General features: G+C 35.5%; 55 protein-coding genes and 3 pseudogenes (2 of these 58 running past the window's edge). 10 read left to right on the forward strand and 48 right to left on the reverse strand.

All coding sequences use genetic code 11. The features are described 5' to 3' along the window. The 4 genes from HCH28_RS15190 to HCH28_RS15205 all read right to left on the reverse strand — a co-directional run. On the reverse strand, positions 1–429 hold the 5' portion of the coding sequence (locus HCH28_RS15190) for an NADPH-dependent FMN reductase (RefSeq protein ID WP_004231581.1). Its footprint begins 165 nt before the window's first position; the window shows 429 of its 594 coding nt (coding positions 1–429); the start codon lies at positions 427–429; the stop codon falls past the left edge of the window. Positions 430–566: 137 nt separating this feature from the next. Then, positions 567–911 carry a YunG family protein gene (locus HCH28_RS15195; RefSeq protein ID WP_221681733.1) on the reverse strand — a complete coding sequence of 115 codons (345 nt, stop codon included), beginning with the start codon at positions 909–911 and terminating at the stop codon, positions 567–569. A 142-nt stretch (positions 912–1,053) separates the two neighbouring features. Continuing rightward, positions 1,054–1,458, reverse strand: coding sequence for a GNAT family N-acetyltransferase (locus HCH28_RS15200; protein WP_255601483.1), 405 nt, complete (start codon positions 1,456–1,458; stop codon positions 1,054–1,056). 9 nt (positions 1,459–1,467) lie between these two features. Further along, positions 1,468–1,887, reverse strand: coding sequence for an Lrp/AsnC family transcriptional regulator (locus HCH28_RS15205; RefSeq protein ID WP_221681735.1), 420 nt, complete (start codon positions 1,885–1,887; stop codon positions 1,468–1,470). A gap of 110 nt (positions 1,888–1,997) precedes the next feature. Here HCH28_RS15205 and HCH28_RS15210 point away from each other — a divergent pair, with 110 nt between their 5' ends. After that, positions 1,998–2,402 carry a carboxymuconolactone decarboxylase family protein gene (locus HCH28_RS15210; RefSeq protein WP_221681736.1) on the forward strand — a complete coding sequence of 135 codons (405 nt, stop codon included), beginning with the start codon at positions 1,998–2,000 and terminating at the stop codon, positions 2,400–2,402. Positions 2,403–2,442: 40 nt separating this feature from the next. Here the strand turns inward: HCH28_RS15210 and HCH28_RS15215 are convergent, their stop codons facing one another. Continuing rightward, entirely contained in the window at positions 2,443–2,862 is a 420-nt protein-coding gene (locus tag HCH28_RS15215) for an Rrf2 family transcriptional regulator (RefSeq protein ID WP_221681738.1), read from the reverse strand. A 103-nt stretch (positions 2,863–2,965) separates the two neighbouring features. Further along, positions 2,966–3,484 (reverse strand): cupin domain-containing protein, encoded by a 519-nt coding sequence (locus tag HCH28_RS15220; RefSeq protein ID WP_221681740.1) that lies wholly within the window; start codon positions 3,482–3,484, stop codon positions 2,966–2,968. Positions 3,485–3,601: 117 nt separating this feature from the next. On the opposite strand from HCH28_RS15220, the gene HCH28_RS25090 reads away from it, so the two are divergent. Together HCH28_RS25090 and HCH28_RS15225 are read left to right on the forward strand one after the other, a co-directional pair. Further along, positions 3,602–3,706 carry a sugar kinase gene (locus tag HCH28_RS25090; RefSeq protein WP_312129458.1) on the forward strand — a complete coding sequence of 35 codons (105 nt, stop codon included), beginning with the start codon at positions 3,602–3,604 and terminating at the stop codon, positions 3,704–3,706. Then, on the forward strand, positions 3,679–4,002 hold the full coding sequence (locus tag HCH28_RS15225) for an SMI1/KNR4 family protein (RefSeq protein WP_255601489.1): 324 nt from the start codon (positions 3,679–3,681) through the stop codon (positions 4,000–4,002). The genes HCH28_RS25090 and HCH28_RS15225 overlap by 28 nt, the downstream gene beginning before the upstream one ends. 86 nt (positions 4,003–4,088) lie before the next feature. On the opposite strand, the gene HCH28_RS15230 is transcribed toward HCH28_RS15225, so the two are convergent. From HCH28_RS15230 to HCH28_RS25450, 4 genes are all read right to left on the reverse strand, one after another. Next, a complete protein-coding gene (locus HCH28_RS15230; RefSeq protein WP_103118968.1) occupies positions 4,089–5,210 on the reverse strand; it encodes a serine hydrolase in 1,122 nt (373 codons plus the stop codon). 108 nt (positions 5,211–5,318) lie between these two features. Beyond that, entirely contained in the window at positions 5,319–5,762 is a 444-nt protein-coding gene (locus HCH28_RS15235) for an SRPBCC family protein (protein ID WP_221681742.1), read from the reverse strand. A gap of 124 nt (positions 5,763–5,886) precedes the next feature. Beyond that, complete coding sequence (locus HCH28_RS15240; RefSeq protein ID WP_221681744.1) at positions 5,887–7,335, reverse strand: Msr family ABC-F type ribosomal protection protein; 1,449 nt, start codon at positions 7,333–7,335, stop codon at positions 5,887–5,889. Between the two features lie 274 nt (positions 7,336–7,609). Next, positions 7,610–7,654, reverse strand: coding sequence for an erythromycin resistance leader peptide (locus HCH28_RS25450; RefSeq protein ID WP_115364072.1), 45 nt, complete (start codon positions 7,652–7,654; stop codon positions 7,610–7,612). A 203-nt stretch (positions 7,655–7,857) separates the two neighbouring features. Between HCH28_RS25450 and HCH28_RS15250 the strand changes: the two genes are divergently transcribed. Next, positions 7,858–8,697, forward strand: a complete 840-nt coding sequence (locus HCH28_RS15250) for a YitT family protein (RefSeq protein ID WP_004231561.1) — start codon at positions 7,858–7,860, stop codon at positions 8,695–8,697. A gap of 324 nt (positions 8,698–9,021) precedes the next feature. On the opposite strand, the gene HCH28_RS15255 is transcribed toward HCH28_RS15250, so the two are convergent. The 4 genes from HCH28_RS15255 to HCH28_RS15270 all read right to left on the reverse strand — a co-directional run bounded on the left by HCH28_RS15255 (position 9,022) and on the right by HCH28_RS15270 (position 13,982). After that, on the reverse strand, positions 9,022–9,930 hold the full coding sequence (locus HCH28_RS15255; protein WP_221681745.1) for a D-alanine--D-alanine ligase: 909 nt from the start codon (positions 9,928–9,930) through the stop codon (positions 9,022–9,024). Positions 9,931–9,934: 4 nt separating this feature from the next. Further along, positions 9,935–11,383 carry a MocR-like pyridoxine biosynthesis transcription factor PdxR gene (gene pdxR, locus HCH28_RS15260; protein ID WP_221681746.1) on the reverse strand — a complete coding sequence of 483 codons (1,449 nt, stop codon included), beginning with the start codon at positions 11,381–11,383 and terminating at the stop codon, positions 9,935–9,937. Positions 11,384–11,559: 176 nt separating this feature from the next. Then, positions 11,560–13,014 (reverse strand): sodium/proline symporter, encoded by a 1,455-nt coding sequence (locus HCH28_RS15265; protein ID WP_221681747.1) that lies wholly within the window; start codon positions 13,012–13,014, stop codon positions 11,560–11,562. Positions 13,015–13,100: 86 nt separating this feature from the next. Next, complete coding sequence (locus HCH28_RS15270; RefSeq protein ID WP_221681753.1) at positions 13,101–13,982, reverse strand: LysR family transcriptional regulator; 882 nt, start codon at positions 13,980–13,982, stop codon at positions 13,101–13,103. A gap of 136 nt (positions 13,983–14,118) precedes the next feature. Here HCH28_RS15270 and HCH28_RS15275 point away from each other — a divergent pair, with 136 nt between their 5' ends. Both HCH28_RS15275 and HCH28_RS15280 read left to right on the forward strand, forming a co-directional pair. Then, positions 14,119–14,814: an L-2-amino-thiazoline-4-carboxylic acid hydrolase gene (locus tag HCH28_RS15275; protein WP_221681755.1), complete on the forward strand. Its 696-nt coding sequence runs from the start codon at positions 14,119–14,121 to the stop codon at positions 14,812–14,814. Between the two features lie 4 nt (positions 14,815–14,818). Then, the gene (locus HCH28_RS15280) at positions 14,819–16,030 is read left to right on the forward strand and encodes a Zn-dependent hydrolase (RefSeq protein WP_221681757.1); all 1,212 of its coding nucleotides are present in this window, start codon (positions 14,819–14,821) and stop codon (positions 16,028–16,030) included. A 139-nt stretch (positions 16,031–16,169) separates the two neighbouring features. Here the strand turns inward: HCH28_RS15280 and HCH28_RS25455 are convergent, their stop codons facing one another. Beyond that, a complete protein-coding gene (locus HCH28_RS25455) occupies positions 16,170–16,322 on the reverse strand; it encodes a GrpB family protein (RefSeq protein WP_221681833.1) in 153 nt (50 codons plus the stop codon). A gap of 7 nt (positions 16,323–16,329) precedes the next feature. Then, positions 16,330–16,440, reverse strand: a complete 111-nt coding sequence (locus HCH28_RS15290) for a GrpB family protein (RefSeq protein WP_221681759.1) — start codon at positions 16,438–16,440, stop codon at positions 16,330–16,332. A 218-nt stretch (positions 16,441–16,658) separates the two neighbouring features. Here HCH28_RS15290 and HCH28_RS15295 point away from each other — a divergent pair, with 218 nt between their 5' ends. Continuing rightward, complete coding sequence (locus HCH28_RS15295) at positions 16,659–17,441, forward strand: ABC transporter ATP-binding protein (protein ID WP_221681760.1); 783 nt, start codon at positions 16,659–16,661, stop codon at positions 17,439–17,441. Next, positions 17,438–19,057, forward strand: coding sequence for a hypothetical protein (locus HCH28_RS15300; RefSeq protein WP_221681761.1), 1,620 nt, complete (start codon positions 17,438–17,440; stop codon positions 19,055–19,057). Before HCH28_RS15295 ends, HCH28_RS15300 begins: the two co-directional genes overlap by 4 nt. Before the next feature lie 54 nt (positions 19,058–19,111). Here the strand turns inward: HCH28_RS15300 and HCH28_RS15305 are convergent, their stop codons facing one another. From HCH28_RS15305 to HCH28_RS15415, 23 genes and pseudogenes are all read right to left on the reverse strand, one after another. Further along, a complete protein-coding gene (locus tag HCH28_RS15305) occupies positions 19,112–20,401 on the reverse strand; it encodes a histidine--tRNA ligase (RefSeq protein WP_221681835.1) in 1,290 nt (429 codons plus the stop codon). Positions 20,402–20,652: 251 nt separating this feature from the next. Continuing rightward, the gene (locus HCH28_RS15310; RefSeq protein WP_221681762.1) at positions 20,653–21,084 is read right to left on the reverse strand and encodes a MarR family winged helix-turn-helix transcriptional regulator; all 432 of its coding nucleotides are present in this window, start codon (positions 21,082–21,084) and stop codon (positions 20,653–20,655) included. Beyond that, positions 21,074–21,355: a transporter suffix domain-containing protein gene (locus tag HCH28_RS15315; protein WP_103118974.1), complete on the reverse strand. Its 282-nt coding sequence runs from the start codon at positions 21,353–21,355 to the stop codon at positions 21,074–21,076. The genes HCH28_RS15310 and HCH28_RS15315 overlap by 11 nt, the downstream gene beginning before the upstream one ends. A 144-nt stretch (positions 21,356–21,499) precedes the next feature. Next, on the reverse strand, positions 21,500–23,134 hold the full coding sequence (locus HCH28_RS15320) for a DUF4179 domain-containing protein (protein WP_221681763.1): 1,635 nt from the start codon (positions 23,132–23,134) through the stop codon (positions 21,500–21,502). After that, on the reverse strand, positions 23,121–23,654 hold the full coding sequence (locus HCH28_RS15325; protein WP_004225288.1) for an RNA polymerase sigma factor: 534 nt from the start codon (positions 23,652–23,654) through the stop codon (positions 23,121–23,123). Before HCH28_RS15325 ends, HCH28_RS15320 begins: the two co-directional genes overlap by 14 nt. 258 nt (positions 23,655–23,912) lie before the next feature. Next, positions 23,913–24,149 (reverse strand): small acid-soluble spore protein Tlp, encoded by a 237-nt coding sequence (gene tlp / locus HCH28_RS15330; protein WP_004225290.1) that lies wholly within the window; start codon positions 24,147–24,149, stop codon positions 23,913–23,915. Positions 24,150–24,312: 163 nt separating this feature from the next. Beyond that, positions 24,313–25,524: an MFS transporter gene (locus HCH28_RS15335; protein WP_221681765.1), complete on the reverse strand. Its 1,212-nt coding sequence runs from the start codon at positions 25,522–25,524 to the stop codon at positions 24,313–24,315. A gap of 142 nt (positions 25,525–25,666) precedes the next feature. Then, positions 25,667–26,665, reverse strand: a complete 999-nt coding sequence (locus tag HCH28_RS15340) for a LacI family DNA-binding transcriptional regulator (RefSeq protein WP_054549715.1) — start codon at positions 26,663–26,665, stop codon at positions 25,667–25,669. 74 nt (positions 26,666–26,739) lie between these two features. Further along, positions 26,740–27,738 (reverse strand): ureidoglycolate dehydrogenase, encoded by a 999-nt coding sequence (allD, locus tag HCH28_RS15345; RefSeq protein ID WP_066037927.1) that lies wholly within the window; start codon positions 27,736–27,738, stop codon positions 26,740–26,742. A 15-nt stretch (positions 27,739–27,753) separates the two neighbouring features. Then, positions 27,754–28,761: a zinc-binding alcohol dehydrogenase family protein gene (locus HCH28_RS15350; RefSeq protein ID WP_221681767.1), complete on the reverse strand. Its 1,008-nt coding sequence runs from the start codon at positions 28,759–28,761 to the stop codon at positions 27,754–27,756. Next, entirely contained in the window at positions 28,749–30,014 is a 1,266-nt protein-coding gene (locus tag HCH28_RS15355; RefSeq protein WP_221681769.1) for a mannitol dehydrogenase family protein, read from the reverse strand. The genes HCH28_RS15350 and HCH28_RS15355 overlap by 13 nt, the downstream gene beginning before the upstream one ends. Before the next feature lie 12 nt (positions 30,015–30,026). Next, entirely contained in the window at positions 30,027–31,526 is a 1,500-nt protein-coding gene (locus tag HCH28_RS15360) for a UxaA family hydrolase (RefSeq protein ID WP_221681771.1), read from the reverse strand. Between the two features lie 21 nt (positions 31,527–31,547). Next, the gene (locus HCH28_RS15365) at positions 31,548–32,813 is read right to left on the reverse strand and encodes an MFS transporter (protein ID WP_112116856.1); all 1,266 of its coding nucleotides are present in this window, start codon (positions 32,811–32,813) and stop codon (positions 31,548–31,550) included. Positions 32,814–32,849: 36 nt separating this feature from the next. Further along, positions 32,850–33,683, reverse strand: coding sequence for an SDR family oxidoreductase (locus HCH28_RS15370; protein WP_221681773.1), 834 nt, complete (start codon positions 33,681–33,683; stop codon positions 32,850–32,852). After that, the gene (locus HCH28_RS15375) at positions 33,676–34,698 is read right to left on the reverse strand and encodes a zinc-binding alcohol dehydrogenase family protein (RefSeq protein WP_048393955.1); all 1,023 of its coding nucleotides are present in this window, start codon (positions 34,696–34,698) and stop codon (positions 33,676–33,678) included. The genes HCH28_RS15370 and HCH28_RS15375 overlap by 8 nt, the downstream gene beginning before the upstream one ends. 9 nt (positions 34,699–34,707) lie before the next feature. Continuing rightward, positions 34,708–35,772, reverse strand: a complete 1,065-nt coding sequence (uxuA, locus tag HCH28_RS15380) for a mannonate dehydratase (protein WP_221681776.1) — start codon at positions 35,770–35,772, stop codon at positions 34,708–34,710. Between the two features lie 13 nt (positions 35,773–35,785). Beyond that, positions 35,786–36,406 (reverse strand): bifunctional 2-keto-4-hydroxyglutarate aldolase/2-keto-3-deoxy-6-phosphogluconate aldolase, encoded by a 621-nt coding sequence (locus HCH28_RS15385; RefSeq protein WP_048393953.1) that lies wholly within the window; start codon positions 36,404–36,406, stop codon positions 35,786–35,788. A 12-nt stretch (positions 36,407–36,418) separates the two neighbouring features. Next, positions 36,419–37,372, reverse strand: coding sequence for a sugar kinase (locus HCH28_RS15390; RefSeq protein WP_112116859.1), 954 nt, complete (start codon positions 37,370–37,372; stop codon positions 36,419–36,421). Between the two features lie 183 nt (positions 37,373–37,555). After that, a complete protein-coding gene (locus tag HCH28_RS15395) occupies positions 37,556–38,914 on the reverse strand; it encodes a TraB/GumN family protein (protein ID WP_255601542.1) in 1,359 nt (452 codons plus the stop codon). 212 nt (positions 38,915–39,126) lie between these two features. Continuing rightward, positions 39,127–39,819 (reverse strand): stalk domain-containing protein, encoded by a 693-nt coding sequence (locus HCH28_RS15400; RefSeq protein ID WP_221681786.1) that lies wholly within the window; start codon positions 39,817–39,819, stop codon positions 39,127–39,129. A 152-nt stretch (positions 39,820–39,971) separates the two neighbouring features. Then, a pseudogene (locus HCH28_RS15405) lies at positions 39,972–41,642 on the reverse strand (helix-turn-helix domain-containing protein). 135 nt (positions 41,643–41,777) lie between these two features. Beyond that, a pseudogene (locus HCH28_RS15410) lies at positions 41,778–42,769 on the reverse strand (ABC transporter substrate-binding protein). A 308-nt stretch (positions 42,770–43,077) separates the two neighbouring features. Then, positions 43,078–43,566: a VOC family protein gene (locus HCH28_RS15415; protein ID WP_221681788.1), complete on the reverse strand. Its 489-nt coding sequence runs from the start codon at positions 43,564–43,566 to the stop codon at positions 43,078–43,080. 495 nt (positions 43,567–44,061) lie between these two features. Between HCH28_RS15415 and HCH28_RS15420 the strand changes: the two genes are divergently transcribed. After that, positions 44,062–44,403: a hypothetical protein gene (locus HCH28_RS15420; RefSeq protein WP_221681790.1), complete on the forward strand. Its 342-nt coding sequence runs from the start codon at positions 44,062–44,064 to the stop codon at positions 44,401–44,403. A gap of 227 nt (positions 44,404–44,630) precedes the next feature. Beyond that, positions 44,631–44,885 (forward strand): GlsB/YeaQ/YmgE family stress response membrane protein, encoded by a 255-nt coding sequence (locus HCH28_RS15425; RefSeq protein ID WP_004225307.1) that lies wholly within the window; start codon positions 44,631–44,633, stop codon positions 44,883–44,885. A 248-nt stretch (positions 44,886–45,133) separates the two neighbouring features. Here HCH28_RS15425 and HCH28_RS15430 read toward each other — a convergent pair whose 3' ends face one another. The 9 genes and pseudogenes from HCH28_RS15430 to HCH28_RS15470 all read right to left on the reverse strand — a co-directional run. Then, the gene (locus tag HCH28_RS15430; protein WP_221681792.1) at positions 45,134–45,898 is read right to left on the reverse strand and encodes an SDR family oxidoreductase; all 765 of its coding nucleotides are present in this window, start codon (positions 45,896–45,898) and stop codon (positions 45,134–45,136) included. A gap of 347 nt (positions 45,899–46,245) precedes the next feature. Beyond that, positions 46,246–46,734, reverse strand: a complete 489-nt coding sequence (locus HCH28_RS15435; RefSeq protein WP_221681794.1) for a DinB family protein — start codon at positions 46,732–46,734, stop codon at positions 46,246–46,248. Between the two features lie 1,248 nt (positions 46,735–47,982). Beyond that, positions 47,983–49,047, reverse strand: a complete 1,065-nt coding sequence (locus HCH28_RS15440; protein WP_221681796.1) for an HNH endonuclease — start codon at positions 49,045–49,047, stop codon at positions 47,983–47,985. After that, a complete protein-coding gene (locus tag HCH28_RS15445) occupies positions 49,047–50,768 on the reverse strand; it encodes a restriction system-associated AAA family ATPase (protein WP_221681798.1) in 1,722 nt (573 codons plus the stop codon). Before HCH28_RS15445 ends, HCH28_RS15440 begins: the two co-directional genes overlap by 1 nt. After that, on the reverse strand, positions 50,765–52,228 hold the full coding sequence (locus HCH28_RS15450; protein ID WP_221681802.1) for a restriction endonuclease subunit S: 1,464 nt from the start codon (positions 52,226–52,228) through the stop codon (positions 50,765–50,767). The genes HCH28_RS15445 and HCH28_RS15450 overlap by 4 nt, the downstream gene beginning before the upstream one ends. Continuing rightward, a complete protein-coding gene (locus HCH28_RS15455) occupies positions 52,215–53,789 on the reverse strand; it encodes a type I restriction-modification system subunit M (RefSeq protein WP_221681803.1) in 1,575 nt (524 codons plus the stop codon). The genes HCH28_RS15450 and HCH28_RS15455 overlap by 14 nt, the downstream gene beginning before the upstream one ends. Positions 53,790–54,190: 401 nt before the next feature. Continuing rightward, positions 54,191–54,409: pseudogene (locus tag HCH28_RS15460) on the reverse strand (TnsA endonuclease N-terminal domain-containing protein); the annotation flags it as partial. 193 nt (positions 54,410–54,602) lie between these two features. Further along, the gene (locus HCH28_RS15465; RefSeq protein WP_009370511.1) at positions 54,603–56,489 is read right to left on the reverse strand and encodes a TnsD family Tn7-like transposition protein; all 1,887 of its coding nucleotides are present in this window, start codon (positions 56,487–56,489) and stop codon (positions 54,603–54,605) included. Positions 56,490–56,931: 442 nt separating this feature from the next. Continuing rightward, a protein-coding gene (locus tag HCH28_RS15470; RefSeq protein WP_009370513.1) for an FAD-dependent oxidoreductase crosses the window boundary here: on the reverse strand, positions 56,932–57,671 show its 3' portion. The gene runs 616 nt beyond the window's last position; 740 of the gene's 1,356 nt are visible here — the last part of the coding sequence; its start codon lies off the right edge, out of view; the stop codon is at positions 56,932–56,934.

The raw sequence follows: 57,671 nt of genomic DNA on the forward strand, positions 1-57,671 counted from the left end.
CATAATCCCACGTAAATGTTCTGCTGCACGAGCACCGCCTACAGAACCATAAGACACGATCCCAGCTGCTTTGTTATTCCATTCAACACGTAAGTAGTCTAGTGCATTTTTTAATGCACCTGTAATAGAGTGATTGTATTCTTGTACGATGAATACAAAGCCATCTTGTTTAGCAATAATTTCTGACCAACCTTGTGCTCCTGAAGCATCCTGTCCTGGCTCACCTAATAATGGTAATTTATAGTCAGCAATATCAATTACTGTATAATTGGCATCTCCGCGTTGATCTGCAATTTCCTTTACCCACTGTGCTACTTGAGGGCTTACACGTCCCTCACGAGTTGATCCAATAATAATACCGATATTTAATTCTGCCATTGTTTGTTCCTCCTCTTTTTTTGTACGAAATAATTTATTAAAAAACCCCATAATTGTACCTCCTGACGAAGCTAAAGGTTCGAATTCATTTATCTTGAATTTATTTATCTTGAATTCGAAATAATAATAACACGATATTTTTATACACGTCAACAACTTTGTTTTGAAAATTAAAAAGGCAGAGATAATTAATTCTCTGCCTTCCCTAAAAGCTGATAAACTTGTGTTTTTAGATAACGATATTGACTATCATTAGTATCTTGAAAAGCCTCTACCCTATTTGAATCAATATCTTGGTAGTCGATTAGGTATGGAAATTGTTCCTCGGAGAAATCCTTTCTTTCTCCATAAATAATATTATAAAAGTGCCAGCCTTCCTCAAGAAATGTCTTCCTAATTTCTCCGCCAAGAATATCCTGCACAACTAATGAAGTGACGCCACATTGTCCTTTTGCAGGGTTGTCCACACTCCATTTAGAACTTGATTGAATGGACCATGATTTTCTTAAGGCATTTAATACGTCTTTTTCCATGCTATAACTCCTCTCAAATACTTTAAAATGGGACTTCATCTATTTTTATTGGTCTCGACTTCCCTACTACCCAATCATCTTTAATGGCACCATAGACAATACTATCTGTCACGGTACCATCGCCATTTTCCCAAGCATTTCTTCAATACCCTTCCTTCACAAAGCCAGCTTTACTAAAGCATTTTCGCATTCCTATATTATCAACTCTTGTGTAGCCTTCAATACGAATTTTCTTTCTTTCGGCAAACAGATATTCTTGTAGCCAATGAAGTGCTTTGACACCATATCCTTTGCCTCGATAATTTGCATCTAAACGGAGATCAAAAAGGGGGATCGTATCGTCTATATCATGAATAAAGATAACGCCAACTTTTTCTCCATCTTCAAGTATCCAATGTGTTTCACGATTGTTCTGATAGTATCCCTCTGCATATGCGGTGCGAACAGCCTCTTCTTTTATGTATGGATTGGTGTGATACAACCATTTATTTTGCGTCAATAAATGAACTAAATCATTAATTTCTTCTTCAAATAATTTGATTTCCATACATATCTTCTATACGTCCTCACATATATCTGAAAAAATAAAATTAGTTTTTGTATGCGCATATGGTTGTAATGCATCAATAAACTGCTCTACATCAGGAAAAGATTGAAAATGCCCCTTTAATAAAAAACATGATTCACCTGAAATGCGATAACAGAAGTCTATATTTGTATAAACCTTCAGATATTCTTTAAAATCTGCATAGCGGTTATTTTTGATTGTCGCTTCAACAATAGCGTCAATTGGATAACCCAATGCTTTTTTATTAATAGCCAACGTATATCTCTTAATGACCTTCTGTTCCTCTAATTGTCTTATTCTTTCACGAACTGCTGGTGCAGATAAGTGAACCCTTCTTCCTAGCTCGCTCATAGAAATTCGACTATCTTCTTTTAATTCTTTAAGTATCATTTCGTTAATGAAATCCATTTTGTAAATACCCCTTCTTTTTGAAGGAAAACAATCATATTTCCCTTCGAATTGATATATTAACTTCGTTATGAACATTTTACACTAATTAATAGAAGGAGGAATGATTAATGACACTTATTCAATTATATGACAAGGGCTTAACACCCTTTCAACAATTATTAGGCTACAACAAGGGAATTCAGCTGCACTGGCAGCAGTTGGGGGAGGTACTCGAAAAAGACGGGCATCTATCCGCTTCATTAAAAGAAGAGGTTCGAAAAACTTTAGCTCAAAAAAATGGCTGTCAGTATTGTCAGGCTAAAGGGAAGCCCAATCCTCAGCACTATGATGAGAAAACAGCAGTATGTACAGGTTTTGCAGAAGCATTCTTGTCTGCTAAGGGGCACACCGCCCCCAATGTCACGGCTGTATTAAAAGAATATTTAACAGAAGCGGAGATTAGTGAGCTACTAGCATTTATCTGCTTCACAACAGCACAGCAATATTTTGGCGCACTCATGCAATTAAAATAATAAGGAGCTAGGGGCGAAACCCTAGTTCCTATTCCAGCTGCTATCCTTTTAATTCCATTTTATTAGCTATATCTATTATAAATTTCTTACTAAGCTCTTCTTTCATATTATTCTCAGCATCTACCATCACTTGCTCAATGAGACAGCCTTGATGATGGAAGGAATCTTCGTGATCAGAAGAGCAACTAAATAATGAGGTTTGTCCTTCAATCGCATAAATAACCTCTAAAAACGAAATTTCTTGGGAGCGCTTAGAAATGCGGTAACCACCGTTAACACCTGGATTCGACTCAATTAAACCTGCTTTCACTAGCTTTGTTAATATTTTCGATAGATAGGTTGGAGATAATTTTTGTATTTCTGCTAAAGACTCTACACTCATTGATTTCCCTTTAGGATTGCGTGTTAAAAACACCATTGTATGTAAAGCATAGTTTGTTGCTTTTGAATACTTCATCATTCATCACCCTTCATTCAGGACCTTTATTATCTGCAATTAAAACACATTCTATCATAATTCAAGAAAAAAGCATGTTTTGTATGAAAACACGCTTTTATGATCCCTAGTCATGCTGTCCATAACCCGCAAGAGCTTCAGCCTTTGTTACATGTACAGTCCCAAATGGATGATTTGGTGGCGCATAAATCGTGTAAAGCTTCAGGGGTTTATCCCCTGTATTCGTAATATTATGCCATGTTCCTGCTGGTACCATAATAGCCGTATCTTCTGCGACATGTCTCTGATAGTTTAAATAATCTCTAGTTGGCCCCATTTGAGTTAATCCATGCCCCTCCTCAATACAAATGAATTGGTCCACATGTGGGTGTACTTCTAAACCAATATCTTCTCCGACATTAAGACTCATCACCGTTACTTGTAAGTTTGACCCTGTCCACAATGCTGTACGATAATTATTATTGCGCTTTGTAGCCTCTTCAATGTCGATAACAAATGGTGTTGGTCCAAAATCATTCTGGACATTACTTCTTGGCTCTCGTTCTGCCTGATTTGGGTAGGCCCAATAAACAGGTTGATAACCGTAATGATACGATTGATAATTACCGTAATAAGGGTGGTACATTTATCTCAATCCTCTCATACATGATAACGCTATAGTATGCAGTTGAATGAAAGAAGGTACTCACATGTAGTGTGACTTAATTGAGTAATCTTTATATATAGACTGGAGGTAGATACAGTGTATGCTAGATTAACAGAAAAACTTGCAGGCACTCCTGCAATTAAATGGTTTTCTGGACACGTTGTTAAACATGAATGGATTGTAGAAGTGAAGCAGAGTTAGGATTTGAATTACCACCATCCTATTGCTGGTGGTTAAAAAATTATGGCAATGGGCAGCTGACTGGTGGATCTATTCTCTCAATCGGTCCACCAGCATACAGAGACATCAATGATCATGATATTCTCTATATACATCGTCTTAACTTGGCTGACGAGGAGTGGTGTAAACAATTTCCGAATAGATTGGATTTATTTATTCCAGACTCTGACGAATTGTACTTCTTTGATCGTTCGTCTAAAGATGAACACGGCGAATTTCCAGTTATGTGCTATGACTTAATGAATGACATGATCTAAGAATATGCCTCTTCTTTCTCAGAATTTCTTGAAAAACTGATTGATGAGCGTAGTCAATAGTATGAGTTGCCTTATCTATGGGCAACTCACAACTCGGAAAATTCCTCTTTCAAACGCTTACGAAATTTATCATCTGTAAGAAATTTCAATTGAAAACTATTCATACTATTGGAGAGCTTAATCTGCTCCATTGTATTTAAGTTGTTAGCAAAAAAGGCTATCTCTGTTTGATTTCCATCTTTATCTTCCGCATAGGCTGCTAGTGTTAATACAAATGCCGTCGATCCTCCCTTTTGACCTGCATGTTTTAACCATGCTTGATTTCTAGGATTCTGCATCAATTGCTCCAACACGGGATCTAAATATTTATGTACTTCTGCGCTAAAGAAATTTTTACCATTCAATTTTTCTAAAATAGAGATGTAATCACTTGTTGTGGCCCTTATTAAACGATCAGACCATATCTTTTGAAAATCCATATTGAGCATTTTTTGAGCTTTTGTTTTCTCCTCAATTGTTAAAGGATGTTCTATCCAATTCGAATGAATAGCCAATGCACGCTCTCGATATTCAACCATATCCATTTTTCGCAAAGCAGTTAATGTTGCTTTTTTCGTTAAATTTTTTTCCTCCATCAAGTGAATGGGAATATAAAGTGCACTTACAATTGGATACAAAGGTTCATGATCCTCTACATTTAACTGTGTAAGCACATCATTAATTATTTGAAAGTCTAATACATGCATTAAATATTCCGTATTTGCATTGGAGCTATAGGCAATCATGCCATTTGCTACTTCACTTAAAGGTACACTATCTGCACCCTGAAGGTTTAACTGCGCCAACCATGCTTTATGTGCGCCACCATCTGTTTTAGGAATGTAAAATGCCTCTAACTCCTTTAGATTTACTTGCTCTTTAGGATTAATACGGCCATCAGCTGCTTGTTGCGCATAGGCGATGGCTACGATTATTTTAACCGTACTTGCTAACGGTAGCTGTTCCTTGGTGTTTAGCTCCACCCAATGTTGTTGATTATATTGAATGGCTACGGAAATATTTTTATCCTCTTTATGTTCCTTGATAAATTGCACGATATATTCAGGATCGTTCTTCTTGATTTCTTTTTGAAACTTCCAAAAAATAATGCTACATACAAAACCTATACAAACCAAAACACCGCCAATCATCCAATACAACTTTTTCATATTCATCCCTCCCTCACTCAGCTGCTTCTAACAATCATTGCTGTAATACTGTAGACGACTGGTTATTTAATCGTAATGCTATTTCGATCGTTGACATACTTCTCCTCCTTAATGAACTAGAGAAGCTCGTAAATTGCTAACCCCATTTTCTAAATATCCTTTGAGGCACGTTAATGTATAGACCCAACCCTCTTTTTGGCCCATCATTTTTGTCACAATTTCTGGGTCATGTGCATTTAACCCTGATTCTACAACAGTAATAATTGTTTCACTTTGTGATTCTTCAAAAGTGATGGTAACCATCGTCACTTCACCATGCTCTTCTCCCCAAACAAACACAATTTTTCTATTCACCTCCATTTCAAGCACGGTGATCACACCCTCTGCACGATATTCCTCATATTTAAGCGTAATTCTTTTACCTTCTCCCCATCTTTCAGAACTGCTAGAAAACCAATAATGCCCGATTTCAGTAGGGGAAATAATGGCTTCAAATACTTTATGGGCTGGTTGATTGATTTTTAGTTTCGTCGTCACATCCGTATTTATCATCGTTCATCATCCTTTTTCATATTATCTATCTACACCTTCGCCGAAATTTTCCATTAACCTTCCTTCCTAATAAAAATTCACTAAAAAAGGTGCGATTCTCCTAAGAGAATCACACCTTTTCCACTTAAAATATCTTTTTATTATGAACAGTAAACTGAATATCTGCTACATTGTCGATAAAATTTTTATCATGTGTGACAAAGATTATTGTTCCCTCATAAGCAGCTATAAATTGTTCAAGGGCTTCAAGGGCTTGAATATCTAAGAAATTAGTTGGTTCATCCAACAGCAGAATATTATAATTTCCTAAAAACAGCTGACAAAGCTGAAGACGTATGGCCTCACCACCACTAAGTGTGGTAATTTTCTTTTGTAGATCAGTGCCAGCAAACTGCATGGAATGAAGTACGCTTCGTAATAAACTTTCATCATATTCAGAGCGATTCTTTAAAAATTGTAGCACTGTTTCCTCATCAGCAAACTGGTAGCCCATCTGATGAAAATAACCTATTTTAGCCTTTGGAGAAATAGTTATTCCCTCACCATTATTGGCTATATGTTTTAGTAATGTACTTTTACCACTACCATTGTTACCCGTAAGCGCAATTTTTTTACTTAACGGGATTTGGAAACTGACCTCGTGTAATAGCACCTTATCTTGAGCATATAAAGTGAATCGATCTGCCATAATGGGATACTTATTATGCAATGCCAACGCTTTTGATTGCCGAAAAACAATTTTTCTTTCTTCCTGCACCGCTTCTACTTTTTGAAGCTTCCCTATCCGATGTTCGATAGCTTTTGCTGCACGCTGTACGGCTTTTTGACTTGTGCCTTTGGACTTTGTCATAAACATACGATTAGGTTTAGCGTTAGCCTCTCTTTTAGACAGATTGCCTGCCTGAGCAATTTTTTCAGCTTTTTTCATTTTTTCATCTACAGCTTTTTCAAGTCGGTTCTTTTCTTTCAAATATTGGTCATGAGCCTGATTTTGTTGATCTTGCTCTAATTGCTTTTGCATGACATAATCGCTGTAATTGCCTGAGTAGATCGTTACCTTACCACCATCTACCTCCCATATCGTTGTAACCAGCTCATCTAGTACAGCACGATCATGGCTGATGAGCACGAGTGCCCCATAATAATAACGTAATTCATCTAATAAAAAGGAGATTCCGAGTTGATCCAAATGTGTTGTCGGCTCATCAATAAGCAAAGCTTCCTCATAAGAAGTAAATAATTGTGCTAGCTTTAATCTTGTTTGCTCTCCACCACTTAATCCTTCAGAATACTTAGGTACTGCTAATTTCCCTAATAACTGTGGATCTGCCTCTATTAACGTTGGTGCCTCCATCTGTTCAAAATATCCGAAATGAACATGTCTTTTCAATTTCCCACTTACCGGTTGTTGCTTGCCAGCAAGTAACTTCATCAACGTACTTTTACCTGCACCATTTTTACCAACGATACCTATCCGGTCAAATTGATGCACAGCTAATTTTTCAATATTTAAAAGTTCTTTATCTAAATAAGTAACGACTACATTCTCTAACTCAAAGCAAACCTTTTCCATATTACTACCTCCCGAAATTGATCATTCCGTATCGATAGCGATGGTATCGATACGAGCTTTAATCAAAGCTCGTATCAAAAGAATAATAGACTATACATTTCACTTTCCTCCCTACACTCAATAAAAAAACACAGACAATTTGCCTGTGATGTAAAGTAAAAGAGATTTATTGTAAGACAAGCGTCTCTTTTTCTCATGATGATGAAGATGATTAAAAAAGGACAGACTATCCCATTTACTCTGGTGTCACAAAACAGAGTTTGGCCCTATTCAGTTATTGGTTCAATATTGGGAAACGTAGTCTCATAGCATGTGTCATTTTTTAATAACCCTCCTAGCGGTGTTACGACTATTATAAATTCTGGCTATAATATGTCAAGTTTCCAAAGTTCTCTCTAAAGACACACTAATTACTGTCGATATATCACAAATGAACATTCCAAAAAGTATATCATTTGGTGAAAACCTGATATAGTATGGAATTTAAGAAAAAATAAAATTTGATTTGGTGGTGTTATGTGAATGAAGAAATACGTTATCGATATTTTAATGATTATGCTTGGATCACTGCTTTTTGCCCTAGCAGTTAACTTATTTGTTATTCCAAATGATTTAGGTGAAGGTGGCGTAACAGGCTTAACGATTATTGCTTATTATCTGTTCGGATGGTCGCCAAGTATTGTCAGCTTTGCTATGAATGCAGCTTTACTTATCGTTGGTTATAAATTTTTAAATAGACAAACAACAATTTATACAATCATTGCGGTCTCATTCCACTCTTTATTTTTACATTTAACAGAAACATGGTCTATTTCTTCAGATGAGATTATCGTCAATACAATTTTTGGTGGCGTATTTGCAGGAGTCGGTATTGGCTTGATTATCAGAGTTGGTGGTACAACAGCAGGTTCTACAATTTTAGCGAGAATCACTAACAAATATCTTGGATGGAGTATTAGCTATGGACTTTTATTCTTCGATTTAATTGTTGCTTTTTCATCTTATTTTATCATTGGTGCGGAGGCATTAATGCTAACAATTGTTATGCTGTATGTTGGTACAAAGGTAATGGAGTTTGTTATTGAAGGGGTTAACCCTAAAAAGGCAGTTACCATTATCTCTAAAAAACCTGAAGACATTGCTGGACAGGTAACTGCTTATATGAATCGTGGGGTAACTGTTCTATCAGGTCATGGTTATTATACAAAGGAACAAAAGGAAATCCTGTATATTGTTATTAGTAAACAAGAAGTTGTAAAGCTTAAAAAAATTGTCAAAGAAGTAGACAAGGACGCCTTTATTGCCATTCATGATGTAAGGGACGTTTTCGGAGAAGGCTTTATTGAATTAGCAAAATCATAAAACAGTCAAAACACCTTTTGTAGGTAACAACAAAAGGTGTTTTATGTTGTTGAAAAAATATTCATGTCACTAGCAGAAAAAAGATCTTTTGGCAAAGCGAGGGGGGATTTCCGTTCCGCCAGCGTTCTTTCCAAGGGACGTCCGATGAGTCGCTTAATCCCGTAGGAGTGACGCTGGCTCCATTCCAATCAACCATATGTGCAAAAGTGTCTTTTCCTTATCTTTCATCCTAACAGTAACGATCTAATGACTCATTAGAAGTAGCTTGCAACGGATATCCATTTTCACCTTTCACAAATTCTATCGGCGGTTTTGTTTTTCTATTTACCTATTTCTATCCATCTGTAAAGAGCTTTCGATAATGCTGTCTAATAGTGCTGAATAGCTGATCCCCGCAGCAAGGGCACTTTTTGGTAGGAGGCTATTTTGCGTCATGCCAGGCAATGTATTAACCTCTAACACATAAGGAACGCCATCCTTAATTAACATATCTACTCTTGCATAGACACTGCATCTTAAAGCCTTGTAACTAATCATCGCAGCCTTTGCCACTCGGTCATGAATTGCAAGTGGTAGTTCCACAGGTTCCTCTACTGTAGAAGCATCATCATATTTTGCCTGATAGTCAAAAAATACTGCTGTATGTTTGATTGACAGGACTGGCAATAGCTGTTCATTGAGTATTGGACATGTAATTTCGTCACCAATCAAATACTGCTCAATAATGATTTCGTTATCCCACTTAAATACCTCTGTAATCGCAGCCAATAAGTCACTCCGATCATGGACAATTTGAACACCCACACTAGAACCACCAGCATTTGGCTTAACTACAAGTGGATAACCCATAAGCTCTATATCCTGTAAGGGCAACTCCTCTCCCTTTATGAGATGCACCCAATCTGGAGTTGCGACACCTTCATAGCGAAGGATTTTTTTAGCCATATTTTTATCCATGCACAAACTACTTGCTAGAAGACCGCTTCCTGTATAAGGAATACCTAACGTTTCTAGTACCCCCTGAATCGTACCATCTTCCCCAAACTTACCGTGAAGTGCTAACAAAGCCACATCAATATCACCCACCTTGTCAATTACCTCTTTGTTGTCATCTAATGTGATGGCCACAACTTCGTATTTTTGCTTATCTAATTGAGCGACCATTTCCTTACCTGTCATGATGGAAACCTGCTTTTCAGAGGAAGTACCACCCATAATTACGCCAACCTTCATTTTTTCAACTCCTCATAACGTTTGTCAATGTATCACCAATGATTTGAATACCTCGAATAATATCGTCATCTGCTAACCTAGAAAAACCTAAACGAAATGTATTACTACCTCTCCCATTTGTATAAAATACATCGCCTGGATAAAATACCACGCCCTTGTCATAGCACTTCTCAAGCAACAAACGTGCATCTACATCCTCTTTTAGTTCTATAAAAAGGTGAAGTCCCCCATCCCCTGTTATCCTGCTAAAGGGAAGATATTGCATACAGGCTTGACGGGCAAGCTCATATTTTTTCTTGTAAACAAATCTTGCTTTCTTTAAATATTTTTCAAAGTAACCATCCTGTAAATATTGATATAACACTGCCTGATCCAGGGTTGATGTATGAATTGTTCGAGCTCTTTTCATACTTTCCAAGCTATCAATTAACTCCTTATCTGCTAAAATCCAGCCAACACGTAAGCCAGGGAAAAGAATTTTAGAAAAGCTACCAATATAGACAATGTTATTACCTGTACCACTAAAAGCGATTAGTGGTGCCAAATGCGAACTTGAATACCTTAACTCCTCATTAAAACCATCTTCTACAATGGGTATTTGATATTTGGAGAAAAGCTGAAAAATAGCACTCCTTTTTTCGGAGGAAGTGACAATTCCTGTTGGATTATGATAGGACGGGATAAGATAGGCAAAATCAAAATCCTGATCTGCTAACGTTTCTTCCACCTGTTCCATGTCAATCCCGTCATCTTGCATATCGATGCCATGTATGTCTAACCCATGCAAACGGAAAAGCTTCAATGCTGCATGATGTGTAGGATTTTCACATAGTACACGCCCTGATTTTTTAGCTAAAGAGGACAATAAAATATCTAGACCTTCTGTAAAACCATTTGTAATTAATATATCCTTATTCGAAATGTCCACACCTTTCATCTCCATATAGCTAATAAGATGGTCAATTAAGGGCTTATACCCCTTGGCATAGCCATAGTTCAAGACAATATCTCCTTCAATGGACATCCTTGTGAGAAATGCCCTTTTGAAATTTTCCACATCAAAAAGCTTTTCTTCTGGAGCTATACTAGTAAATGAAATCATACCTTTTTTCCAGTGTATATCTTGTCGTATTAAATCAATTTCATCAGCTAATAAAGTTGTTTCACTCAGCCTTTGTTTCCAATCTATTTCAACAGAAGAAGTTTTCATTGTAGTAACCTTTCCGATAAAATGCCCTTTTCCTTTCAATGCATAGATGATGCCATCTAGCTCTAATTCGGCATATGCGTTCAGCACCGTGTTTCTACTGATTGCTAATAACTTACTAAGTTCACGGGTAGATGGAAGTTTTTGATGTTCCAACAGATGCCCCTTGACAATCATGTCTTGAACATAATCCTTCAATTGTACATAAACTGGTCGTTCATCCATAAGCTTAAAATCACTAAACACTTCCTAACCCCCTTGCTTCATTTTTGCATAAACCCTGTTAACCAAAAAGGTCCACACATTATGTAATTTCCTGTTAGAGTGGTTGCTCTTCTTTCTATCATATTTCAATATGGTCATAAGCATAAAAAGAAAACTCCCCTTTTGAGAAATATATCAGCAAAAGAGGAGTTTTATTATTATTTTAAAATATCATTCAGATCGTTTTCCTTTTTATCAGGACATACTAAAGACAGCACAACTCCAACAATTAAGCAAATAAAGAATGTCGCTGCCTTGGCTGACACAACGGCCTCCATAGGTGACAGGGACCATACAATCGCACTAATAAAACCGACAATAATTGTAGCAATGACCCCAATGCCTGAAACACGTTTCCAGAAAAAGATTAAAAGGATCACAACCGAAAATGTATTGCCAATCCCTGCCCATGCAAAGGATACTAAGCTATAAATCACAGAACCTGATTTGAGTGAAATGATAATACCCACAATCCCACTAATAACAGCCACTAGACGTGAAAGGTGAACCAATTTTTTGCTAGAAATATTCCAACGTAAAGTTTTATGAATTATGTCCTCACTTATCGATGTTGTGATGACTAACAATTGAGACGAAGCCGTTGACATAATAGCTGCTAAAATACCAGCCACAATAATTCCTGCAACCCAAGGTGGTAAAATTTCAAATACCATATGCGGCAATATCATTTCAGGATCTTCAATAGAACCTTGCTTATACAAAGTGGACGCGAAAATGGCAGATAAAAAGGCACCCACATAGACAATTAATGTCCAAATAATCGCCATATTACGGCCAGTAATTCGCTCTTTTTCAGTCGTAATAGCCATAAAGCGAGAGCTCAATTGAGGTTGCCCCCCAAGCCAGCCAAAGAACCATGATAGATTTGTAAATAACATCGCCCCTAAGGCAAGTCCATTTAAGCCTCCAACCCAACTATCCGCACCATTGCCCATTTGTGCAAGCTCTGTTGAAATGCTTAAACCTTGATGTTGAATTTCCATATAAGCTGCAATTGGTACAATGACGAACGAGATCAGCATTAAAAAACTTTGGATTGTATCTGTCCAAACTACGGACATAAATCCTCCCATACATGAATAGGCAATTATTATTGCTCCAATAATAATTGTTCCCCATGTGATGTTGAGTCCTGAAAATGAATAAATCGTTTTACCCATCCCGGAAAATTGAGCTGCTAAATAGCAAACAAAGAATAACACCAATACTGCAGAAGCTAACCAACGAATTATATCTGCGTGCTTTGGAAATTTAACAGCAATATAATCTGTTAGGCTATTCACCTTATATTTTTGTTGCTCTGTCATAAAGCGCTTTGATAAAAATAGCCATGACACAACAACGCCTAAAAGCATGCCAGATAAAATCCAAATGCCAGACAACCCAGCCACATAAATAAAGCCAATTGCCCCTAAAAACATATAGGCGGATTCACCCGTTGCACGCTCTGAAAAGGCTAACGCCCAGCCCGGTAGTTTATTTCCCCCTAGAAAGTAATCATTATGTGATAAATCTTTTTTACTGAAGTAAATCCCTACTCCTAGCATAGCGAGTAAATAGACAAATATTTCAACATAAACAATTGTATGCATATACCCAAAGTCCTCCATCTGATTAATCTAAACAATCCCAATTGGTTTTATCAGATAATAGTTCGGGTTTTTTTAATTGTCAATAACTAATTTTGTAAAAAGGAGGCAAAGTATTTCGATATTTCTACAAACTTCAAAGCTCCTGGAGAAAGATGAATACTGTGTTTATGTGCAATTCCAACCTGTCTAATATAAGCTTGATAAAATTTTTTTCTAATCAGGTTACTTGGTGCATGTAGTAAAAGGGAGTTGGGCACAACAGAAATGCCTAAATTTTCATTGACCATTGTCAAAATGACTTGGTCTACTGATAGTTCATAGACTACATTGGGATGGATTTTATGTTTAGCTAAAATCTTTGATACATCTCGATCAATCGTACGTTTAGGCATAATCCAGCGTTCATCCTGCAATTGCTCTAGAGAGAGCATCTCTTCCTTCGCCAATGGATGCTCCTGTGCCATAATGCAAACAAGCTCATCATTAAAAATCGCATCGAATACAAGATATTTAGAATTTGGTTGCACTAAAAAACCGATATCGACAACGCCATTATGAAGCCATTCTTCGATTTGATCATAATCTCCCTCCATCAAACGTATTTGTAGGTCTGGATGATGTTGTTCGAAATACGCTAAAACCTTTGGTAATAACACCAAGGAAACACTTGGTAGAATACCAACCGATAACGTCCCCCCAATGAGATTTTTTAAATTTGCTACAGAGGTTTCAAGCTGCTGTTGTTGCTGCAATATTTTTGAGATATGTTCGTAAACAATTCTCCCCTCACTCGTTAAAACAATATGATTGCGGTTTCGAATAATTAGAGAAAGCCCTAGTTCTGCCTCTAAATTACTAATCGTATGACTGATTGAAGACTGTGTGAGATTGAGCTTTAAGCCTGTTTCTGTAAAATTCCCTGTATCGATAAGTGTATGGAAAGCAATATATTGTGCTAATGTAGCCATGCTATTCTGCTCCTTTTATGATTTTTTTTCATATTGGATTGTGTAAATATTCATTTGATTTAAATTACTAGCCACCTCTATAATAAAAATAAAATCCAAGTAAATCAATATGATTTGTAATGAGGGGGCTCATAAAATGGCAGAGGAAAAATTAATGATGAAGGCTTTATCTATGGACATAATTACCGCAAAAATGTTTACAGAATTACATCTCTCCATTACAGAGCAGTATGGAGAGCATGGTCGGAGATTAGTACAAAAAGGTTTAGAGGCGTTTGGTTTAAAGGATGCTGAAGCCATGGCGAAAAAAGCAACAGCAGAAGGTGAAAATCATACTTTCTTTGAATACTTACCTCAAATCGTTGTAGGTGAAGAGAAATTTGCTGATTTAACACCGTTTGCTCGATTTTCTAAAATGTTTGCACAGATTGCCAAGCCAGTGGTAGACGAATATGGAGAAGCTGGTGAACAAGTGATTATGCGGGCAGTAGAACGTTTTGGCCATAAGCGGGGCCAAGGTATTGCTCAACGTGCTCGCACAAACGGCCTAGAAAATTCCGTGGAGCATTATTTAACTAACTATGATATGGGTCGTAGTGATTTGTTTGAAATCGAAACCGTTTATAAAGAAAATGAGGTTGAACAAACGTTTACTCATTGCCCATTAGGTCAACAATGGGCAGATGATAATATGGGTAAATATGGCATTATGTATTGTAAAGTCATCGACCCTTCTATTGCTAAAGGGTACAATAAAAGCCTAGAGGTGGTACATGATCAATTTGTTTTACGTGAAGGACAGTGCCACTTCCAATTCCAAATGAAAGAGTGATGTCATGATTAACGGAGTTAGGCTCGTACAGCATCTTCAAGACTTAAGTCAAATTGGTCGTAATGAAAAGACAGGTGGCATTAACCGCTTCTCGTTCACACTAGAAGAAAAGCTGGCCATTGAGTTAGTCACAACTTATATGGAACAAGCAGGTATGAATGTCACAATCGACGCAGTTGGAAACCTTATTGGTACATATGGTGAAGGAAATGAAACCATTATGCTAGGTTCTCACATCGATACAGTACCAGAGGGTGGCAAATATGATGGAGCATTAGGGGTGCTAGCAGCTATTGAAGTGGTACATACTATGCATGAGCAACAGTTGATACCCTCTAAAAAAATTCAAGTTGTCGCTTTTAAGGATGAGGAAGGAACGAGATTTGGCTTTGGGCTCCTTGGCAGTAGTGCAATGGCTGGTCTTTTAACAGAGGAGCAATTACAGCATACAGATGAAGCTGGCATTGCTATTGAAAAAGCCATGAGGGATTTCCATTTATCACCTTATCCTTTAACACAAGTGCATCGTAATGACATAAAAGCTTATTTAGAAATGCATATCGAGCAAGGAAAAGTATTAGAAAATGAAGACCTACCAGTCGGTGTAGTCACAGGTATTGCTGCCCCTTTATGGTTAGAGGTAACCGTAACAGGGGTTAGTGAACATGCTGGTGCCACACCTATGCCCATTCGTCAGGATGCTCTAACTGCAGCAAGCGAAATGATTTTAGCTATTGAGCAACTATCAAACAATACAACAGATTCCGTTGCAACGGTTGGTAAGCTAACGGTCTCTCCAAATGGGACAAACGTTATACCAGGTAAAGTCACGTTCTCGATTGATCTTCGTGATATTGACGAAAATAAAGTAAGTGCATTAGAACAAGAAATTATGCAACAACTTCAACAAATTGCTGAACGAAGACATGTTACATTGACTTCAAAAGTATTGCAGCGAATTAAACCAGCAAAAACGGATGCCATGCTACAACAGCAACTCACTACAAGTATTGAAAAGCAAGGTATACGACCTTATTCTCTCATAAGCGGTGCTGGGCATGATGCAATGAATATAGCTGAAATTGCACCGATTGGAATGCTATTCGTCCGTTCAAAGGATGGTATTAGTCACAACCCCTTAGAATACAGTTCAGATGAGGATATTATTGTAGCAACTAATATTTTTTATGATACAGTTGTTGAACTTGCTAGATAGACTATTATATAGAAGAAAGCCATTCAATATTTTTTTTAGAATGGCTTTTTTACTATTTTTCATAGCCTTCATTTTTAGCTTGAGTAATCACCTATTGAATGAAAGGCTCTTTTTACAGCGTATATGTTGGGCGATTATATTAAAAATGATAGGCATGCTGTTCCTTCAAAGTCTCATATTCATGTGCCGTTTGAGCATTTAATCGAAGATAATCTCGGAACAGGCATTTGTCAATCCATTCACTACTGTTATATTCACTTATATGTAAATGACATGTTCCTTTGCCCCACAGCCCTTTTCTAAAAAACTATTGCAGGGCCAATAGCTTCTTGTATACTTCTTTTTTCATCTAAAAATTGTTCTTCCCAATTTGGATCATAGTCAGACAATACCACTTCAATTTTTTTCATGTAACATTCACCTCACTTTTTGAAATAAGCCGACTATAAATAAAGCGTATTTACCTTAAATTAATAAATCTATTTCGTTTTTCAAATTTTTTTATATAAGAAGATCTCTCTATTTTTGATAGAACTGGTTTCATTTAAACTAAAGGAATATCCTCTCTTTTAATATGATATAGTGTAATTATGGTTAATTTTTCTAAATAACTGAAAGGGGCTATAGAATGGAAGAGATTTTAACAATTACGAATTTAACGAAGAGTTATGGAAACAAGGAAATCTTGAAAGGAATTGACCTTCATGCAGCTAGAGGTGAAATCATTGGTTATATCGGCCCCAATGGCGCGGGTAAAAGTACAACTGTAAAACTTATTCTAGGGCTAGAAGGTGATTATGGCGGCGAAATTAAGCTCTTTGGGAAAAGCATAAGGCAAGATCAAATTGATTATAAACGGCGAATTGGTTACGTTCCTGAAATCGCTGATGTTTATGATAACTTAACAGGCTATGAGTATTTAACCTTCATCGGCCAGCTATATGGATTAGAGCTAGAGGAGGCGGCTGACAAATCCAAATCACTAATGGAACTGTTTGGAGTTGGTGAAGCGTACCATTCTAGAATTTCTTCTTATTCTAAAGGCATGCGTCAAAAACTACTAATTATTGCAAGCCTAATACATAATCCAGACCTGCTATTTTTAGATGAACCGATCAATGGCCTAGACGCAAACAGTGTCATGATTTTTAAAGAAATCTTAACGCAACTAGCTGCTAACGGAAAGACTATATTTTACTCATCCCACATTATGGATGTCGTTGAAAAAATCAGTAGCCGTATCATTCTGCTGTATGATGGAAAAATCGCAGCGGATGGAACATTTGCCCAATTACAAGCAGATAATACCGAAGGAACTTTAGAAAGGATTTTTAACCAGTTAACAGGATTTCATGAACATCAGGAAATCGGAGAAAAATTTGTGTCCGTCGTTCGTGGTGGACAATTATGACAGATTTCAAAACGCTACGATTGCTTGATAAATTCCGATGGCTTTTTATAAAAATGGGCATTGATTATGACATGATGAGAAAAATCCTCCATATAAAATTAACGATGGATGAACGGAAAGTACCTACCCTATTTAATCAAAACAAAAAGAAAGACAATCAAAAGTACGGCTACATTAAGTCTCTATGGATTTATATGTTATTCGGGCTTATACTTATCCCGCTTATGGGATTTGGTCAAAATTTTCTATTTCAGATGAGTATTGCCTTTGCAATGATCATCTTTTTGATTATGACTTCATTGATTTCTGACTTTTCTTCTGTGCTTTTAGATATACGAGATAAAAGCATACTTTCAACTAAGCCTATTTCAGCTAAAACAATTAATGCAGCAAAATTTATGCATATTTTTATTTATTTATCTTATTTAACATTGGCCCTAACAGCCATCCCTCTAATAGTCAGCCTTTTTACTCAAGGAATTGTATTTTTTATTTTAACAGGTCTAGAGATTCTATTAATGAATTTATTTATAGTTGCCATCACAGCCATTTTATATATTGCCATTTTACGCTTCTTCGATGGTGAAAAGCTGAAGGATATGATTAATTATGTACAAATCGCTTTATCTCTAATGCTGATGATTGGCTACCAAGTTCTTATTCGATCCTTTGAATTCGTCAATTTAGATATGGTAGTATCGTTTCATTGGTGGAACCTCTTCTTAATACCGATGTGGTTCGCTGCCCCTTATGAACTCATACTGCATGGTGACACATCCTTATTGACAGTCATTTATACCATCTTAGCAGTGATTGTACCTATTATTTCGATTTGGATCTATATTAAACTCATACCAACCTTTGAACGCAATCTCCAAAAACTGCTAAGTACAAGTAAGTCTAAAAAGGAAAAGAACAATCGACTAAAGTCGTTTTTATTAACCATTGTGTGTAGAACACACGAGGAACGAGCTTTCTATCGCTTCGCAGCTCTGATGATGAAGCAAGAGCGAGAGTTTAAGCTAAAGGTCTACCCATCTTTAGGCTTTTCATTTATTATTCCCTTTATTTTTATGTTTACTTTTAGCCGAGGGGAAGAAGTCGATTATGCTAGTAGTATGAGCTATTTAAATATCTATTTTAGTATGATGATTATACCATCCGCTGTCCTTATGCTTGGTCACTCTGCTAAATATAAGGCCGCATGGATTTATAAAATGCTACCGCTTAAAGATTATACAGATTTACAAAAAGGTAGCTTAAAGGCATTTTTAATTAAATTGTATACTCCGTTATTTTTAGTACTAAGTATAGTCTTTAGCTATATTTATGGTATTCGAATTATCCCTGATTTACTAGTTGTTTTGGTCACAAGCTGGTTATATACCATCCTTTGTTTCGTCATGATGACAAACAAATTACCCTTTACCAAGCCCTATGATGAAGTTAACGATGCACAAGGCTGGAAGATTCTTTTATTATTGCTTCCTTTAGGTTTACTTGTAGGGCTGAACTATTTGATAGCTCAGATAACATACGGTGCTACTATATATTTCATTGTGCTTTTCTTCATCAACATTTTGATATGGAAACTGGTTTTTAAATCGGAAAAATAACCAAAAAAACGGCTCAAATCCTCTAATAGAGTGGGATCAGCCGTTTTTTCCATGCTATGGTGTTGAAAAGATAAACGCAACGATTTCTTCCTCACCGCTTTTCATATCTTTTATTTTATACATATTTTGATTGACCTCGTTATCTCCAAATACAATAACCTTTGGCGTGTTTTCACGATTGGCTTTTTCCATCGCCTTTTTCACTTTTTTCCCACTTAGCTCAACTTCTATTTTATATTTTTCTCGCCGTAATGCAGTTGCTAGCTTTAGTGCCTCTTTTTCTGTTCCCAGAGGAATAATATAAATATCCACGCTAGGAGCGTTTTGCTCTATTTTTCCCGAAAGCTCCAATGCTGTATAGATGACATCTAAACCAAATGAAATACCAACAGTAGCATAGGTTTGATTTGCCTCTAAAAGGCCACCAATTGCATTGTCATAGCGCCCTCCACTACCAATACTTGAGCGGATTGTTCCATCTGCTAAAAAAATTTCATAAATTGATCCTGTGTAAATTTCAAGTCCTCTCGCTAAAAATGGATTGAAAATACATTGCTCACTTATTCCAAGTGCCTCTAAATAAGAAGTTAGTTCCATTAATTCCTGTAAACCTTGTTGTAAAAAAACATTCTCGGTCGCGAATCCTTCAAAATACGCCATACTTATTTGAGGACGTTTATCTAAAAAGTGCTTTATTTTATGAATACTCTTATCTGATAACCCCAATGCCTTCAATTCATCGAGCATTGTTTTCTCTTCTATTTTTTCAATCTTATCTAACGTTAAAATAACTCGATTCATTTGATCCTGTTCAACCTCAAATAATTGCAGCAGACCGACTAAAAGCTTGCGATTATTAAATTGGAGATTAATTTTCAATTTAAGTTGGTCAAAGGCATCTATCGCCATCATCATTAGCTCCGCCTCAGCAGCCTGTGACTCTACTCCAACAATATCAACATCACATTGTGTAAATTCACGAAAACGACCTGCCTTAATCGGGCCATCTCGAAACACTTTGCCAATCTCATATCGTTTAAACGGCATAGTAATCGCTGGATTCATCGCTACAACTTTTGCAAATGGAATCGTTAAATCATAGCGTAACGCTAAATCTCGCTCACCTCGATCTGTTAATGTATACATCTCCTGTAAAATCTCAGCACCACCAGCATATTTAGAAGCCATCAGCTCTGTATAGTTAAGAATAGGTGTTTCTAACGGCCTGCAGCCATAGGCTATAAATGTATCTTCTAACGTACGTCGTATCACACGACGAGTAGCCTCCTGATCTGGTAAGTAATCTTGTGTTCCTCGAACATTTTGGTAGTCCATTTTTTTTATCATCATTTCCTCCTCATTTTTAGAGCAATAAAAAAACCGTATAACGATAAAGCTTCAAATCAGCTTTATTTATACGATTACATGAGAAATAGTCTTCCTATTCAATATTAATAATTTAATAAAGATAGCAAGACTAGTGATTATGATGATGTTTTATTGTGAATGCTTGGACAAGAGTAATGACCATGTTTATTCCCCCTTTTATATTAAGGGTTACTATAAGACACACCCGATAAAATGTCAAACTTTTTCTAAAATTCATACAGTATTTTTTTCATTTTTTCTAGAGTAGCTAACATTTCAGCTAACTCTTCAGTTGTTAAGTTAGTCTGGTACTTTTCTGTAATCTGTTGACTAAAGGCATCAACTTTCTGTTTATATAATAGACCCTTCTCACCCAATTCAACAGAAAAGGCACGCTTATCCTCCTCATGTTGCCTTTTTACTATATAGCCATCCTGTTCAAGCTTGGTTAATTGCTGACTCACTGCACTTTTTGTAATAGCCATTTTATCTGCTAGTTCTGAAGGTGAGCAGGACGGATGACGCATCACTAATGTTAAAAGAACATATTGCTGATTATTTAAGGAGAAATTAGTATAAGCTCTTTCCATTTTCTCAAGCATGATCCAAATATCTTCAATAGTTTGATTTATTTGCTCCGCTACCTGGTTATTCTTCATTTTTTTGAGTGTCACCTTTTTCTCGCCATTTTTTAGGATTTAGATAGCTTTTAAATTTGTTGGCTACTTCTTTTCCAACAAGTAAAGCACCAAGCCAAAATAAGATTTCAGCCAAAATAATACTTCCTGGTATAATTCCTGCCTTTACTTTTGTAGGTATCGGTGTGAAAGGTGTAATAATTGGGATTAACCATAAAGAAAGTGAAAAGATAATAATACCTAATCCAAGCTTATAAGCAAAAGATTTTTGTGTTTTTTCGTTAGAGGTCATGTATCTTCTCCTGTAATAATTAATTTATTTAAGTTAACTAAACTATATGATACATTTCTTTTTATGTAAAGCTCTTTAATCTTTATAGCAAAAATCCCATCTATTTGAATAGTAAAAGTCAAATAGATGGGATTACTAATTTAGTTATTTTCCAAATGTAAGGGGTATACGTAGCTCATCATTTGCCTTGTTAGTTAAATATTTATAAATTAGAATTTCTAGCTCCTTCTTGTCAAAATTCTCATAAACATCCATTCTTTTATTATTTTCAAGAATGCCCATAAATTCAGGCGTCCCATAGATTTTTTCTTTACCCTCTAAATAATAGGTTTGATTGACTCCAGCAAATCCTGGATCCGGGCTTAATGATTCGACATAAAGGTTATTGTCCTTTATATAATAAGTCCATGAAATTGGGTACCCTGCTATATTAGATGTTACACTTTGAGGCTTTGCTGATATGTTTGTTAATTGAATTGAATTGTCGTCTCCGTATAAACCTTCAACACGGTTCTTAGCAACGAAAGTTAAAGACTGATTTTCCAAAGAAGCTGCATTTAGTCCATTTATTTCAAAGCGTAGCTCTGTTTCATTAGGATTTCCATCCTCACCCGAAATATACCCAGTCAATAAAGTTCCACCTACATCCAGTTGATAATCCATATAAGGGAAAGTTTCGTATTTTTCTTGAGTAAGAATCAATCGAACTTGGGTCGGTGTAACCGTCATTTCATGAATTTTAGTTCCACCAGGCACATTGTCAATTGGAATATCTAGTACTTTCTTAAATGACGTATTTTCCAGTTGTTTTTTAGAGAGATTTAGTTGCATATTCCAAGTGCTTTCTTTTGTTTCTAGTATGCGATTATAAGAAATTTCGAATTTAGTTCCCTCTTCTTGTAAGGCTTCAGACTCGAATAGTTGCTGACTAAAATATTCTCCTTTTGCTCCCTGTTTTCCCATGAAAGATCTTTTCCCTGTTTCAATTGAATGATTCGTATTATTAATCGCCTCAATGAATATCCCTGTATTTCGGACTTTTAAATCTGTAAGTGTAACTGCCGTTTTAAGCAATATTTTACCCTCATCTTGTGCAAAAGATTGAATAGACACCGTGTCAACTCCATCCTTTTGAATAGGGAACACTTGCGTAGTTAAGTCATTTGGATTATAGTCGATAGAATATTTCTTATCGCTGATGAATTGAATATTCTCCATCATAAGCTCCACATCTGTCATCTGTCCTTCAGCAACCCAATCCGTTTCAAAATAACCCTGAAAGGTACCAAGCTCCTCATTCCAAGAATGTGTATAATTCCCTTCAATAAAGTTACCCTTTGAATCTTTCAGCCTGGTATGTTCAAAGCCTATATCCTCTCCATCCCAAGAGGCATCAGGTTTCAGACTATACAAAAGAAAGGTTCTGTTATCATCGATAAACGCCGTATGTACAGTTAGCGTAAACCCATCCTTCGTAACAGATTGTTCAATCGTCTGCCCTAAGCCTTGATCTAATGCAGACTGAATACCAGCTCTATAAGAAAGAATAGTTGACCAATCATAATTCAGTGCTGCGTAGACAGGTGTAGCCATTAGAGCGACGGCTAATCCTGCAACCAAAACAAATCTCTTTCTTTTTCGAGGTAGAACTTCGATCGGTTCATCTACCATTTTTAGTTCATCCTGCTGGATACTGTTCCACATTTGTTCAAAGTCAGGATACTTTATGTTATGGTCTGTGTTCATCTCTTTTTTCAATTTCTTTTCAATGCGTTCCAAATTGATTCTCTCCCTTCAACCATAAATTTTGATTTTGTTCTAGTTTTTTGCGCATGATTTTCAATGCCTTATGGAGTCTCGATTTCACTGTTCCCACTGGAATCTTTAAGGTTTCCGCAATTTCCACTAATGATAGCTCACCAATGTAGCGTAGGGTGACAACAGCCATTAACTTTTCTGGTAGCTGTCTGAGTAGGGCCTCCCATTCCTCCTCAGCTGCCTTCTCCAATACAATGGTATCTACAGATTTAACTGATGCCGTAGTTTGCTCCTGCAGCAACTGTACCTGACTCACTTTTTTTAACTGAGCTTGCTTTCTTTTAAGCAAATTTAAACATTGATTCATCGCAATTCGTAAAATCCAAGCACGTGTATGCTCTACACTTCTCCAATCCTGACGAAAGACGGTGACAAATACATCATGGCAGAGATCTTCCGCATCTTGGGCATTCCGTAGCATGTAATAACAGGTACGGTAAACATCTTTGTTGTATGAATCGAATAATTCACGTTCTGTCAATCCAAGGCACTCCTTTCTGATGGTTCTACGTTATAAACAAATGATTACTAGAAAAGGTTCATTTTTTTAAGAAATTCATATACGTACTTTTTTAATTTAGTGTTTATGTAAAAAAATCCAGTTAACATGTGCAAAATAAAAACAGATGGCAATATAGAAGTCCATTATGGAACATCTAATCCATCTGTTTTTGCCAACTGGGGAATGGTAAGTGTAGGCAATATCATGAATCACATTTGATTCTTCTAGAAACTAATTTTAAATTTCACCTTTTTTTCGTGCTGTCATTTCATCTTTCATTTCCTCTTTTAAAGCTTCAATTGACTGTTTACGTCGCTTATTTTTTTCCTTTAGCCTGTTACTTTCTAGAGGATCTGCAAATTCCATACTCATTTCTGCTTCCTGCACTTTCTCTTCAGTATTTTTAACAATATCACGAATGCGTTCAACATTATTGGATCGATCATCTGGTTTTCGATGTCTTAAATTAGCCATGTTAACCTCCTCAAATTGTGACATAAGGTTATTTTGGAATGATTTTATCATTATATGAGTGCTAACTTTTACTAAAATAACATCCTTTAATCGCTATCTGTCCAATAATTCTACCTTCATTAGAAGCAATTAAGTTTCGCCATTTAATAGCCTGACAGGACTTTTAGACAATCTCTTCCTTCAAACCTTCATAGGCAGATTTTGAATGCATAAATACATATAAAACTAGAGAGATGAAAATTGCTACGATTCCAAAGGCGATGCAGACCATTTGTAGGGAGAGCCATTCCGCTAGCAATCCTAAGGCTAACGTAAAGACAATCTGTAGCACATTAATGACCATTGTGGAAACACTACCAAAACGGCCCATAATTGATGTGGGTACACTTATTTGATAAAAGGTGCTGTAGCCTGCATTACAAAATGACATACATATTCCTAATGCTATAAAGCTAACAATCGCCATTATCACATTCGGTGAAGAGTAAAACAATGTATAGCAAATTGTGGTCAAAAGCAGACCATAAACAATATACTGTCTTGTTGAAAACCTTTTTGCATAGCGAGCAGCCATTGCTCCACCAATTATTGCCCCCATCCCAGCGATACTAACGATGACACCGTATAGACTATCTGAAGCTTGTAGGTTTTGTTTAATAAATGTTGCTTCCTGTGAGTCTAATGCAAAGGCAATCATCAATGCACCTTGAAAATAAAGAAATACTTTGGCAAAGACTTGCTCTTTTTTAATATAAGCGTAGACAATACCATAATCCTCTTTTAGCATCCTCCAAGTAATAGGTTTTCGGTGCATGGCCTGATGATCTTCTACTGCAGGAAGCTTAAAAATAGAGAGCGCGCAGATAAAGAACGTCAATGCATTAAACCAAAACGCTACGTATACATTGGAAATGGCAATGATAAACCCAGCCAATGCTGGCCCAATTAAAAATGAGCCTGAGCTAAACATTCCTAATATTGCATTAAAGGATTGTTTATCTTCGTCTGGAATATATTTTGAAATATAATAGGTACTACTTGGTCCAAAAAAGCTACTTGCTATATTAGATAAAAATAATACGCAATAGATGAGCCAAATAGAGGACGTAAAAGGTAACAATAAAATCAATATGCCACGAATAATATCACTATAGATCATTAATTTTTGTTTATTCGATCGATCAATAATGGAGCCTGCAAAAAAGCTTGTTAAAATTCGAGCAATCGGTCCTACAATAAATATACTCGCCATAGCAGTAGGCGACTCTGTTAAATGCCAAACTAATAAATTGAGGGCAACTAGATTCACCCAATTTCCTAAATACGAGAAACCAAAGCCAAATAGCATGAGCCAATACTTCCTAGCAATGCTCATAAGTCCCCTTTCTATCACCAAAATGAATGATTGGTCTTTTTTGACATAAAAGTATTCCCTTAGATAATCATATCTATCGATGAATATCGGTGCAACTAAAAATAGCAACCCTTAGCTAAATTCATAGCTTTGGGTTGCCTTTTTAGTTAGTTGAATCTCGATCGATTAATATCGGTTTGAAGCGATATAGTTTTTGGTCATCAGCTAGATGTTCTTTTTTAATTTTTGCTAAGAGCAATGATGCCGCTTTCTGTGCCATTGGTAAAATGGGCTGTTGCAATGTTGTAATGGAAGGTGTTAAAAAATTGGCATATGGTACATCATCCACAGCAATTACTTGTACATCATTAGGCACATGTAAGTTTCTTTTTTTAATATAAAGCATTAATTCTTGGAAAATACGATCATTTGCCGCAATGATTCCCCTTGGTGGTTGCTCCAATGTAAATAATTGATTAAAAATCTCTGTCATCTGAGCTGGCTCACCATTTTTTATATAGCGCTCATCGATCAACAGATTCCTATTTCTGAGCGCTTGACGAAATCCTTCTAAACGTTCGACACGAGGAGTAATCGGTAAGGCTAAAGAAGTAGTGATAATGGCTATTGGTTGCTTTCGAAATGTCTCCACTGCCGTATCCATGGCAGAAAAATTATCAAGCAATACAGCAGGAATATCTACTCCCTCAATAAAACGGTCAATAAAAACGATTGGCATTGCTTGTTGATGAAGCCTTATGTAGAGATTTTTGTTTTCTCCTGTTGGAAAAACGATTAAGCCATCCACCTGTTTTTCTAGTAAAGTTTCGATATGTTTTTTCTCTTTTTTAGGGTTATCCGCTGAGTTACACACAATCATATGAAAGCCTTCTTTATCGAACTCTGCTTCCAATGCATTTATTATTTTTGTTGAAAAGTCATGGATAATATTCGCCACAATAATACCAATTGTAAAGGTAGATTTCTGTTTTAAGCTACGAGCCATTAAATTTGGACGATATTGCAATGCTTCAATAGCCTCTTCAATTTTCTTACGAGTCTCTGCACTCATATATTCATATCGCTTATTCAAATATTGCGATACTGTACTATTCGAAACATTTGCATATTGTGCAACATCGGCAATTGTTGTTTTTTTCACTAAAATCAATCTCCTACCTATAATATGAAAACTCTCCTTGGTATTATGTAGCATAGCATACTTTACTGGTTAAATTAACTAGTCAAATAGTTATATACTTGTTCAGGTAAGTCAATGCCCTTATCCATTGTTTCCACACTACGTATCTGTTCAATTTCACCAGGCACTAGTACCTGATCAAAATTTGGTGCTGTTGGCGCATCATGTAATTCATTTATCATTTGCGAGATATTTGCTTTGAATTGATCTACATCTCCAAAAATATTTGGATCTAATACATATAAATATTGTCCTAGATTACGTTTCTGTTCGTAATCACCATACATTTTTGAAATGTGAGGACCAAAAGCTGCACTTGCTAAAATTCCAGAAAGAACATCTACTACAAGTGCCATACCATATCCTTTTGGCCCTGCAAACGGTGTTAAAGATTTTACTTGGTGTGGGTCTGTAGTTGGTGCTCCTTGTGCATCAACTCCCCATGTATTTGGAATTGTCTCCCCTTTTTCACGTGCATATAGAATTTTCCCTAGCGCTACATTGCTTGTTGCCATGTCCAAAATAATCGGTTTATCGTTGGTTGGAAAACCGTAAGCAATTGGATTCGTACCAAAGTAAGGCTCTTTTCCGCCAAAAGGAACAACTGCGGAGTCCGTTTGAGAGCACATAATAGCAATTAAATTTTCACTCGTGGCTTGTTCAAGAAAATAGCCGAGTGCCCCACAATGGCTACTCTCTTGAATAATCGTTGTACATGAGCCATGTTCCTTAGCCACTTTAATGGTTTCATCCATAGCTTCCTTACAAATGACATGCCCAAAGCCATTATCCCCCTTAAAAAGAAGGTGATTTGTGCCTCTTTTTTCTACTGAAAAATGAGGGTTTTTCGTTATTCCACCTGCCTGTAAACGTGTTATATAATGCTCCACGCGCATAACACCGTGAGAACTGACACCACGTAAATCGGCATAAATCAAAACATCTGCTACTTGCGCTGCTGTTTCAGCTTCAACACCTTCAGTTGTGAATTTTTGAACTACTATTTTTTTTAATGCTGGTACAGAAATATTCATTGAAAATCCTCCCCATTATTTAAAATAGATTTGTGCTTTATTTGTGTTGTATTGTTTTGCCTCAAAGTAAGAAATAGCTTCATCGAATGCAATATGCTTCGTAACATAGCCTTTCTTTATAGCTCCTGACTGCATGTAGTTCATAACCGTCTCAAAATCTTCTAACGTAGCATTACGGCTGCTCTTCAATGTTAATTCCTTTGAATGAAATTCAGGATCATTAAATGTAATGGTTTTCTTCATTAAACCAATAAACACTAATGTGCCACTATTTTCTACGTATTGAAATGAGGATTCCATTGATTGTTGATTGCCTGTTGCATCAAAGACAACTGTAGGAAGTTCACCATTAAATTTTTCATGTAACTGCGCCATTATGTCATGGCTACCAACAATCACACCATCCGCTTCCGACCATGCCTGTCCTTCTTTTAAACGTTCTTCGTTCAAATCCATTAATACTGTTTTTGCACCGCGTAACTTAGCAAAACGTGCTGCTCCTAATCCAATTGGCCCTGCACCGATAACAAGTACTGTATCATTTTCTGTTAGTTCCGAACGACGTACTGCATGGGCACCAATAGCTAATGGTTCCACAATGGCTAATTGGTCACCTGACACAGCATTATCAGTAATTACAATACTGTCATCAACTACGATATATTCACCCATACCACCATCCATATGTACACCTAATACTTTCAAAAATTTACAGCAGTTTGTTTGACCTCGACGACATGCAACACACTCTCCACAATGGATGTATGGAATAACTGTTGCACGATCTCCTACTTGGATGTCCTTAACTGCTTCACCGACTTCTTCCACGATAGCAGCTAGTTCGTGGCCTAACACTCGTGGATAACTAAAGAATGGTTGTTCACCTGCAAAAGCATGTGTGTCTGTTCCACATACACCAATATGCGTGATTTTTAATAAAACATCATGACTTCCTTCAATACTAGGCTCGTCTACTTCACGTTCCACCATTTGAAACGGTTCATTAATGATTAATTGTCGCATGCTATTGCCTCCAATAAACTAGTAATTGTAGATAATTGCTGAATAACCTCTGCTGCATCACACTGGAAATATTGTTCGATAAATTGTTGCATTGGCTCTGACTGACCTTGTTCAAAATAGTTATGGATTTCAGTCAGTTTTTCAATAATTTGATCAGATTCACGCACGGAAAAGCGTGTTGGATTCATTGCAAATATCCCTATTGCTAAAGCTTGATAGTATATTTCTGTTTCAGCGTAAGGGGCAATACGTGTTTGCCACTTGGATAACTCATTTAATTGAATATCATATAGCTGATGCTCAATAAATGGATTTAAAAAACGTTCAAAGACATCTTGCTGATAGTGCTCATCCACTTGGAAGCGTTGGGTAAAATCGTTTGTTACTTTTTCAATAAAGGCTCGAACACCTGCATGTGAAAATGCCTCTCTTACAGTTGTATAGTTAAAAATCTTGCCGAATGCTGAAAGCAAAATATGACTACCATTTAAAATGGCAACTTTGCGTTTTCGATACATGTCTAAATCATCAAAGACAAAAGGGAAATCATGACTTGTTGGCCAATGTTTAAATGGCTCTTTTTGGTCAATTATAAATAAGAAATACGGTTCACAAACTGTGTAAAGGGCATCCTCCCCCTGATAATCCTGTGGATAACCTGTTACAATACGGTCTACAAGTGTATTACAAAAAGTTAACGTAGCAAGCCAATCATTAAATGCTGTAGGCAACTTCCAGTCTTTAGCATGCTGTAGACAAATTGTTTTTAATGTAGAACCATTCTGTTCTATTAATTCCAAAGGCACAATTGCCACTTGTTTTTCACCTTGAAAATGTTTGTAATATTGTTCTAGAAAGACGGTTAACTTTGCTGCATAGCTTGTGGGACAAGCCGTAGGATAAGGAATATTTTCATAATAAATCCCTGCCTCTGTTGTATTAGACACAATCATTTCTAATGTCTCAGACTGTGCATATTGTAAAAATGTAGGCCAGTTTTCATATGGATGAATAGTATCTTGAATAATCTTAATAGTGGTTTCTTCTTCTACGACCTCACCGTTTTTTAGCCCACGTTCCATCACAGTGAATTGCAGCTGTTGTTCTTCTAGCAGTTTAACTGTTTTTCCTCTTGCTGTTGCTGCGACAGAAACAATACTGCAAGGGACTTGTAGTTTTTCAACTGCTAGGTCAAAAAAGCCTCTGATAAAATTCCCATCACCTATTTGCATAATTTTAATAGGATGTTTCATGTCATTTCTCTCCTACATCGTCACGCCATCTTTAAAAATGGCGATTTCTTTGAATCCATATTTCTCATTATTCGTTTGCACTTCACCTGAAGCTAGCGCTACTATATAATCCATAAATTCATCGACTAATACATCCATCGGCTTCCCATCCACTAACTGCCCTGCGTTAAAGTCAATCCAATTTTTTTTTCGTTCATAAAGTGGTGTGTTTGTTGAAATTTTGACTGTTGGTGTAGGTCCTCCAAAGGGTGTTCCCCTACCAGTTGAGAAAAGGACGATTTGGCAGCCTGTTGAGGCCAGTGCTGTTGTTGAAACAAGATCATTTCCTGGACCGTTTAGTAAATGTAGCCCCTTTGTTGTCATACGTTCGCCATAATCAAGCACTTCTTTTACCTCTTGAAAGCCCCCTTTTTGTATACAGCCAAGTGATTTTTCTTCCAATGTTGTTATTCCACCCGTTTTATTTCCTGGAGAGGGATTTTCATAGACAGGTTGATTATATTTCATAAAATACTGTTTAAAGTCATTTACTAAATGCACAATATCCTCAAAAACAGAGGCATCTTTTGCACGTTCCATTAAAATTTGTTCAGCACCAAACATCTCTGGAACTTCCGTTAACACCGTTGCACCTCCAGCTGAGATCAACTGGTCAGAAAATACACCAATCATCGGATTAGCGGTAATGCCAGAGAAACCATCACTACCACCACATTTCAAACCAATTTTCAGTTCTGAAATAGGTAATGTTTGTCTGTCAAATGTCGTCACATAGTCAAAGGCTTTTTCAAGCAGTTGTTGACCCTCTTCCATTTCATCTGCTGATTCTTGAACATTTAAAAAGGAAACGTGTTGTTCATCATAATGACCAATTGTTTTCTTAAAGAGCTCAATATAATTGTTCTCACATCCTAGCCCTAATACAATGACTGCCCCTGCATTAGGGTGATGAATTAAATTAGCTAAGATTTTTTGTGTATACGTTAAATCATCACCAAGTTGTGAGCAACCATATGGATGAGCGAAATGCTGTACACCATCAAAATTGTCAGCCTTCAATAATTGGTTGCCTAACTTCGCCAAGTTTTCAGCTACTTTGTTAATACATCCAACAGTATTAATAATCCAAATTTCATTTCGAACACCAACCTGACCATCTTTCCTACGATACCCCTTGAACATGCGCTGTGCATGACGAGACTCGGCTACGGGATGTGTTTTTGGATTAAATTCATAGCTTAATTCACCCGATAAATTGGTTTTCATGTTATGGGAGTGAACCCAGCTACCTGCTAGGATTTCTTCTGTCGCATGACCAATTGGAAAACCATATTTCGTGATGTGTGCATCTTTAGAAAGAGTCTTGATGGCGATCTTATGCCCACGTAGTACTTGTTGCTGTAACGTTATTTCCTTTCCATCCAATGGAAGTAAAAAGCCTTGAGGAAGATCACTCAAGGCTATGGCAACATTGTCCATCGGATGAATTTTAATAACTGATTGATTGTTCATTTGAATCCATCCTTTCTATTTCTAAGCTATTTCTTTATGAACTATTGGTGTAACAAATTTAATAACTGCTAATGAAGCGATAACCGCTAAGCCGCCTGCAAGTAGGAAAGCTGCGGAGAATGTTCCTGTTCTGTCTACTAGGAAACCTGTTAAAGTTGGCCCAATAATACCAGCTGTGTTTGCAAGGAAGTGCATAAAGCCACCAACAGATCCAACATACTTAGATTCCACCACATCATTAATGATTGCCCAGTAAATAGCCCCTGTTAAATATAAGAAGAAAACAGAGGTAGCAACAAGCGCAACAGCACTAACTGTTGTTGTTACAATACCTGCACAGCCAATCGATACAGCTGCTAAGAATAAACATGTCACTAGAACGACTTTACGAGAGAATAAAACTCCCTTACGCATAAAGCGTTTGTAAATGAAATCTGAGACAATTCCACTCAATGCTAAACCTAGGAATCCTAAAATCCACGGAATAACCGTTACAATACTCATATCTTTTACAGCCATTCCACGAGCTTCTACTAGATAGCTTGGGAACCAAGTTAAGAAAAAGAATAGGATATAGTTATAGGCAAAGAACGAAAAAGCAGTAAATAATACTGTTGGTTGTTTTAAATAATAAGATAGACCACGACTATGATTGATATCTTCTGCTGCAATCTCTAAGTTTGCCATTGATTCTACACTGTCTTCTTTGTTTGGCTTTTCTTTCACCACTTTAAACCATACGATTGCCCAAATAAATCCAAGGATCATGATCGCAATAAATGAATATTTCCATCCATATGCTAATGCAATATAACCAACGATTGGACCTGCGATTGCACCACCAAGTGGCGTACCACTATTGGCTAGCCCTACTACAGAGGCACGTTTATCCGCAGGAAACCAGTTATTCACCATTTTATTTATGGTCGATGACAATGGCCCTTCCGCCATACCAAATACAATACGAACAATAATCAACGATGCGAACCCAACGACTAAAACCATTGCTCCACTAAATAAAGACCATACAATCATCGCTACAAATAGCGTTAACTTGGCACCAAATTTATCGGAAGCCATTCCACCTAAGAAGTTAAAAATGGCATACCCAACAGAGAAGCTACTAAAGATAATCCCTAATTGGGTTGACGTTAGATGAATATCTTCTTGAATAAATGGTGCTGCAATTGATAGTGCTGAACGATCTAAATAGTTAATGACACCCGCTAAAAATAGCATGACAATTACAACCGTTTTGCCGTCTCCAAAAATACCTTGTTGTTTCATATCATTCACCCCTAAATTTGAAATAAATCCCCTTTGCTAAACGCCTGAATAAGCCATAAATCCACCATCAACAGGAATTGTTACGCCAGTGACAAATGCTGAGTATGTATCATCAGCTAAAAATAATAAAGTTCCTAATAAATCTTGTGGTTTTCCAAAACGCTTTTGTGGTGTAGCTGTAATGATTTTTTCTGAACGTGCAGTTAATGAACCATCTTCTGTTAGCAATAAATTACGGTTTTGTTCGGTAATAAAAAATCCAGGTGCAATGGCATTAACACGTAAACCTACTTCTGCAAAATGCACCGCCATCCATTGCGTAAAGTTATTAATCGCTGCCTTTGCCGCGCTATATGCAGGCACTTTTGTCATAGGGGCATAGGAGCTCATGGATGAAATATTAATAATCGTCCCCTTCGTTCTCAGCAATGCTTCACCAAAAACTTGGGCAGCCAAAAATGTTCCTGTAAAATTATTCGAGAATACGCTTTCAAAACCACTTGGTGTTAATTCAAAGAAATTTGGTGTAGTCGATTGTTCTTTATATACTTCATCAGCCGTAATGGCATCTGGATGATTGCCGCCCGCTCCATTAATCAGTACATCAATTTGACCATATTGCTGTAAAATTGCTTGTCTCGCTGCTATTAACGACTCTTTGTTTAAAACATCCACAGAAAAATTAATTGCTTCTCCGTCATTTTCTGTAATCGATCGGACGACTGCTTCTCCTTTTTGCGCTGTACGATTTAAAATAGCAACTCGCATACCTTGCCTAGCCAATTCCATTGCCATCTCTGAGCAAAGAACACCACTACCACCCGTTACAACAGCCACTTTATTTTGCAATGCTTCATGCACCTTACTCACCTACTTTTAAAATAACTTTACGTACTTCATTTTGGTTTTTTTCTATATATTCAAATGCTTCTTTTGCTTCATGTAATGAGAAAGTATGTGTAATTAAACCTTGATGCTGTAGCTTTCCAGCATCAACAAGCTTCACTACATTTTCAAATTGGAATGTTTGTAAACGTGAGCCTTTTATCGATAATTCCTTTTTCGTAATTGGTAGTGGGGCAAGCTCAATGGCTTCCTCTCCAAAGCTAAGGACTACTACTCTCCCAGCAACTGAAACAGCATCAATAGATTGCTTAAATGTTAGTGGAATACAAACTGCATCAATAGATACATTGACACCTACTCCATCTGTCCATTGGTTAACAGCCTCTAATAAATCTTGCTCGTTTACATTAACAACTACATCTGCACCAAGTTCTTTTGCAAATGAGAGCTTTGCTGGATCCAGATCAGAAATCATCACGCGTGCATCTATTAATTTAGCCATCTTTAAAATACAAATGCCAATCGGTCCGGCCCCTTGAATCAATAGTGTTTCACCAGCCTGTAATTCACCACGATATACTGCCTGCGCGCCAATTGTATAAGGTTCAATTAAGACTGCCTCTTCTAAAGAGGTGTGGTCTGCTACTTTATGCAATTGCTTTTCAGCTACAACAAAACGCTCACGCATGCCTCCATCTTCATGAACACCAAAAACAGAAAGTTGTTCGCAGACATTTGGTTGTCCTTTACGGCAAGCATAGCACTCACCACAATAACGAATTGGTTCGACAACAACCTTGTCACCAGCTTTTAAACCTTGTACGTCTTGACCAACCTCTAACACTCGGCCAGCAACTTCATGCCCAGGTACACGAGGCAATGTCGCTAATGGATTCGAACCATGATAAATATGCATGTCTGAGCCACAAATACCAACATATTCTGTTTGAACAAGGACATCTGTTGACTTTGTTATTACTGGTTCTGCTACGTCAATTAAAGCCATTTCAAAAGGTTTGATTACTTGTAGTGCTTTCATACATGTCACCTATTTCTTCAGATTTTCATAAGCATCCCAAAGTCCATTTAAATACATAATGCCAAGTGCTCGATCATATAAGCCGTAGCCTGGACGACATTGTTCTCCCCAAATATGACGACCATGATCTGGACGTACATAACCTTCATAGTTTTGGTCATTTAATGCACGGACAATATTTTTAATATCCATTGAGCCATCCGATGTAAAATGTGATGTTTCAAAGAAACTACCATTTTCCATAATCTTGACATTGCGGATATGAGCAAACGGAGCACGATATGCATATTTTTCAGCGATGGCTACCATATCATTTTGTGGGTCTGCTCCCATTGAACCTGAGCAGAACGTAAAGCCATTTGCCATGGAATCAGAGATTTTAATTAATTTTTCATAGCTTTCTGCTCCTGTAATAATGCGAGGTAAGCCAAAGATTGAATACGGTGGATCATCTGGATGAATCGCCATTTGAATACCTACCTCTTCCGCAACTGGTAAAATAGCTTGTAAGAAGTAAGTTAAGTTATCCCAAAGTTTAACTTCATCTACTTCTTTGTACTGCTCAAATAATTCTGAAAGTCGAGCTAATCGTTCTGGTTCCCATCCTGGAAGGGTTAAATCCGAAGATGCGCTTACTTCATTCACCAGTTCTTGTGGATCTAAGTTCATGACCTTTTCCTTATCAAAATAGAGAGCCGTTGAGCCATCTTCTAATGGATGGAATAAATCTGTACGTGTCCAATCAAATACGGGCATGAAGTTATAGCAAATAACTTTGACACCCACTTCACCAAGGTTGCGAATAGATTGTTTATAGTTTTCTATATATTGATCACGTGTTGACAATCCTAATTTAATATCTTCATGGACATTGACACTTTCCACGACATCTGTATGGAATCCGAACGATTGAATATAGTCAACTTCATCTTGAATAGCCTCTTTAGTCCATACCTCTCCTGCTGGTAGGTGATGGAGTGCCCAAACAATACCTTTTACATTTGGTATTTGCTTCACATCTTCTAATTTCACTGTATCATTGCCACGACCATACCATCTAAATGTCATATTCATACGTCATTACCTCCTAGTTTGATAGATTTTCGATATATGCTTTGGCACGTTCCACTACACCTGCATAGCCATCTTTTACAAATGCTTTATTTAAATCACTTCCAATCCCAACTGCAACTGCGCCTGCTTCTAACCATTCATTCATATTAGCCAAACCAACACCACCTGTAGGCATAATTGTGATATGTGGTAGAGGCCCTTTAACGGCTTTAATAAAGTTTGGTTCAAATTGATTTCCCGGGAATAGTTTAATAATGTCACTTCCACCTTCAAGTGCTGTCACCATTTCTGTAATGGTCATACAGCCTGGTAAATATGGAATGCTATAGCGATTGCAAAGCCTTGCAATTGCAGCGTTATAGCTTGGACTAACAACAAATTTGGCACCGTTTAAAATCGCATGGCGTGCAGTTTCAACATCCAAAACTGTGCCAGCTCCAATTATTGCATCGCTATTGCGTAATGCTTTAAAAGTTTCTTCAACAAAAGGCGTTGTATACGTTATTTCGATTGCTCGAATGCCACCTGAGATAGCACCTTTTGAAATTTCCGTCGCTTCTTCAGGTGAATCCCCACGAATAACAGCTACAATTTTTGCATCTGACAACGCTTTCAAAATTTCGATTTTTTGCATTCCTGACAACTCCTAACGCTCAATTAGTTTTTCATCACCAATAAATTGCCTTAATTCTTGCAGGGATGGAAGCCCTTCATTATCTCCTTTAATTGTTGCTACCAATGCACCTGCACCATTAGCTAAACGGAGGCGTTCTACGATATCATCACCATTTAAATAGCTATAGACATAGGCAGCATCAAATGCATCCCCTGCTCCAACTGTATCAATGGCACGAACGGAAAATGCTTCTCGATCGTACTGTTCAGTGGCTGTATAAACCGTGGCGCCTTGTTCACCTTTTTTCACAATAATTTCATCTATTTTATAACTCTCTTGAACGTCTTTCACTGTACGCCCTTCAAATAAAAGCTCAAATTCATCCTGTCCTGTTAACAGAAGATTGATAGATGGATACACTTTTTCGTATACCGCTCGGGCATCTTCTATAGTCCATAGTTTTAAACGTAAATTTGGATCAAAAGATATTGGAATATTTTTCGCCTGTGCTAAAGCAATTAATTTCAATGCAACTTCAATGTTATGTTCACATACTGCTAAATACACGCCGCTAATATGTAATAGGTCCACATCATCCAGTACTGACTCATCTATACGATCTTTTGTCAGCTCCAGTAAAGGTGATGGGTTGCGGTAGTAAAACGATTTACCTGCACCGTCTTCCCGAATCTCCTTAAAGTAGATAGACGTTGGAATATGTGGTGTTCGTAAGACATGTGATACATCAATCCCTTCACCACGCGCAAAGTTATAAATTAATTTGCCAAATTCATCGTCTCCAATACAACTAATCCATTTTGCTTCCATATCTAAACGCGTAACACCTATCGCAAAATTTAATTCTGCACCACCCACAGCTCGCTCAAAGGAAGGAACGAAACGTAGAGGACCTGTCTTAGATGGATTAAAAACGACCATTGCATCCCCAATCGTTGCAATTCGTTTATTTCTCAATATGTTCATCCCCTTCACAAGTAAAACGTTTTAGTAAAACGTTTTACTAATACTAACACGATTTTTTTTACGTTGCAACAATAATCCGATTATTTAGATTGTTAGGGTCAAATGACCATTATTGTCTTACATGCATAAAAAAACCTCGTAAAAGACAGAAAATAATCTATCCTTTTACGAGGGCAATCTATTTTATTGATAAAATGGCTTTACCTTGTAGCCGTTTTTCTCTAAATGATAGCGAATATTTTTATCGATTAGGAAGTGACCTGAACCAACAACAACAAAGTACTTACCTTCTTTTTCTTCCAGTACATTCATGATTTTCTTGGCCATTTGTTCATCACGTAGACCAAATAGCATTTCATTAAATTCAGACGATGTACCTTCCATTGCTTGGAAGCTTTTTGCAAACTCTTCAACATTTCCTTGCTTCCAGCTTGTAAACCACTCTTGAAGTACTTCAGATTGATTTTCTTCCGATGGATGAATGATACTATCCAGTACAGCGACTAATGACTGCTCCTGTGCCTCTGGTGATAATCCTTCAAACATATCAACCTGTGCTCTTGTACCTTCTAATTCAATCACTGGCTTTTGCTGCAACTGTGCATTTAATAAAAAGTATATATCGATACCGTGCATTGCCATCTCTTGTGGTGTCATACCAAAGGAATCGTCCATAGCTAGCATCGATAATGTGCTAGAAAGCATCCACGGCTTTTGAACTGTTAGCTGGTCCATTGGAAGACCATAAAGCTTTGCCACTTGTTCAAGCTTCGCATATGTTTCTGGTGCTACAGCATCTTTCAATGTTGAGCCGTCTGTATACATTGCTTTTTCTGAATAGTATTCAAGTGCTTCCGTATCCAAGATATTCGCCTCTACTAGCAGTGCATCCGATTCATCGAACGCCGTTACTAATTTCTTATCGAATGGATATAAGTCTGGTGTTCCTAAATGAATAGAACCTAATAAGTAGATAAGCGTATCCTCGTCCTCTACTACCCAGGCTACTCCTTTAGATCCTTGCTCTGCAAGTGCATATGTACTCTGAATGAAACGAACAGCTAGTAAAACAGCCTGTTGAGTCGTTGCCTTTTTCTCTAGCTGCAGTCCATTTGGAGAGCCTTGTAATATATTTTGCTCTTTCATAAATTGAACAGCATCTGTACCAACAGGTAAATCATACCGTGCTACAATATTATACAAGCGATTGACAATATCACCACGTGTATTATCGTTTTTCACACTTACTGGTTTGTATTGTTTATTTTCAGCTAAGCCTAGAGAGGCAATCTTCTTTTCTGTTAAAGCTAGTAGTTCATTTACTTTGTCCACTGGAATTTCCTGAAGAAAACCATCGAAGTACCAATCAGTTGAGTAGATCCCGTATTTTTCGCCCTCATTTAATGTTTCTATTGCCCATTCGCTTATCGACGGTACTAGGGGTGTTGTTTGCTCTTCAGCATGAATCACAGGGACAACTGTCGTCAGCATTAATGAGGCACCAAGCAACGCTGCACTCGTTCGTTTCATCATCTTTTTCATCAAATTCTTTTCTCTCCCTTTTCCTATTTTATGTATCAGTATCGTATGAAATTATACCATATACTATCCAACTATTTTATAAGTAAAAGTGCAAATATTTACAAATATGTATTGACATTTCTCTATTTTGAAATAGTTATGAAGAGGTTAAATTTAATGAGACGATGACAAATTAGTATGTCATCGTCTTTTTTGTTTAATAGGCAGAAGGTTTATTGAATAAATTTAGGATCTAATATACCTAAACCACTGCCTTCCAGTTCAAACTTCACCTTTGAAACTCCATCTAAATTAACATGAACCTTTACCTTATCTTTGATTGCTCCACTATCAAAAACTAATTTACCATCTGCGTAAATTTTCAAGAAACCTGCTCCAAAGGAATTAGCTGCTAATTTTTTAATTGGTGCCAAATAGGTTTCGAATCCCTTGTAATTTCCATTGGCTAAGTATTCCACTGCATGGTCTTGAACTGCGCCTCCTCCATGATAACCACCAAGCTGATAGGATCGCTCAAATTTTTCACCTGTACTAATAATGACAGAGCTTGGATTGTGGAAGAAGTGGTCTTCATCACTTCCAATAGGTTTTACATCTTTTAAAGCGATGAATTTTGGAACATCACCAATATAAACGGATTTTGTTTTCCCATCCCATGTTACTTCTTCACCTAAAGATTCAGCAATAAATCGCATTGGGACATATATTGTGCCTTGATAATTAAATCCAGCTTGACCTTCTGGCGGTACTTTCTCAACCTTATCTACATAGTAATTAATTGGATCCTGAGACACGCTAATCTTTTTAAGGTCACTTGCTGCTTCCGTTGTTGAAAAGTAGGTAAAAGTCAAACCTCCTACTATAAAAAACCCTAAGTAACTAGTTATTATAAATAGCTTTTTCATAAAATCACTCCTTAAAATAAACATAGATATATGTAATTATACCAGAAATTTCATACAGGCTTTAAAGATTTATATCAGGATTATTTTTTGAGCAATTATACGATTAATGGCAAAAACTCGATCCAGCTAATGTATCGAGTTTTAATTTTTGATTATCGAATAATTTTCTTCTTAAAAATAGACGGTAGTACCTCTAACAACCGTTCACGTGTAATGGGATCACAATGATTCCATGTAAAATCTATGAAATGAGTCTTACCTGGAGCTAGCTCGATTAACGTGGCGATTTGTGGACAGTGAGTAATCGTTAGTAATTCTTGGGGGGAAGACAAGATAAAATTACGCTCTCCAGCATAGTGATTTATTTGATGCTGCTGAATTTCTATCCATGCTTGCCCTTATTCGATTAGCAGCATTACCTTAGGAGTAGGACGAAAGCCAAGAGATTCATACAAGCTGGCAGCCAATCCAGTCTGACACATAACATAATATTTAGTATCTAACTTGAGATAAACAGTCGCCGTCTCCCCAGCAACATAAACATCTGCTAATTGCCTACGTAACAATCTTACTTTGTTCTCATATGTAGTAATCCACTTCTCTGCCGCTTTACTCCGTTCAAATAGTTTAGCAATATATCGTAACCGCTCAAATAGACTAAGCTTGCTACTCAGTATAATAGTAGGCGCAATCGCATCTAGTTTCTGCAAATCATGTTCAGGATGAAAATAGCTAAGCAATAATAACTCTGGCTGCAGCTGAGCTATTTTATCCGGATCGACCCAATGCCCAATACTATGAATGTTCCTTAATTTATTGTGATAAACCACGTTATCTTTCATGATTGAGATGGCCGCTCCTATAGGGGGTATGCCTAGAACAAGTAATTCCCCAAGTGTAAATTTGCCATCAGCCACAATACGTGTTGCATCTTTAGGAACATGAATCTTTCTACCAAATGAATCGATAACTGTTCTTTCTGGAGTATAAAGGTGAATGTTTGCATATTCACGTGGGGTGTTTCCAGTTAATTTATGAAAGCATCGACTAAAATAATATTCATCCTTAAACCCAATTTGTCGAGCTATTTTTCTCAATGGCTCAGTGGAATTACTAAGAAGTTTTTTTGCCTGGTTTATACGTACATAAGTCAAATAATCAGTCGGCTTTTTACCGGTCAATACTTTAAACTTTTGACTATATTGCCATCTTACCATTCCAGCCATGTTAGCTAATTGTTCAACTGTCAAGTCCTCATCATAATGCTGTTCTATGTACTGTACAGTTTGTTGAACCAATTTTGTCTTTTCTTCGTTCTGTAACAGGTTAGCTTGTTCATCTAACTGAACCATCATAGCTAGAATTTGCTGAAGTCTACCTTGCAACATGGCCATTTCTAATGTGGATAGAGAGGTACAAAATCGATTATTTATCCATGCTTCATTTCCTAATACCTGCTTGACTTGAGAAAATAACAGATGATAGGGATAACCATAAAGCAAGGGTGGATGAGCAATTCGGTTCAAGGTCATTCCTTCTACCTCAAAGGTTTCAAAGGTAAAGCGAGCAAGCTGTGCCTCTTTGTTTCTTGACTCTACCGTGTAGCTTTGTACAGGTAAAATGAGCGTGCAGCTTCCTTGTCGTAGATCGATTGCCATTTTGTCTACATATAGTCGTATGTCAGGACTGAGTGCTATCAATAATGTACATAAATTTGTTTCATGATTATTTATTCCCTCATTATGGCTATTAGCTGACATTAGTCGGTCAACTTGAAATCGATCATAGTGTTGTAGTCTAATATATAAGGATGACAGATTCATAAGCAACTCTCCAAACATTGAAAATGATTCTCATTATCGTTATTGTAACATATAATGACCCACTATTAACGATTGTTCGAGTATGAGCTATTTAGAATACTAGCGGTTTAAAAATTGATTGGGCGGATACATTTTTTACTGTTTGCGCATCCACGCTGGTAGCTTTTGGAACAATTGCTCCAAAGCTAATAAATTATCTGTATTCCATTCATTAGGAACAACATAAACTTTTCCCTCTTTGACCGCAGGCAAAGTTCCCCATATAGGGCTTTGTAGCAACCGATCAGCTTGTGCTTCACTTTCACTATCCTCTTGTACAATGACAAACAAATGATCACCAGCAAACTCAGAAAGCACCTCTTCGGAAACCTCTAGGAAAGATACCCCTTCTACATCAATAATATTCTTCTGTACTGCTGGTGGAACAGCAAAGCCATTTTTTCCATAAATAATAGCACCTAGGCTACGATCACCCATGACATAAAGCGTCTTACCTAGCTGATAGAAAACTGTTGCAGTCTCCCCTTCTGTTAATGGAAACTTGTCAAACATTTCGTTAGACTTTGTTTCAAACTTAGCAAGCAATTGAGCTACTTCTTCGTGCTTACCTAGGATATTCCCCATCTCTTTTACTCGTTCTGTATAAGGAAGAGCAGGGTTAAGGGAATCGTAGTAGCAATTTTTGATAATTCTTCATGAAGATTTGGATCCGCCTTGTAATAGCCATTAATAATTAGATCAGGTTTTAAAGTCAAAATCGTCTCTAAGTCAGCAGGATTTCCAATATCAACGATTCCTTCAAGTTTGCCTTCATAGTAACTAGGAGAATCTTTGGGAAGATTATTACCAACAACCGGAATATCCATCGCCAAGAAATCACCAACTGTCTGACCAATATAAACGACTCGTTTTGGATCTGCAGGTATTTCAACCTGTTCACCTGTAATCGTTGTATATTGAACAGCTGTCTCACTTTCCTCTGCTTGCACATCAGATTGAGTATTTTTCTCGTTTTCCTTTTCCTGCGCCTCAGATGTGTTGCTATTAGAACTACATGCCGCTAATATCAATAGCAACAGGAGGAAACTCCCCCATAGTATAATTCGCTTTCCTATATATTGCTTCATATTTGTTGCCCCTTTCAGATTTACCTTTAATTGAAAATGATTATCATTTACAGAGTTATTATAGATTTTATGAAAGGGCGAAACAATGAAAAAAACGCAATAATTTATTTGGATAAATGTCAATAATCAGGATTATGAAAGCCTTTTGGTTTTTTTTAGTGAAGAATTATTCATTTTAGGGTTTATCTATTTCGACTATATGATCAATTTAGAATCTCAAGAGAGAAAATAGTATTAGCTCCCTATAGAAAAAAAGAAACCATTTCAGTGGTTTCTTTTCATATCAACAAACTTGTTGATTAGCTATACTATTTGATTTCTTCAGCGAGCTCTAAAATAATTCCTTCTGGCCCACGAACGTAGCATAATTTATAGGCGTTTTCGTACCTATAAATGTCACTAATACGTTCTGCGCCCGTCTTTACCAATTTGTTAACGAGGGCTTCAATATCTTCAACATTGAAGGCAATATGCTGGATACCCATAGTATTTGCTAGAGGATGCTGGATGCCTATTTCACTTGATGGCGCGTTAAATTTTACAAGTTCAATATTCGCCTCACCGTCTGGTGTTCGCAACATTACTATTTCTAGATTTGCGTCACTAGCTGACGTTCGCAATTTTGCAGCGTCCTCTTTAATATCTTGAAGCCCTATTACCTGCTCCATCCTCTTCACCCATTCACCCTCCACTTTTCCTTCCCCTATCACCTCAAGGCCAAAGTCAAGAAAAAATGCTTTAGCTGAAGGAAGATCATTGACGATTATCCCCACATGATCAATCTTACGGATTTTCATATTTCAAACCACCTTTCTCCTATTTGAGTAATTTATTTTTAATTCCAGAATAACTTCCCAAGTGCTTAATCGAAAGGTTAAATACCTTTAGTGCCGTAATTAATAGCTATCGTTCATTAAGTAGTATAGGCGAACTCATGGTAATTTGACTGGCATGATTGTTTTAATTAAAAATATCATAAAAACTTATCAAAATAACAGAGGAAGGCCTAGTTTCAATCCACTTAATTTCTTGATTATACTATAATTCAAAAGCCTTAAAAATATAAAAACCCCCATTAGATAATCAGATACTTTGTTTATCTAACAGGAAAGTTTTAGCCGATTAATTATGTGTAGTTACAGCCTTAACTTTTAATTAAATAAACTAATAATTGTTAAATAATGTTAATAAATTTCGTTTTTCACCCGATGATAAAAGTGTGTTACAGATAATATAAAAGAGCAGATATATGAAGATGCTTGAATACTATGAAGAGAGAGGTGTATTAAAAGATGGTTTCTATGGAAGATATGAGTATAAGGTTAACTATCCTTCAAGGAGCTTACGGATATAAAGGTTTTACGGAACAAACTGGCGTAAATATGTATAAAACTGATTTGAAAGCTTTTCAAGAAACAATAGAAACTGCAAAAGAACCAATTAATGCTAGTAAAATTTCAAAGTTATCACCCGACCAAATTAAAGTGCTCCAAGGTGCCCCAAGTGGTAGTTGGTTGATTCCTTTACTGAGTAGAATGGGGCAATTAGGGATGATGGATTTACGTGAGGGACTAGTGAACCCCAAAATATTTCAATACACTTCGACAATGAATGCTTATAAAAGATCCATTTAAGCTAAGTGAAATAAAAGGCATTAACGAAAAGGTTTTTGCCTTTCTATTTGCTATGTAAATACAAAAGGTCAATATATGAAGCGTATGTATCGTGACAATGTCCGCTATCTCCTTTGAAACTTCTCCTAATTTTTATTTTTTTCCTCCTTATAGTTTGAAAGAGTTCAATAAAGGTTATAAAACACTATAACGAAATATTTAAAATACAAAATTAGGAGATGGATAGTATGAGTTTCATTTGGTTTTTAATAATTGGCGGGCTTATCGGTTGGCTTGCAGGTATAATTTTAGGTAAAGATATCCCAGGAGGAATTATTGGTAATATTATTGCAGGTATTATCGGTGCATGGATTGGTGGTATGCTTCTTGGAAGTTGGGGTCCTAAAATTTCGGATTTCTATATCTTCCCTGCCCTTATTGGAGCAGTTATACTAGTTTTCATTTTGAGTGTAATTCTGAAATCATTGCGTAATGCTTCGTAAGCTAAATAGATCTCTTAATTTGTTTCTATACAATTAAGTGAATCAGATGTAACCAATAATAAATGGTGACTGTGCTTATAACAAAAAGGCGGCCTCCCACATCATATCTGTGGAGAGCCGCTTTTACTTTGTTCTTAATTAACTTAATAATCCACCGCTCCGTGAATTCAATTAGAACAGAACAGCCTATACAACAATAGTGCCTGATTGGGGAAGACCATGCCATACAAAGCTTGATAATTAATGTTCTATAAATGAGATCCTCCACTTGCATCTAGCAATTGACCAGTTACCCAACGACTGTCTGAGGAAGCAAGAAAGGCGACAATATCTGCCACATCTTCGGGCTCTCCCCATCTGTTGAAAATTGAAAGACCAGCTGCATATTTTTGTCCATCAAGGTTTTTCAAAGTCTCAGCATTCATCTCTGTATTAATAATTCCAGGCTGGATGGCGTTTACCGTAATATTCCGGCTCCCTAATTGTTTGGCTAGAATACGCGTAAATGTGTCGATTGCACCTTTGGACATACTGTACGTGAAGACACTTGGTGAAGCTACACGTGTCACAAAAGATGAAATATTAATAATTCGCCCCCCATCTTTTAAACGTGGTAAAGCTTGCTGAGTAACAAAAAGTGGTGCTTTAATATTCATCTTCATTACCTCGTCGAATGATTCTTCCGTCGTCTCTTCTAAACTGATAACTTGACCAATTCCAGCATTGTTGACAAGAATATCGAATCCGCCACCGCCCGTATATTCCGGAATAGTAGCATCCAAGGTAGTAAATAAATCTTGAATACCATCTAAAGTACTAAGGTCAGCACCAATCGCCAAAGCATTTCCTCCGCTTTGTACGATCTGGTGAACAACTGCTTCTGCCTCAGTACGTCTTTTCCCATAATGAACGACGACAAAGGCTCCCTCTTGTGCCAGACGCAAAGCAATACTGCGGCCAATTCCTCGACTTGATCCTGTAACTAAAGCGATTTTGCCTGTTAACTTACCCATGCTTCCATCTCCTTGTTCAAACATAGTTAGATTACATAGAGAATTATATCAAGGAACATTATTTGAAATGTTGCTCTCCTATTCGGTTTCAAGGGGTGTTTCGTTATGGATAAAAACACCCCTTTAGATTAATATTTTCTAAATAGGTAAAATGGTGTAATTTTTTTACAGACGGTATGACTTTATTTAAAACCCAAAACACATGGCTTTGGAATAAAGATTGATCAAAATGAAGGTACTCTTTATAGATAAGTATGATTTTTATAAAAAAGTTTGATCATTTTTCAGCTATGTTGTTCAACAATTGCGCCCGTCAATGGAATAACTGTAAACCTAATGAAGCTTTTTTAAAAGCTGCGTTTCCCTGCCCAGGCTCCTTGCATTTTACTGAGGAATACAATTTGCCCAATATGATATGCATTGTGCATTGCTAAACTCTTCAGTTCAAGCACTAATGGATTGTCATCGGGAATTGGTCTATACAAATCTTCAAGTTCTGATTTTGCTAGTATTTTTTCTAGTTCACGATGAACAGAAAAGTATTCTTGTCTTGTTTCCTTCCAATTTAGAAAGGTCTCAGTTGGTAATCGATATGTAGCGTCATTATTTTCTGCCTTTGGTTCATTTGCTGTTTCACCAAGAAAGCGTAACAGAATTCTCTTTTCATAGAAAAGTAAATGACAAACTAATTCCCAAATGGAATGTGCCCCCTCTACTGGTTTCCAAATTGCCTGTTCCAAAGTAATATTCTCAAGTACTTTTTCAAGTGGTGGGAACCAGTCTTCTTTATCTAAGCAGCTTGCCCATTGTTTTAACAAAAGTGTCCTTACATCCATTTTATATTCTCTCCAATCATCTATATGGCATAACTAATAATTTCGAGAAGAATCATCTGATTACCTTCCTTATTCCACAATCTGGCCCTTTAGATAAAGAAAGACGCATTCCTTGATAAAAGTGCTGGTTCCCCTTACCTTTTGTAAGAGTTGATTAGATTAAATCTGACTTACATTACTTGAAAAAAACCTCAAACTTATTTTATAAATTTGTTCTTTTTCTTTTTTCTTTTAATACAATTCTTTGAATACTTTCCTGCTTCGTTAGTTTAAGTACATTACTTCGCAATCGTTTTTACATAAATATCAAATAAAAAAATTATCTAACCTCTAAAAAATATATAGAGGAGAGACGATTCTAATCAATTTTTATTACAAACTTACGTGGCATATAAATTGTGTGGGATATACATCTGCTTATTCCCTTGTGAAGATAGAACTGTGACATAGGCTGTATTGTTCAAGGGCAATTACTTGATTGTTCCTTCAACCTATCCAAATCGCCATTCTTCCAATACTGAATTCTAACAATACTATGCGTTTGTACAGCCATTTGGATTTGATGTGCGGATTCTTTAAAGTCATATTCATCATGTTTTGGCTTCAGCCTGCCGTTCACGCAGTGGCTACACATGTTCAGGTAGCATCACCGCTGTCTGTCTATTTAATCGTACCACGATCTCGGTTTCTTTTTATATCCGTTTTATCATCAAACGAATAAGAACGCCTGTTTCCACTTTATATAGGGATGATTAAAAAAGTATAGCAATGACATTTATCAATTTTTTGGTTAAAGAACATTTCCAAATTTATTCCGACTAATAAATGTGGATTTATGTCAATTTTAATTATAAATAGCTTATGTAGTTTTATAATTATTTTTATAATTTATGACTATTATGAATAGGTCAATAAGAAAAAAGAAAACCTTGATACAGCAAGCATTCTAGCTGTATCAAGGTAATATTTGATGTCATTTTTAATTATAATTATGTGACAAGATTAATTATAACTCACATGTTTAATAATAATAAAGTTGTTTAATTTCGTTTCTAGAAATGCAGTAACGTTCTATTTATTAATTTGATAGGAGGTTATTAAAGTTGTTTCATATTTATTTTCTACTTTCATTTGATGACTTTTTAGGAATAATAAAGTTATTTAATTTTTTAGGTTCATTAGTATATGTTTTACGAACAATTTTATTTCCTCAATCTCCGAATAATTGCTTAAAAAACTTATTCCTTTTTAGCCTATCAGCTTTCTTTTATCACATGCTTCTAAAAAAGCAACCTTCAAAAAGTTTTGCTCTGCAAATTTATTATTCTCTGCCATTGTCTTTATCAATTCAAGTGCCTCTTTCGGGGACATATAACTTGAAAATTCTTGAGTTACTTGACTATACCAATAGTAAGCTCCATTACCCTTAATAATCTTATCTTTATATCTCTCTTCGATACCAAAAATATCTTTCCATGTTTCTGTCTCTTCTTTAAAGTTTTGTGATTGAATATTTAATTCAATATCATTACCTTGTAAATTTTCAATATTACTAGAGTTAAGTTCCATATTCACGCTTATATCAATAACTTCCTCCGTAAAAGGAAAAAATGCCTTTCTTCGTATTTTAGATGATTTAGCTTTATCTACGCTATACAAAGGATTTTTAGCTAACTTATACGATGAGTTACACTCATGACAAATTGGAGCTAAATTTTTCATATTTATTGAATTGAAGGCATAAGTACTCTTTGGTAAGAAGTGATCATATGCTTCCCTTTTAGAACTAAAACTCCCTTTGATTTCGTTTAAACCACAAAATGGACATATTCCTATATTATTAGTACCAACTAGCTGTTTATAATGATCATTTATTGTTCCTATTTTCTTTTTAACATCACTTAAATGTATAACATGCTCAAATAAATTAATGAAAAAAGTTTTTAACTCACCAGCTAAGTCTTTATTAAATCCTTCAATATCTTTATAAGTTAAGGGCTCATACCCATCGACATTAGCACACAATTCTTCAATTGAATTATTTTTTATATACCCCATTCTCAAATCATTTAACTGCTTTTCACTTAAGTTTTTGAAATGATTATAAATCCTAGAGATAGGACCTAACAAGTAATCATTAGTTACCCGCCCTTTTTGTATATCTAAAAGCAAGTCCTTAAACTCTGGCAAATCATTTAATTTTTCTATATCGAATTCACCTTCTGCTTTAACCCAGATTTCTAGAAATAAAAAATCAATATACTCTTGCACCTTCTCTAAACTGTGAGAAATATATTTATAGCCAAAAAGCATTATTTTCCATCCCCATGATTAAGAATCTTATTTATAAATAGAATTTTTTCAACAGAATCACCTAATAGTATGTGTGCATCACTTACAATTCCTGCAACGTTTTCACCATTTAGATAACGCTTTTCTAATTTATTAATCTCACTTAGTGCATGATCCCCTATAGTTTCACGTCTTCCAAATAAGTCCATGGTAATTTTATGAGTTGATGCACCTAGAGTATTAAAACTTGGGCGAGTAGCTTTAACTACTTGATCTATATTATCCCGATTAAAAAGTAGTACATATTCTTTACGACTATCTGAAACTAAAAAAGGTGTATGAGTCGTTATAAGCATGTCACGTACTGTACTTTTATTCTTCTCTTTCTGAAAACATTCACGCAAACAAGAAATAAACTTTGCTCTCCATTCTGGATTAAAATGCGTCTCAGGTTCATCTAAAAGAAATAAACAAGGCTCATCTTTAAAAAGTAAAGATAAACCTAAAGCATGTATAAATTGATGTTCGCCATCTGATAATGATTTAGTGTAGATTATATCTTCGATTCCGTCCTTATCTAATCTAAATTCTTTTATTCGAAAAATACTTTTCTCATCTAAAGATATCGATGTCATGTCTTGCTTTAAATAAATATTTTTTGACTTGTACAATCTATCTTTAGTATCTTGATTAATTATGTAATAATTTAATGTATATAATATTTGCAACGCCTGAAACAGTTCTAAAGCACTATTATTAAAATGAAATTTAAATGCTTTTTTAGTCTCCTCGTTAACATAAAAATCAAGTATTAAAAAGGTCTTCAAACCCTCTTCATCATATAAAGTATTATTAATTGTAGAACATTTTTTCAACTTTTCAATTGTTGTTAAAAGATTTGATGTAAGTTCTTTTCTTATTTTAGTATTTCTCTTATCCTTAGTATCAAGTGTGTATAAAAGTTCATCATGTATTTCCTCGTACCGATGCTTTCCTATAACAAGGCGGAACTCTTTTACACCTCTTAAATTCAATTCTTTTTCAAAAGGAGCTAAAATTTCCTTAGGCTGTAATAAAAGATTACTCAATAAAATAGCTTGACTTAAATGATCATCTAAATAAATTAATCTACCTTCGGGTGCTTGTCCATAAAAAATATCCTTGATAAGGAAGTCTTTATATTCATCAAAATGAATAAACCGCATTTTATAAAATGGTAAACTCAAAATTTCATTTTCACCAGAAGAATATCCTATAATATACTTAGGAAGTAACTCCTTGATTTCACTTGCACTTAAGGAACCACTTCTTAAAGTCTCTTCATTACTAAACCTTTTTTGATTAACCCAATGTATCTGAGGTTTTTTATTATCCTTTTTAACAATTTTTATATGAGCATATCCAACTTCATTTTTATGATTTAACTCATTTGGGACAGCAATTAGATATTCTAATTCAAAAGCGTCTGGGGTAGCTTTTTCACCTCTAAAACCATCTGGGTTTTCCTCTTCATCATATCTAAAATTTTCAGGACGATATTTGAGATAAATACATTCAATATGATAAAAAATAGAGGCTAGTGCTTCTAAAACATTAGATTTCCCACTACCATTTGGTCCAACTAAAATATACGGATTAAATTCATGAATTTCCTCATCCATTTGTGGATTAAAAAAATGTACTTCAAATCCTTTTTGAAGACTTCTAAATTTATCATCTATTTTTAGTCGTAGTAACTTCATCGATTCACCTTCAATACAACTTCATTTTTTATCTCATCAAAGTATTGAGATAAAATAGGAGAAGGACCTTTTAGCAAGGAAAAAACAATATTTTTTATCTCATCATGATCAGGTAACTCTTGTAATCCACTTTTTTCTAAACTCTTTATCAATTGAACCATACTTAGTTCTTCGCCTCGTTTAGATTTAATAATGGATATAATATCTATTTGCTGATTTTTATTTTTATTTTTTTCTTTTACTTCCTTTTGAATAAACTTTATACTTTCTAATCCTTCAATAGAAATTTTGTTTAAATTTATTTTACCTAGAAATACTTTATTCTCTAAGTTTTTATATAATATTTCTAATAATTGAAGACTATCTTCATATTTTTTCTTAATATCTTCTATTTTTTTTAATATAGCTTCAAATTTATTTTGATATGATAAAGGTGGTACCTTAATCTTCAATTCCTTTATTATTCCTAAATTCAACCCACTCATAACAGCTCCTCTATTTCTTTTAAATAGTTGCATTTTTACCAGAGGGCTTGAATGAATTGCAAATGAAATAAAGTATGGGTTTACTAAGGATTCATCAAGAGTAATAGCTGCAAGATGCTTGGTATTAATAGCCAAAGGAATATCCTCTGGAATAACTGCCGATTTCCCAACTGTACCCATAATAGTGATTATAATATCTCTTGGATAAATTTTGTATTTTTTCAGCTCTTCATACTTTTCATGGCTTATAAATCTAGCTTCTTTCCATTCGAACTTATTCTTTACTGCATTATCAATACCTAAAACAGCAACATCACCATTTGAGGTAAATTCACTATGTTTTAAATTACTACCAAAAGGACCTGTACGAATACTATTTTTTTCTTTTTTTGCAATTTGCTTTATATCTAATAAAGGCCATTCTTGATAATTTTTTGATTTAGAACCAAACATTTTCAAAAAAGTACTTAGTAATAAATCGTCTAACAGTCTTATACTTTCTTTTCTTTTTTTTATTAAGGAATCGCTCTGCGAAAGAACCTGAGCTATTCGATATTGATCGACATATTTAACAACTGGAATTTTTAAATTGGTTAATGCATTTCTATTAATATGAGGCATAACAGCACCATTTGAGGTTCTTTGAAAATAATTAAATTGCTTTTTAAGAAAAACACCAATATATGGTGGATAATATTTATCTTGCTCCTTAATTCTTAACCGCCCAATCGTGCTTCCTATAAAACCTGATTTTCCATACTCAACTATCCCTGCATTAGCACCGTCCCAAGCTATTAAAATATCACTCTTCTCTACAAAAATTCCTGCTTCATCATTTGTATATTTTATATTTTCATCACTTCTTAAATCCTCTGTAAAAATTACCCGCTTTGAATCTCTAGAAGGGTTTTCAATCAAATTATGTTTTTTTCCTTTAGTAATATCAATAATATCTCCTAGTTTAATCCATTTCATCGAATATACTCCTTAATTCAATGAGCTTTTCTTCTATTTCTTTCTCTAACTTTTCGATATCAAAAATTATATCCTTAGGCTCCTCATAAGTATCGTCTACAATTTCTTCTTCTTTATACCTAGAAATACTGAAATCATAACCTAAATCTTTAATTTCATTCTTTGCTACTAAAAAGCTTTTATCTGAACGACTATTTTTTTTCTTCTCGCTTCTTTGATGATATTTACTAACGATATCCTGCAAATCTCCATAACCCGATTCCTTCATACGTTTGTCATCGAGTGTATAACCATCACTTTGCATGTCATAAAACCATACATGCTCTGTTTGACCACCTTTAGTAAAAATAAGTATTGCTGTACTTACTCCAGCATAAGGCTTAAAAACACCACTTGGCATATTAATAATTGCTTTAAGTTCCGTTTTTTCTAATAACATTTTTCTTATAGCTACAAATGCTTTACCTGTTGAAAAGAGAACTCCTTGAGGCACTATGACTCCTGCACTGCCCCCAACCCGAAGCATATTATAAATACGCTCTATAAATAAAAGTTCTGTTTTTGTAGTTTTTACTTTTAATTTTGAGTTTATATCACTTTGATCTACACTACCTGTAAAAGGAGGATTGGCCATGATGATATCATATTTATTTTCTTCATTATATGCTTCACTTAATGTATCCTTATAATCTATATTGGGATTATCAATACCATGCATCATTAAATTCATTAAACCCAAACGAACCATAGTTATATCAATATCATAGCCATACAAACTCTTTCCAAGAATATTTTTAATATCCTCTGACAATAGACCACTTACAGAACTACGATAAAATCCATCCTCATCTTGAATAACGGTATCTTTATTCTTATCAAGTTTAGTTGCAATATATTGGTAAGCTCCCAGTAAAAAACCTCCCGATCCACATGCAGGATCCGCAATTTTATTACCAATTTCCGGTTCCAAAAGTTCATTTATAAGTTTAATGATATGTCTGGGTGTACGAAATTGACCGTTTTTACCCGAGCTAGAAATTTCATTAATAAGGAGTTCGTATACATCACCTTGGATATCTTGAAAACTTTGATTTCTTTCAATCGAATCTTTTTTAATTTCCTCAAAAATTTCTTCTATTATTTGAATCGTTTCTTCTAACAATTTGGGTTTTGAAATTGCAAACACAGCGTTCTTCATATGCTTAGCAAAAGGAGCCGTCTCCACACTTAATGATTTTAGAAAAGGAAAAACTTTAGTATTTATATGAGGAATTAGATCCTCAGAATTCATTCCTTTAAAATAGCTCCACCTTAATGTTTCTTTATCAAGTTCCTCTTTTGTACCAGGAACTATAAATTTGCCTTCAAACTTCGATTTATAATATTCACCACCGGATTGAGCTTTATTCTTATTTTCTAAATCGAGGTCATCAATTCTTTTAATAAAAAGAAGATAAGTAATTTGTTCAATGGCTGTTAAAGGATTGGATATACCATTACTCCAGAATTTCTTCCAGAGCTTATCCACTTTTTGCTTTAATACTAAATTATTTTGTAACATGCATAAAACCCTCTCATTTTATAGGACAATCGATTACAATCTTTCACTAATTCATACGATTTGGAAATAAGCTAAGATTATATATAATCAAGTTTCCGAAAACCGAACACACTTTCTATTTTACCATAAAAGTTAAAAATCAAACCTCCTTTAAACTAATTAAACTACAGACGTTTATTTAAGTTTTTATCATATCTTGAGCTCTCTGTCTTAAGCACTGCACTGTATTATTAGTAATTTTTTGAGGATAACTGATTTTAATTCAAACATAAGTTTCATTATTTTTATTATTTATCCCTTCTAGGAACTGAAATAATAAAAAAACAATTAATAACTACAGACATTTCAATTATATACAAAACCTCTCTCGGTTCAATATTCTCTAATATAAAATTTGTATTTAATAAACAAAAATAATTAAATTCCATATCAGATAAAAAATGATGCTCTCGCTCCGTTTTCCATCCCATTACACGATGAACACGACCACTTGATGGAACATCTTGAATGGTTAACCATGGCTTATACGTTGATAATTCACCCTGCCCGCGCCCCTCTTTTACATAACGGGCTATCTTTGCTTCTGTCCAACCTTTTGGCGTTTTGGTGAAGAGTTTCAATAAAGTTGTATACTAACAAATGTTCAAACCCGCATTCTTGTGTCTTTCTTATCTTTAAAATGACAATAAAGTCGTATACTTATTTTCATCAAATTAACTTATTTTGCAATAAACTGTTACAAAAAAGTTGTATACCAATACGAAAATTATGTACTTACATTATAGTTTAAATATGTTTCTTCACAGCTTTATTCTATAAGAATTTGTTATTATGGATAGTTACTAAATCCTCTATATATTTTAGTAATTTTTCTCGTTTCTCTATATTAATTCTAATATAGTTTTTAAGATTAGCTGCTTCAATAACCATATTTTTTGTTACAATCTCGTCTTTATATTTGGTATCCATAACAATTTTTATTCTTCTATGCCGAAAATCCTCAACCGTCTCTATATTCGAATTGATATACTTAGTAGTAAGTGGGTATTTTCCACTGAACAAACTATAACTTGCTTTGACATCAAGTAAATTTATTATCCCTGTCCTACTTTTCCTAACCAATCTCTTTAAATTTCCTTCATGTTCTGACCAACTATCTATTATTAATTTTGCTTTGCTTAGTAATTCTTTATCTCTCTCTAAGTAATCTATTTTTTCTCTATTACCAGTACTCCTCAAGTAAGGAGAATTGCGAATTAACCATTCTTTATCATATTGTAAAAGCCATCCGTATATTTTAGTATATGCTTTACCTAAGTCAGAGCGTGAATATTCTGGATTTTCTTTTCGGATTTTTAGAAATTCCTCTTTGTAGTACTCCGTTTTTAATTTTTGTTTGTTCATTAATCCTTCTTTGTTTTTTAATTGAACTGAAGAAAGATGCCCCCTATTCTTAATCCTTATTACTGTATCCCTAGATATATTTGCTAATTCCGCTATTTTGTTCAGTGTTAGATCTTGTTTAAGTAATTCATTAAAATTAAGTTCCCATACTCGGCCTCGCTTTACTATTCTTCTATGGAAATCCCTTATATCAAAAGGAGATTTTTCCCCTTCCTTAATTATGTACTCAAAACCGCAATTACACTTTATGATACCTTGAATTTTCCTATCTGAATTATTTACTCTAACATTCACATTTTTTATATTCTCTTTTAAATAATTCTTGCAAAACGGGTTCATACAAACCCAAGGTCCTTCACCAAAAGGTTTAAATGAGTTCTCCTTTTCAAAATAATTTTTGGCTGATCCACTTAATAATCTCATTAATAATAAGTGTCTTATCGGATGTAACGACCTATTTTCTTCAATATTTATTAAACTAGGAACCCAAGAAAACTTGTCACTTATCTTGAAAAATGAATCTAATAACTCTAGAAAATCTGTTGGATAATATTCAATTATTAACTTTTGTAAGTATTCTCTTCGCTTTTTAATGGGATATGCAAACCCTTTCTTACCTAATAAATCTACATATTTGCTAATATAATACTCTTCAGAAAACGATTTGTAATTCATTCTAATAATGTATTCAACGTCCTCTGCTAGATCGATCAAATATTTCATTAGTTCCTCACTATAGCTCCTAAGTGGTTCTCTAATATCTTCAATTGTTGGAATTAAATAATTTATAAAGCCCATCTCGGATATTTTTAACGAATACTCTAATAACGGAGTCTTATGCCTAGTACAAACAAAAATCCCTGGAATTTGATGAATCCTGTTCCAAAATCCTTCACCATTTGACTTAAGCTGTTCCTTTAAGCATTCTGCACAATAATATAAATATTTCTTGTTTTTTACATTGTATTTACTGTAACTAAATAAAAAAATATATAAATTTTTAAAATCACTTTTATAAATTTTCTCATTCCATTCTTCACTTTTAAAGGGTTTTACAAACGGTATCACTGTATGCTGGTTAATAAAATACTCTTTAGTAAATTCTTTCGAGAATATATTGATTTGGGATACTAAATGAGCGAGTCCCATTGGTAATTCTAAATTAATATTTACCTTCTTTCCAAATAGTTCTTTATTTGTATGTTTTCTACTCAAGTTACCTACATGAATGTGATAACGAGCTATTATACTGTAATATAGTTCATCTTCATATGGCGTTGGAAAATAACCTATCATATCCTTACTCCTCTTATTTATTACAATGTTTTTTCAGTAAAGCTTTTTTCATAAGTAAAAACGCTACCTAAAGTATATTTCAATTAGTAATGATGTCTGTCATCCCAAATCTGTTCCATAAGTTTGTCCATCCCATTTCCCTTAGTATTTTAAAAAGACTGCTAGCTTTCACTAACAGTCAATTAATTAAACTTTATAGAATTCTCCACATTAGACTTACCTATTTTACATTTGTATTAGGTATGTTGTTTTTCTTATCCCAAATAATATATATGGTGAATGCTATAGGTCCAGTTAAAAAAACACAAATCAACCATATTAAATAACATTGCTTACTAAACTTATTTTCCAGATATTCATGTGTAATATATGATAACATTAAGATAATTAATATATATACTCCCACTATAAATAACTGATTTAACAAAACATATCCCCCCAATTAGCAACATGTATTTGATTGATTGACAAGATTAATACTACATACGCCTGTTTCTGGTAATTCTAATTCAACACGTTTCGACGCTTCTTCATCTCCTGATAAATAAGCTGTTATTGAACGAACCTGTTCGTAGCCGGTTGCCATTAAAAATGTTGGTGCGCGTCCATAACTTTTAGCTCCGACTATATAGAAGTCCTTTTCAGGTTGGCGTAGTATTTCTTCACCATGCGCTCTGACTGTGCCACAACTATGCTCATTAGGATCAATTAGTGGCGCTAATGCTTGCACACTTTCTGTTGCTGTATCAATAGATAAACGCAGTTCATTGTTCATGGTAAAATCAGGTCGATTTCCTGCATTAACAATAAGTTCATCGAATCCTGTAAGTACTTTTTGTTCTCCATTAATAGTACCTACAATATGGATATTCTCTTCTTTTTTCACCTGTGAAATATAGAAAGGTGTTACTACCTCAATCTTTCCTGTATCTACTAATTCATGGATGCGAATACCGAGTGCGCCACGTGCTGCCAACGCATCTTTTTCCTCCCCGCCATAGGCTTCTTCTACAGATCTTTTACGCATAATCCACACAAGCTTTGTTGAAGGATTATCTTTTTGTAATTCAGCCAAAGCTAATAAGGTATTGATCGCTGAATGACCACCACCAATGACAGCAACCTTCTTATTTGCATATCTCTTAGGATTCGTATTTATATCTGGAATACCATACTCAATGT

Origin of the sequence: Lysinibacillus sp. K60 (genome assembly GCF_019731275.1) — a bacterium.
Lineage (GTDB): Bacteria > Bacillota > Bacilli > Bacillales_A > Planococcaceae > Lysinibacillus > Lysinibacillus capsici.

What these genes read in the sequence shown, in the direction of transcription:
- HCH28_RS15195 (WP_221681733.1), bottom strand. Translation starts at nt 911, where the DNA reads ATGGAAAAAGACGTATTAAATGCCTTAAGAAAATCATGGTCCATTCAA.
- HCH28_RS15200 (WP_255601483.1), bottom strand. Translation starts at nt 1,458, where the DNA reads ATGGAAATCAAATTATTTGAAGAAGAAATTAATGATTTAGTTCATTTA.
- HCH28_RS15205 (WP_221681735.1), bottom strand. Translation starts at nt 1,887, where the DNA reads ATGGATTTCATTAACGAAATGATACTTAAAGAATTAAAAGAAGATAGT.
- HCH28_RS15210 (WP_221681736.1), top strand. Translation starts at nt 1,998, where the DNA reads ATGACACTTATTCAATTATATGACAAGGGCTTAACACCCTTTCAACAA.
- HCH28_RS15215 (WP_221681738.1), bottom strand. Translation starts at nt 2,862, where the DNA reads ATGATGAAGTATTCAAAAGCAACAAACTATGCTTTACATACAATGGTG.
- HCH28_RS15220 (WP_221681740.1), bottom strand. Translation starts at nt 3,484, where the DNA reads ATGTACCACCCTTATTACGGTAATTATCAATCGTATCATTACGGTTAT.
- HCH28_RS15225 (WP_255601489.1), top strand. Translation starts at nt 3,679, where the DNA reads ATGGATTGTAGAAGTGAAGCAGAGTTAGGATTTGAATTACCACCATCC.
- HCH28_RS15230 (WP_103118968.1), bottom strand. Translation starts at nt 5,210, where the DNA reads ATGAAAAAGTTGTATTGGATGATTGGCGGTGTTTTGGTTTGTATAGGT.
- HCH28_RS15235 (WP_221681742.1), bottom strand. Translation starts at nt 5,762, where the DNA reads ATGATAAATACGGATGTGACGACGAAACTAAAAATCAATCAACCAGCC.
- HCH28_RS15240 (WP_221681744.1), bottom strand. Translation starts at nt 7,335, where the DNA reads ATGGAAAAGGTTTGCTTTGAGTTAGAGAATGTAGTCGTTACTTATTTA.
- HCH28_RS15250 (WP_004231561.1), top strand. Translation starts at nt 7,858, where the DNA reads ATGAAGAAATACGTTATCGATATTTTAATGATTATGCTTGGATCACTG.
- HCH28_RS15255 (WP_221681745.1), bottom strand. Translation starts at nt 9,930, where the DNA reads ATGAAGGTTGGCGTAATTATGGGTGGTACTTCCTCTGAAAAGCAGGTT.
- HCH28_RS15265 (WP_221681747.1), bottom strand. Translation starts at nt 13,014, where the DNA reads ATGCATACAATTGTTTATGTTGAAATATTTGTCTATTTACTCGCTATG.
- HCH28_RS15270 (WP_221681753.1), bottom strand. Translation starts at nt 13,982, where the DNA reads ATGGCTACATTAGCACAATATATTGCTTTCCATACACTTATCGATACA.
- HCH28_RS15275 (WP_221681755.1), top strand. Translation starts at nt 14,119, where the DNA reads ATGGCAGAGGAAAAATTAATGATGAAGGCTTTATCTATGGACATAATT.
- HCH28_RS15280 (WP_221681757.1), top strand. Translation starts at nt 14,819, where the DNA reads ATGATTAACGGAGTTAGGCTCGTACAGCATCTTCAAGACTTAAGTCAA.
- HCH28_RS15290 (WP_221681759.1), bottom strand. Translation starts at nt 16,440, where the DNA reads ATGAAAAAAATTGAAGTGGTATTGTCTGACTATGATCCAAATTGGGAA.
- HCH28_RS15295 (WP_221681760.1), top strand. Translation starts at nt 16,659, where the DNA reads ATGGAAGAGATTTTAACAATTACGAATTTAACGAAGAGTTATGGAAAC.
- HCH28_RS15300 (WP_221681761.1), top strand. Translation starts at nt 17,438, where the DNA reads ATGACAGATTTCAAAACGCTACGATTGCTTGATAAATTCCGATGGCTT.
- HCH28_RS15310 (WP_221681762.1), bottom strand. Translation starts at nt 21,084, where the DNA reads ATGAAGAATAACCAGGTAGCGGAGCAAATAAATCAAACTATTGAAGAT.
- HCH28_RS15315 (WP_103118974.1), bottom strand. Translation starts at nt 21,355, where the DNA reads ATGACCTCTAACGAAAAAACACAAAAATCTTTTGCTTATAAGCTTGGA.
- tlp (WP_004225290.1), bottom strand. Translation starts at nt 24,149, where the DNA reads ATGGCTAATTTAAGACATCGAAAACCAGATGATCGATCCAATAATGTT.
- HCH28_RS15335 (WP_221681765.1), bottom strand. Translation starts at nt 25,524, where the DNA reads ATGAGCATTGCTAGGAAGTATTGGCTCATGCTATTTGGCTTTGGTTTC.
- allD (WP_066037927.1), bottom strand. Translation starts at nt 27,738, where the DNA reads ATGAATATTTCTGTACCAGCATTAAAAAAAATAGTAGTTCAAAAATTC.
- HCH28_RS15350 (WP_221681767.1), bottom strand. Translation starts at nt 28,761, where the DNA reads ATGCGACAATTAATCATTAATGAACCGTTTCAAATGGTGGAACGTGAA.
- HCH28_RS15355 (WP_221681769.1), bottom strand. Translation starts at nt 30,014, where the DNA reads ATGAAACATCCTATTAAAATTATGCAAATAGGTGATGGGAATTTTATC.
- HCH28_RS15360 (WP_221681771.1), bottom strand. Translation starts at nt 31,526, where the DNA reads ATGAACAATCAATCAGTTATTAAAATTCATCCGATGGACAATGTTGCC.
- HCH28_RS15365 (WP_112116856.1), bottom strand. Translation starts at nt 32,813, where the DNA reads ATGAAACAACAAGGTATTTTTGGAGACGGCAAAACGGTTGTAATTGTC.
- HCH28_RS15375 (WP_048393955.1), bottom strand. Translation starts at nt 34,698, where the DNA reads ATGAAAGCACTACAAGTAATCAAACCTTTTGAAATGGCTTTAATTGAC.
- uxuA (WP_221681776.1), bottom strand. Translation starts at nt 35,772, where the DNA reads ATGAATATGACATTTAGATGGTATGGTCGTGGCAATGATACAGTGAAA.
- HCH28_RS15385 (WP_048393953.1), bottom strand. Translation starts at nt 36,406, where the DNA reads ATGCAAAAAATCGAAATTTTGAAAGCGTTGTCAGATGCAAAAATTGTA.
- HCH28_RS15390 (WP_112116859.1), bottom strand. Translation starts at nt 37,372, where the DNA reads ATGAACATATTGAGAAATAAACGAATTGCAACGATTGGGGATGCAATG.
- HCH28_RS15395 (WP_255601542.1), bottom strand. Translation starts at nt 38,914, where the DNA reads ATGAAAAAGATGATGAAACGAACGAGTGCAGCGTTGCTTGGTGCCTCA.
- HCH28_RS15400 (WP_221681786.1), bottom strand. Translation starts at nt 39,819, where the DNA reads ATGAAAAAGCTATTTATAATAACTAGTTACTTAGGGTTTTTTATAGTA.
- HCH28_RS15415 (WP_221681788.1), bottom strand. Translation starts at nt 43,566, where the DNA reads ATGAAAATCCGTAAGATTGATCATGTGGGGATAATCGTCAATGATCTT.
- HCH28_RS15420 (WP_221681790.1), top strand. Translation starts at nt 44,062, where the DNA reads ATGGTTTCTATGGAAGATATGAGTATAAGGTTAACTATCCTTCAAGGA.
- HCH28_RS15425 (WP_004225307.1), top strand. Translation starts at nt 44,631, where the DNA reads ATGAGTTTCATTTGGTTTTTAATAATTGGCGGGCTTATCGGTTGGCTT.
- HCH28_RS15430 (WP_221681792.1), bottom strand. Translation starts at nt 45,898, where the DNA reads ATGGGTAAGTTAACAGGCAAAATCGCTTTAGTTACAGGATCAAGTCGA.
- HCH28_RS15435 (WP_221681794.1), bottom strand. Translation starts at nt 46,734, where the DNA reads ATGGATGTAAGGACACTTTTGTTAAAACAATGGGCAAGCTGCTTAGAT.
- HCH28_RS15440 (WP_221681796.1), bottom strand. Translation starts at nt 49,047, where the DNA reads ATGCTTTTTGGCTATAAATATATTTCTCACAGTTTAGAGAAGGTGCAA.
- HCH28_RS15445 (WP_221681798.1), bottom strand. Translation starts at nt 50,768, where the DNA reads ATGAAGTTACTACGACTAAAAATAGATGATAAATTTAGAAGTCTTCAA.
- HCH28_RS15450 (WP_221681802.1), bottom strand. Translation starts at nt 52,228, where the DNA reads ATGAAATGGATTAAACTAGGAGATATTATTGATATTACTAAAGGAAAA.
- HCH28_RS15455 (WP_221681803.1), bottom strand. Translation starts at nt 53,789, where the DNA reads ATGTTACAAAATAATTTAGTATTAAAGCAAAAAGTGGATAAGCTCTGG.
- HCH28_RS15465 (WP_009370511.1), bottom strand. Translation starts at nt 56,489, where the DNA reads ATGATAGGTTATTTTCCAACGCCATATGAAGATGAACTATATTACAGT.